Origin of the sequence: uncultured Chitinophaga sp. (assembly GCF_902168175.1) — a bacterium.
Lineage (GTDB): Bacteria > Bacteroidota > Bacteroidia > Chitinophagales > Chitinophagaceae > Chitinophaga.
The window spans coordinates 1-45858 of the sequence record NZ_CABHOU010000034.1 but is presented as its reverse complement, the minus strand read 5'-3'; the positions used below and the strand labels follow the sequence as shown (position 1 = coordinate 45858).

Below are 45858 nucleotides of genomic sequence, written 5' to 3'. Positions count from 1 at the left end.
TATTCCTTACTGCTGCCTCCCGTAGGAGTCGGGCCCGTGTCTCAGTGCCCGTGTGACTGGTCGCGCTCTCACGCCAGTTACTGATCGTTGGCTTGGTGAGCCGTTACCTCACCAACTACCTAATCAGGCGCACGCCCATCTTCAAGCGAAATTCTATAATCATAAACCGATGCCGACTCATGATATTACGAGGTATTAATCCACATTTCTATGGGCTATCCCCCACTTGAAGGAAGGTTGCGTACGTGTTCCGCACCCGTTTGCCGGTCGCCACCAGTATTGCTACCGTGCTGCCCCTCGACTTGCATGTATTAGGCCTGCCGCTAGCGTTCATCCTGAGCCAGGATCAAACTCTCCATTGTAAAGAAGTTGTTTGAACTGACTAATTTTCTCTCAGAAAATCAGACGAGATTTCAATTTAATGTTGTCGCTAACATTACCTGTGTTTGTGACAGACTCTTTAGAAAGATCTGTCGTGCTGTTGTTTCCAATATTTCAAAGATCATTTTCTCCCACCGTACCACCTTCAACGCTGATTGGCATCAGTATTAAAGACTACTTACCGGTAGAAAAATCGTGCAGATGATAAGGTTGCGAACCTTCAGGCCAGATGCCACATCTTTAATTAAAGTGAAGAGCTTTTTTTCTTTCTGTACTTCCTTTTCGTCGTACACCCTGTTTCGATGGGAGTGCAAAGGTAGTAAACTTTTTATTACTTCCAACTTTTATTTTCAGAATTTTTATTTTTTGTTTTTTCGCTGAAACGCTTTACCAGAAAGAGTTCTAACGCGTAAAAACTAAGATAAAAAAAGAAGGAAATTCGTCGTGTAAAGAGCTTTTATTTGTGTGCTTTCTATCAAAGCGGGATGCAAAGGTATAGAGTTTTTTCTTTCCACCAAATTCTTTCTTAATTTTCTTAATCAGAGCTTTGTAGTGATCTGATAGAATCCAATGTAGTAAAGGGTTTCGCTGGTATAAAATTCTTTGAACTTTCTTTAGATGGGTTGTAATATACCATCAGGATAAGCTACTTTAATCAAACTTAAACCCTGGGGAGGCACGGCAAAGTCTACACGTGTACAATCCTTTGCCTGTATGGCTGCATGAAAATCGCTGACAGACAGCTTACCACGGCCTACTCTCAGCATCGTTCCCACCAAACCACGCACCATACCACGCAGAAAGCGATTGGCACTTACATGGTACATCAAGCCTGTTTCATCTAACGTCCAGTAAGAATAGTTGATAGCGCAGTTAAATGAATGCACCTGCGTGTTACGCTTGGAGAAGCTGGTAAAGTCCGTGTATTCTTTCACGATAGTGGCTGCCTGCTGCAGCAAATCGAAATCGAGCTTATAAGGGAAGTAATAACCGCGGTCGCGGAGGAAAGGATCTTTAAGAGAATATAACCGGTATTCGTACGAACGGCCCAATGCGGCAAAACGACTGTGATAGTCGTCGGGCACACTATATATACCATTTACAGCGATATCGCCGGGCAATACGGCATTCATCTTATACTGCAACTGCGGGTTTAAAGTACCTTCGAAATCGAAGTGCAGAAAGTTCTGGCGGGCATGTACACCTGCATCGGTACGGCTGGAGCCTGTGGTAGCTATCTGTGTACGAAGTATCATGCTCAACCCCTTATCCAGTTCGGATTGTACGGTTGCCGCGTTTTCCTGTACCTGGAAACCCGCATAAGCAGCACCTAAATAAGCAACTTCTATGAAATACCTCGCCATATGGTGCGAAAGTAAAGAAAGGAATTATTTCTTCCGCAACATTGCTTTAAAGCGTTCTACATAATAGTCCTGCTTCAACACACTGGAGAGGGAGCTAAAATTCTCGGCATCAACTGTTTTGGGATAGGCAATGTCCAGTAACTGGTAGCGGTAAGACTCCTGGTCCAGCAGCTGCACGAGCGACCTTACCTGATCTGTGCTTACACACACGCCTTTAATGCCTTTGCGGAACACATCGATCATATTGTCTTCGTTCTTCTGACCCGACATTTTACGCATCAGCTTCCTGAACTCATCTACTTCCAGGGATTTAGCGCAGTCGGAATTCGCCATTTTGGCGGTTTCGCCGGTAGCGGGGGTTTCTTCTTCTACCTTTTGTTTCTTCCTCGGCTTCTCTTTTATTTCTTCAACGGGCGTTTCTGTTTGTTGTACGGCCGAGTCGATTGCCTCTGACTCACTGGCTTCACGCGCCTCTTTACGTTTCTGGCGTTTCAGGTCGCGGGCAGATGGCTTTTTTTCAACAGCGGCTTCTGTTGCTACTGCAGCTCCAGTAGTAACAGCGGCAGCGCTTTCTTCTCCAAACTCTATAAACTCAGGATCTTTCGTACTTGTTTTCTTCTTCGACTTCTTCTCTTTCTTCGCTACCGGCACTTCTTCTGCCGGTAACACCAACTCAGGCTTCTCCTCTTTCACAACGGCTTCTTCTTCAGCCCCCTTCTCTTCCTTCACCTTTTCCTGTGCAGCTGTTTCGTCGGAAGCTTCCTGCTCAGCAGCTTTACGCTCATCGTCCAGCACACTGGCTAATATGGCCTGTTCTTCTTCTGACAACGATGTGGCCTTTTTCCTGTTTTTACGTTGTTGTTTCTTCGATAGCTTTTCGGTGGGGGCGGCAGGCTCTATCACTTCTTCCTTCACTGGCGCGGCCACCATTTCGGGTTTCTCCTCTGGTATCACCTCATCTCTCCCATCTACCACTACCCTGTCCAGCGCAGAGGCAAAATTGCCTTTGGCTTTCGGTGGGGCAGCATCTGCTTTCTTAGGCGTTTCTGGCTGATTGGTGGCTACATCACCCACCTTAGTTACGTCGGTACCAACTTCTTTAAAAGCCTCTGTATTGGCAGCGGCTACTTCCGCAGCCACCGGATCGTCCGTTTTCTTTTGTTTGGCCACCAGACCTTCGCCGGCACGGGTAACTGCAAAACTTTGCAGATCGTACAGCGCAAAACCTTCCTCGCCGTTCTTTAGCAGCAGGCCCTGGTCGCGGCGGTTTACTTTTAACAGGAAACTTTGTTCGGGATGCTCGTTTTTAGGGAAACCTACGGTCACAGGCACCGATTCGCCCTGCTCCATCTTTGAAAGGATAATATACCCTTTAGGAGAAGAACTGATCACCTGGCCTTTGTATTTAAGGTAAAAAGGCTGGCTTTTTTCGTTTTGTATATAAACGAAATAGTCGGTTTTCTCCTGCGCAAACGCGCTACTGCCCATAAAAAGACAACAGGCTATATATATAATTCCTTTTTTAATCTGATGCATAGACTTAGACGTAAAACCTTAATAGAACAAATATTATTCCAGTACCACCAAAACTTCCCCTTTTTCAACAGCCGTGCGCTCTTTCACCTTTATTTCTTTTACAACGGCATCGGTAGCAGACTTAAACACGTTCTCCATTTTCATGGCCTCCAGTATTAGCACAGGATCGCCCTTGGCGATGTGCTGGCCGGGCGTTACCAGTATTTTCAGCACCATGCCGGGCATGGGCGCCTTAATATCATTGATCTTCTTTTTGCCGGAATCCTTGATCCCCATGGCTGCCAGTAACCTGTCCATCGGCTCTTCCAGGGCTACTTCGTACTCCTGGTGATCGATCTCGATGGTTACCGTTTTGGCTTCCCGGTCTATTTTTAACACCTGGGCCATAAAGCTTTTACCGTCTATGAGCAGGTGGTAATCGCCGGTGGGCAATTGTACGGCGCTCCAGTTTACGGCCTGGCCGTTGCTGCTTATTTCGGCGCCTTTGGCCGTTATTTCGAAGTTCGCTTTGGCGTTTACGCTTGTTTTAATCATATTTAGCAGGTGCTGTGCTTACAAAAGTAACAATTTTAACCGCTTGCGTTGTATTTGGCCCATTTGTTTAAATTTGAGGTTTCCCTCCAGCCGGAGGGTTTATTTTTGTTTAAAACGCTTTACATGCATCGTAAGAGTAAACTGCTTTGCCTGCTGCTGGCCGGGGTAACTGCCACTGGAATCTTCCAGAGCGCCCATGCACAGTCTGCAGACACTAATGAGAATGACCCGATATTGAAGATCTACCGGGCCTCCCCTACCAAAACCAACGACCTCGTGCACACTAAGCTTGATGTGCGCTTCGACTATGCCAAACGTTACCTCTACGGCAAAGCCTGGATCACCCTCCGCCCTCACTTCTATGCTACCGACAGCCTGCTGCTGGACGCTAAAGGCATGGAGATTAAAGGAGTAGCGATCGTTAAAGCGGGTAAAAACACGCCGCTTAAATATGATTACAATGGCTGGGAACTGAATATTCACCTGGACAGGTCATACAAAGCCAGCGAGTCGTATGTGATTTACATCGACTACACTGCCAAACCAGATGAACTCACCGTAAAAGGCAGCAGCGCGATTACTGATGCAAAAGGTCTTTACTTCATCAACCCTGATGGTAAAGATCCTAACAAACCAATCCAGATATGGACGCAGGGCGAAACGGAAGCATCTTCTGTATGGTTCCCTACCATCGACAAAAACAACCAGAAAACGACTTCCGAAATATCTATGACGGTACAAAAGAAGTATGTGACCCTTTCCAACGGTAAACTGGTAAGCCAGAAGCCTAATGCCGATGGTACCCGTACCGATACCTGGAAAATGGACCTGCCACATGCTCCGTACCTGTTTATGATGGCTGTTGGCGAATTTGTGATCACGAAAGATACCTGGAAGGGTAAAGAAGTAAGCTACTACCAGGAAAAAGCATATGCGCCTTACGCGAAGGCTATTTTCGGCAACACGCCTGAAATGCTCACCTTCTACTCTAAAATCCTGGGTGTTGATTACCCTTGGGTGAAATACTCACAGATCGTTGTACGCGACTACGTATCGGGCGCTATGGAAAATACCACGGCTACCCTGCACGGCGAAATGGTACAAAAAACAGATCGTGAGTTACTGGACGATGACCACCAGGCGGAATCTGTAATTGCCCACGAACTGTTTCACCAGTGGTTTGGCGATTACGCTACCTGCGAATCGTGGAGCAACCTTACCCTGAACGAGTCGTTCGCAGATTACAGCGAATACCTGTGGTTTGAATATAAGTACGGTAAAGACGCCGCTGACGCACACAGCTATACTTCCCTCAACAACTACATCAACTTTATTGGTTATGCCGGCGACCGTGACCTGGTACGTTTCCACTACCGTGATAAAGAAGATATGTTTGATGCGGTTAGCTACCAGAAAGGCGGCCGTATCCTGAACATGCTGCGTAATTATGTAGGGGATGACGCGTTCTTCAAATCGCTGAACCTTTACCTGAAAAGCAACGCTTTCAAAGCCACAGAATCGCACCATCTGCGCCTGGCTTTTGAAGAAGTAACCGGTAAAGACCTGAACTGGTTCTGGAACCAGTGGTACTTTGGCCAGGGTTATCCTACACTGGACCTCAGCTACGAGTTCAACGATGCAGCAAAAACCGTAAAGGTAATTATACAGCAACAGCAGAAAGGCGATAAGATCTTTACACTACCCTTCGCGATCGATATTTACGAAGGCGGTAAAAAGATCCGTCACAACGTTACGCTCACAGAAAAAACCGACACTTTCACCTACGCTTACACCACCAAACCTGATTTCGTGAATGTAGACGGCGACAAGATACTGTTGGCTAAAAAATCCGATCACCGCGACATTAACACTTATATCTTCCAGTTTAAGAATGCCACTAACTACCTCGACCGCCGCGAAGCGATTGAGGCTACGCTGAAACAGCAAACCAGCAATGCTGCTGCCCGCGCTGTTGTAGTGGCTGCACTGAAAGATAAATATGAAGGTTTGCGTGCTATGGCGGTTTCCGGCCTCCGTTTGGAAAATGCAGACGTAAAAGCGGCTGCCCTGGAAACGGTTGTTGCCCTGGCTAAAAACGATCCGGCCTCTGTAGTAAGAAGTGCGGCCATTGCTACCCTTGCTAAACTGAAGGACCAGCAATACGCATCACTCTTCGAGACTGCGTTGAAAGACAAGTCTTATTCAGTAGCCGCATCTGCCCTGGCAGCGTTTAATGCGCTGAATCCTGAAAGTGCTTACACTACCGCCAAAAAGCTGGAAGCAGATGCTAAAGGCGCCCTTACCAGCAGCATTGCCGCTGTGTACACGAAAAAAGGAGATCCTGCCGACATAGGGTTCTTCGCTAAACAATTCGAAGAAGCTGCCGGACAGAATGCCAAATTTAACGCAGCCCTGCAATACCTGGCTATGTTGTCGAAAGTGGACGATAACGCCGCTTTCATTAAAGGCATTGACCAGGTGAAAGGTTTCGCTGACCAAATGCATAACGGTATGGTGAACAGCTATTTCATTAACCTGTTGCAGCCAATCGTGAAAAAGAAACAGGAGAAAGCAGCATCAGCCACCGGCGCACAAGCGGAGGAGCTGAAGAAACAGGGTGAATACGTGCAGAAAGTAATTGCCGAGATACAGGCAAGTAAAGCAGAAGAATAGTTTCCCTTTTCGATATCACTTAAAAAGAGCCCGCAGGTGTAATACCCGCGGGCTCTTTTCTTTTTTATTTTATCTTTATAAGATATCGACACGTTATGCCATTACTACTTTCCTTAGCTGCTATCCTTCTGCTCATAGCCCTCATCGTAGGACTAAAGCTCGACACGTTCATTTCCTTTATCATTGTGAGTATTTGTTTGGGCCTGGCCTGCAATATGAACATGGTGGGTATTAGTGCGTCCATTAAAGCCGGGATTGGCGGTACGCTGGGTTCCTTATTGATGATTCTTGTATTTGGCGCCATGCTGGGAAAAATAGTGGCCGATAGTGGGGCTGCGCAACAGATTACGACCTCGCTGGTACGACTATGTGGTATCAAAAATATTCAATGGGCCATGGCCCTGGGCGGTTTGCTGATCGGGTTCCCGATGTTTTACACGGCAGCCTTCGTTATTGTGGTGCCACTGATATTTGCCACGGGCATGACTACGCGGCTGCCACTGATGTACATTGGCATTCCCATGATCGCGGCACTGTCGGTATCGCATGGCTTTTTGCCACCACATCCTTCACCTACTGCTATTTCGGCACAACTAGGGGCCGATTTGGGTAAAACACTTTTATATGGGCTGATAGTGGGCATACCGATTATTGCCATCGCCGGGCCCCTGTTCGCCCGTACACTTAAAAAGTACCAGGTAACGCCTAACCCGGAACTGGTGCATGTGCAACACCTGCCCGACAACCAGCTGCCCGGCCTCGGCATCAGCCTGTTCTGCGCATTATTACCCCTGTTCCTCCTTACCATCACCACGATCAGCAGCTCTTTCGGGCCGGCTATCGATCGGGTATTTGGTCATCCGCAAACACTGATCGCCCAAACTTTATTCAGTATTGGCGGCAAAGTGATCGCCTTTGTGGGCGATGCTAATATGGCCATGATGATATCGGTATTGGTAGCGGTGTACCTGCTGGGTATTAAACGCGGCGTGAAAATGAAGCAACTCATGAAACAGCTGGAAGAAGCGGTAAAAGGCCTGGCGCCCATGCTGCTGATCATTGCCGGCTCGGGTATTTTTATGCAGGTAATGAAAGACGGAGGTATGAATACCTATATCGGCAACTCGCTGAAAGACCTGCCGCTGTCGCCGCTGGTATTGGGCTGGACAATAGCCGCCATTATTCGCGTATGTGTTGGATCGGCCACGGTGGCGGGCCTTACGGCAGGATCTATCTTATTACCCTTACTGCACGCCCCTCATACACAACCCGAACTGATGGTATTATCTATCGGTGCGGGCAGCCTTATGTTCTCACACGTAAACGACAGTGGCTTCTGGCTCTTCAAGGAATATTTCAATCTTAACCTGAAACAAACGTTCGCCACCTGGTCGCTGATGGAAACCATTGTGAGCGTTGCGGGACTTGCAGGCGTTTTACTGCTGCAGTTGTTCGTGTAAGACTAAAAGTGATAGGAAAGACCGACGCCTGTGATAGAGTATTCGCCGTTAAACGACAGTTTATCGAACATATACTGTCCTCTTAACTCAAAAGAGGCTTCGCCCATGCCGGCAGAGAAACGAAGACCAGCGCTAACTACGGGACCATTGGTATGCAGATCGCGGCCGTTTTTGCTGCCACTGTTATGGAAACCGTAGCCTGCCCCCATGAAAAAGCCCATTTTATGCGTATTGCCGCCGGCAATAGCACTTGCGCCGAAGTTGTATTCAATTACCACGGGTATATCCACACAATAAGAGGAAAAGTCTTCGCTGCTGGTGGCATCATTTAAATCGTCGCTGCTGCTGTTGATTGTGCCGCCGAGGAAAGTAGCGTGCGTACCTGCAGAAAATGAGCTTTCGTTTGTGAATACCAGGAAGTTAAGCCGGGGCGAATAGGTGAAACCCAATGCGGTGGTAGAGCGGCCAAAAAATGCAGAGACCCCAAGTGCATGGGCAAAACGCCTTACATCATCCTGGGCAAATGCTTTAACAGAGAACACGCACAGAAAGAGAACAGGCAACAAATATTTTCGCATAGAGAGTTTTTCTTACCTGTGAAAATTAGCAGTTTCGGTGCATATTCCAAAACAGCTTTACACAGGCGGCGCAACGGCCAGGCATAAACGTTACTTCTCCAGCTTTACCGGCTTATCCTGTGCCGGGTCCCAACGCCAGGGAGTATTGTGCAGAGGGCAGCCGCCAACCCAGTGATTAGTTCGGGGGGCGTAGTCCATATAATTTTCCTCGTTATTCAGTATTTCCTTTCCAAGTGCAGTAATACAAAACTGCTCCGAACCTTCCATTACCCCGGCGTCGCGCATACGCTGTGTAATCATATCGAGCTGGAAGTCGCCGAAGCCGTATATTTTTAATTCGTTCCAGAAGCGGTTGTATAAATTATACCAGGGCGCACAGCCCAATTGAAGGTGTTGGAGGAAAAAGCGTTGGATGGCATTTAACCCATCGCCCGTAAAAGGCAGCCGTTGCAACTGGGCCTGTAAAGCCTCGGCCAGGTAGGGCAGGTTACCGGCAGGGCGATAACGGATGTTGTTCATCTTTTCCGGGTCGCCGCCTGTATATACATCCCAGGCATCGAGTGCCAGTTGCCAGTCTTCCTCCTTCAGCACTACCCTTTGTTCAAAAAGCGGGGGATAGTGATGGGGAAGTAATACGCCGAAACCTTTGAAGTTGGGTACTTCGGGATGGTGATTGATAGATACCAGGCTTACAACAGGTAGTTTGACCTCCAACTGGCGTAATAACCAGAGGATAAATAATAAGTTGATCTGGCAAAAAACATCGAACTCGAACCACAGTACCACTTCGTCGTATTCCCCTGCCTGCTGTAGTTTCAGTAGTTCCTGTTTAATGCTTTCTTCGTAATTGCGGGGGTCGATGCCGTATTGTTCGTGCAGATGTGCCGAGCGTTCGGCAAAAAAGGCACTGATGTTTGCCGCTACCGGGGCCTTTCCTTCGCACATCATTTCCCTGCAAACCAATATATCGCCTGGTATCCCGCTTTTGCGGAATACTTCTAATGTTGCGTCTCCGTTTAACACATGCAGATACTTCATACCCTGGGGCATTTCATATTTTACCTGGTAAAAGGGGATAATAAAGGGCTTTCGTAGTTTTATTTGTTACCAGTTGCCGCTGGCGCCGCCGCCTATACCGGAACCGCCGCCGAAGCCACCAAAGCCTCCACCGCTGCTTCCGCCACCAAAGCCACCACCGCCGCCGCCACCGAAGCCGCCGCCTAAGAAACCGCCGCCAACACCGCCCCAGCCATTGAACCCTCTCCTGCTAAACGTGCCGCCGCCGCCTCTGCCGCCGCTGCGACTAATAATAATCAGTATGATAATAATGAAAAGGATCAGCGCGCCGCCTCCTACTCCTACATCTTTTTTCTTTTTAGGTACTGCATGGTACTCGCCCGCCGCGGCTTTCATGATGCTGTTCACAGCATCGTCCAGCCCCTGGTAATAATGTCCTTCGCGGAAGGCGGGTTTTATTTGCTGGTCTATTATACGGTAAGCTATAGCGTCCGGTACAACGTTTTCCATTCCGTACCCCGTTTCAATCCTCACCTTCCTGTCGTCGACCGCTACCAGTATAACCAGGCCGTTATTTTTATCTTTTTTACCTACACCCCATTCGCGGAGTATTTTAAAAGCTACTTCGCTGGCTTCGTAATCGCCGATGGTACGCATGGTAACGATCACGATTTCCGAAGAGGTACTATCTTCATAACGTTCCAACTTTTGTTCCAGTTTTGCCGCGTCTTCACGCAGCAGCACACCTGCAAAATCGTTTACAAGCTGCGGAGGGTTCTTAGGTTTGGGAATATCCTGCGCATTGGCAGCAACACCTGTAATTAATACCGTCCATAATAGTAACCAGCGAAATATCTTCATTGCAATAGCTATAATTTATCTACCAAACACAATATCGTCGGGTAATTCGTTTTTATCGTCTGCCGCATAGGGAAAGTGGAATTGCAGCGACTCGCCGATTTCCTTTACACACAGTTCAATGCCTTCGATAATGAGATTGCGGGAAAAATAATCACGCAGTAACATGGCTTCTTTTTGCCAGAAATCATTACCCACTTTTTCGTGAATGCCCTGATCGCCTATTATGGCAAACTGGTGGTCCAGCAGGGCAAGGTATAACAATACCCCGTTACGATGTTTGGTTTTATCCATTCCAAGTGAGGCAAATATTTCCCGTGCGCGGTCTTTTGCGTCTACAAAAGAGCAGCGGCTTTCCACAAAAACCCTTACCTCACCACTTGTGAGGCGCTCGGCATGGCGTACGGCCGTTACCACTTTGGCTTTTTCGTCTTCTGTAAAAAGTTCTTTTTTTGGGAATAAGCGCATGGCTGCGGTTTTGGAAGAAAAAAGGAAGCAGCGCATCAAGGCGCTGCATCCCCTTTTCCGGTAATGTTATCTAAAAACTAGAATTCAACTTTAGGAGCTTTGTTTGCGCCCGCGTCGGATTTAAAGTAACCGCGCTGTTGCAGGCCGCTGAAGCCAGCTACGATGTTGCTGGGGAAAGTACGGATAACGCTGTTGAAATTGCGCACAGTAGTGTTGAAATCGTTACGTGCGTTCGCGATCCTGTTTTCTGTCCCTTCTATCTGGGCACGCAGTTCGCCGAACTGGGCAGTAGCTTTCAGTTCAGGATAACGCTCTACCGATACCAGTAAGCGGCTGAGTGAACCATTCAACTCGCCCTGCGCTGCCTGGAACTGGTCAATTTTCTCCTGGCTCAGGTCGCCGGTATTATTAATAGTTACCGCAGTAGCTTTTGCACGGGCATTGATTACTTCGGTAAGTGTGCTTTTTTCGAAGTTAGCGGCACCTTTAACAGTGGCTACCAGGTTGTCGATAAGGTCGGCACGACGCTGATACTGAGTTTCCACTGCGCCCCATGCCCCATTCACGTTTTCGTCCAGTTTCTGCAGGCTGTTGTATTTACCGCAGCCGGCGAAGCCAATAATAACAACCAAAACAAGGATACCAATTAAAACGATCGAGGATTTTTTCATAATATACACTGATTTATTTTTGTTCGTCCCCCTAAGGAGTTTATCAAACCTACACGAATTTCGGCAAAACGCAAAACAACAGCGCCATATCCCTTGCGTAAGTGCCTGGTTACATGATATTTCATTATACTTTTTAAAAAAAACTTATACTTATTAATTAAAATCCACAACAAAACATCTATGTTTACAGCACGATATTTCGGATACAGGTTGTGGTTAATAACAGTTTTTACCGGCAATACGGAACTTATGAATGTGCCAGGACAGGCCAAAGCGATCATGTGAGCGTAAAAAACAGGTACCCTATCTGTTCACAACCCGCTTATTTTTATTAACTTAGATTAAGTTTACAGCGTTAGATGAGTCAGCAACAAATACGCATCCTCTATATAGATGATGAAGTACATAACCTGAATGCCTTTAAGGCCAGCTTCAGGAGATTATACGCCATTCACACTGCAGAATCGGCCGAAGAAGCTTATAAGTTACTGGACGAGAATGATTTCCACATTATCATTTCCGATCAGCGTATGCCGAAAATGACCGGTATCGAATTCTTTGAGTCTATCCTCGAAAAGCACTCCGAACCGATCCGCATCCTGCTTACCGGTTACGCCGACATCAATGCGGTAATCGACGCCATCAATAAAGGCCAGGTTTATAAATACTTCTCAAAACCCTGGAACGAAGACGAACTTAAGCATAACATCGATAAGGCTTACGAAGTTTACGCACTCCGAAAAGAAAACCGCGAACTTACCGAGAAGCTGCTCGACGTTAACGAAAAACTCGAATTCCTCCTTCGCCAGAAACTGATTTCCTAAGTAACTTTTTGGGACCAGCTTTAGACAAATCATCAGCCGCCGTTGTGTCACTCCCTTCAGCGGAGGGATCGCTATTGGGCATTCTATACCGACCCTTTATCGATCCTATATCCATTTTCGCTGAAACCCGCTGGGGCGGTGAAGGTGATTATATGATATACTTACCTTTTCTTAAAAACGAACACGCGGAAACAACAGTGGGAATAGGGATCTTGCTATTTTAGGGCTACTCAAAGGCTTGCTGCTGGCCACCCAGGCCCTATCGTTGCCCTTAAACTGCCCTTTCGCTGCCCTTTCATTGCTATTGAAAACCTAATGACAGCAGCCCCGGACCGGCGAACATACACGGTGTAAAGCCGGAGGAAAGCCTGTGTTGCCGGTTCGCAGACGGTTTGGCAGGCACGGAAATAAATAAAAATGTTGATAGAATTGTTACAGATGAAGAGTGCGACGCAACGGCGGCCCTATAGTACTCCACTGCTGGGTCCATAATTTTTTTACAAGCCCTTTGCTTTCTGCAAATTCCTTTAAATTGCAGCCATTGTAAACGTTTATAATCACCATACATCATGCAAGTTTGGAAAGATTACCAGGCTGAGAATAAAGACAGGTTCCTGGAAGAGTTGTTATCGCTGCTGCGCATACCCTCTGTGAGCGCGGACTCCAGGCACAACGAAGACACGAAACGCTGCGCAGAAGCAGTGAAGGAGAGATTAATCGAAGCAGGCGCCAATAACGTGGAGGTTTGTCCTACAGCAGGCCACCCTATCGTTTACGGTGAAAAAATAATCGACCCCGCCCTGCCTACTGTACTGGTTTATGGCCACTACGACGTACAGCCGGCCGACCCGCTGGAACTGTGGCATAGCGGCCCTTTTGAACCCGTTATTAAAGACGGGAAAATCTACGCCCGTGGCTCGGCCGATGATAAAGGCCAGTTTTACATGCACGTAAAAGCTTTCGAAACCATGGTGTCGACCAATACCATGGCCTGCAACGTGAAGTTTATGATCGAAGGTGAAGAAGAAGTGGGCAGCGCAAACCTGGGCCTCTTCATTAAAGAGAACAAAGAACGCCTGAAAGCCGATGTGGTATTGATTTCCGACACTGCCATGATCAGCCTCGAAACCCCTTCAATCGATACCGGCCTTCGTGGCCTGTCGTACATGGAAGTGGAAGTTACCGGCCCTAACCGCGACCTGCACAGCGGCGTATATGGCGGAGCGGTAGCCAACCCGGCTACGATCCTTTGCCAGATGATCGCCAGCCTGCACGATAAAGACAATCATATTACCATCCCAGGTTTCTACGACGACGTAGCCGACCTGAGCGATGCAGAACGTAAAGCACTTAATTCGGCTCCGTTCGATCTGAAAGAATATATCACCGACCTGGAGATTGCCGATGTTTGGGGTGAAAAAGGTTACAGCGTGTTTGAACGCACCGGTACCCGTCCAACCCTCGAGGTAAACGGCATTTGGGGTGGTTACACCGGCGAAGGCGCCAAGACGGTATTGCCTTCTAAGGCATTTGCCAAGATCTCTATGCGCCTGGTGCCTAACCAGGATTCTCATAAAATATCCGACCTGTTCAAAGCGCATTTCGAGAAGATAGCGCCGAACACCGTAAAAGTGAAGGTTACGCCTCACCATGGTGGTAACCCTTACGTTACACCAACAGATCATATCGCTTTTAAAGCCGCTAACAAGGCTTATGCGGCAACTTTCGGCAAAGAGCCTATTCCTGTAAGGGGCGGCGGCAGCATTCCCATTGTGGCGCTGTTCGAGAAAGAACTGGGTCTTAAAACGGTGTTGATGGGCTTTGGTTTGGATAGCGACAACCTGCACTCTCCGAATGAGAAGTTCAACCTCGCTAACTTCTACAAAGGCATCGAAACGATCCCTTACTTCCACCAGTACTTCGCGGAAATGAGCAAATAAGCTCGTTCCTTTAAAATAAAAAACGCTGTGCCCTTTACGGACACAGCGTTTTTTTTATCGTATTGTACGAATTACTTTATTGCAGCAATACCGGGCAGGCTTTTGCCCTCGAAGTACTCGAGCATGGCGCCGCCGCCTGTAGATACATAGCTAACTTTGTCGGCCAGGCCAAACTGGTTAACCGCCGCCACAGAGTCGCCACCACCCACGAGGGAGAAAGCGCCTGCAGCAGTAGCTTCCACGATGGCATCGGCTACAGCTTTAGTACCCGCCTGGAACTTCTCCATTTCGAACACGCCCATAGGACCGTTCCAGAGGATGGTTTTAGACTTGGCGATGGTTTCAGAAAACAGTTTTACAGACTCAGGACCAACGTCCAGGCCCATCCAGCCGGCAGGAATGCTGTCGTTGGAAACGGTTTGGGTGTTAGCATCGGCTGCAAATTTATCAGCTGCTACCGAATCGGTAGGCAGGATCAACTGTACGCCCTTGGCTTTAGCTTTAGCCAGCAGGTCCAGTGCGAGTTCCAGTTTCTCGTTTTCTACTAGCGAGTTACCGATCTCTTTACCCTGTGCTTTCAGGAAGGTATATGCCATACCGCCGCCAATGATGATGTTATTGGCTTTTTCCATCAGGTTTTCGATGATCAGGATTTTGTCGCTCACCTTAGCGCCGCCGAGGATGGCGGTGAAAGGAGCTTCTGCGCCGTGCAGTACTTTTTCGGCGTTATTTACTTCCGCTTCCATCAGCAGGCCAAACAGGCGCTGACCGGCAGGGAAGAATTCAGCGATAACCGCTGTAGAGGCGTGGGCGCGGTGAGCGGTACCGAAGGCATCGTTCACATATACATCACCCAGTTTAGCCAGTTGCTGTGCAAAGTCGCGGTCACCTTTCTCTTCCTGTTTGTGGAAGCGGAGGTTTTCGAGCAGCAGCACTTCGCCTGGTTGCAGGTTAGCGGCTGCTTTTTCAGCAACTTCGCCTACACAGTCTTCAGCAAACTTAACGGTAACGCCATCCAGCAATTTTATGAGGTGGTTAACCAGGTGTTTGAGAGAATATTTATCGGTAGGACCGTCTTTTGGTCTGCCGAGGTGCGACATGAGGATAACGGCACCACCGTCGGCCAGTATTTTTTTGATCGTGGAAACCGCTGCTGTCATGCGGTTATCGTCGGTAATCTCGAATTTATCGTTGAGGGGAACGTTGAAATCTACGCGTACCAGGGCTTTTTTGCCGCTGAAGTTATAGTCGGAAAACTTGCTCATAATCCCGGGTTTTAAGAAAGGTTAGTAAAAAAAGAGAAGGGAGAAAAAGATAAAGGCACTACGCACCTTTATCCCTTCTCCCCCAGCTTTTAGTCAATATTATTTGCTGATCAGGCCTGCGAAGTGTTTCACAGTGCGAACCAGTTGAGATACGTAGCTCATTTCGTTATCGTACCAGGAAACGGTTTTCACCATTTGTACATCGCCCTGGGTGATTACTTTAGTTTGGGTAGCATCGAACAGCGAACCGAAGCGGGTACCGATAATGTCGGTGCTTACGATTTCGTCTGTAGTGTAACCGAAAGACTCGTTAGAAGCAGCTTTCATGGCTTCGTTGATTTCTTCAGCTGTTACTTTTTTACCGAGGATGGTAGTCAGTTCAGTGAGTGAACCAGTGATGGTTGGTACACGCTGAGCGTTACCGTCCAGTTTACCTTTCAGGCTAGGCAGTACCAGGCCGATCGCTTTAGCAGCACCAGTGCTGTTAGGCACGATGTTGGCGGCAGCAGCGCGGGCGCGACGGAGGTCACCTTTAGGGTGCGGAGCATCCAGGGTGTTCTGGTCGTTGGTGTAAGCGTGGATAGTGGTCATTAAACCGGTAACGATACCGTATTTATCTTCCAGTACCTTAGCCATAGGCGCCAGGCAGTTAGTTGTGCAGGAAGCGCAGGAGATAACAGTTTCGCTACCGTCAAGGATGTCGTGGTTCACATTGAACACAACAGTTTTCAGGTCGCCAGTAGCTGGAGCAGAGATAACTACACGTTTAGCGCCGGCAGTAATGTGTGCTTCCGCTTTCTCTTTATCAGTAAAGAAGCCGGTACACTCGATTACTACGTCGATTTCATGGTTTTTCCAGGGAATCTGTGCAGGATCTTTCTGTGCGTATATTTTAACTTCCTCACCGTTAACAGTGATGGAATTGTCGGTGCTAGTTACTTCTGTTTCAAATCTACCTTGCGCCGAGTCGTATTTTAACAGGTGCGCCAATACCTTAGGGCTGGTAAGATCGTTGATAGCCACCACGTCGATACCAGGCATGTTGTAAATCTGACGGTATACAAGGCGACCAATACGACCGAAACCATTAATACCGATTTTGAGAGTAGTTCCCATTTTACACTAAAGATTTGAAGATGAAAAAAATTGAAATGCAAATTTACGCGGTGGACAGCTATAAATCAATATAAATTTGGGTTAAGAAAGTTTTTTTTGAAAATATCAAAACAGGGATTACCTTTGCGTTCCCAATTACAAAACATGCCGCGTTGGTCAAGGGGTTAAGACGCCTCCCTTTCACGGAGGAATCACGGGTTCGAATCCCGTACGCGGTACGAAAACGCTACAAAAAGGATACTTCCAACTTGTAGCGTTTTTTTTATATCCTCCCTTTCCATTACACAGATCACAATTGCGATATCTCCGTTATCTACCTACATGTTGAAAATGTTAAAGTTGATACTTACCTGATGAAAATGCCAGTTTGTAATGGAAATAAGTAAATTGCCGGATCGCAGAAAGCGCTGAACCAGTGAGGTTTTATAACGGACGATCTGCCTTACTTCGGTTTATATACAGCGCACTGCCGGCACAGCCTACACTAACTATCGATCAACCGGGAACACACATGCTAAAACAATTTTCATATAAACAGTTCGGGAATTTAGAATTCAGCCTGCCAGCAACGGAAGAAAACACGCTCACGTCAATAGATGACCATATCAAAATACTGTTCGTACCGAAGAACGCTACTATCCAGGTCGATTTCCAGAAATTCCGGATGGAAACGGATGCGCTGCTGTTTATAAATCCAAAGGTTGTATTAAAGCCCTGTAAAACAATCAGCGGTCAACTAATACATTTCAACAGAGATTTCTACTGTGTTGAAATTCATGACCAGGAGGTGGCCTGTGACGGTATTTTGTACAACAATGTATTTGAAGTTCCCTTTATTGCGCTTAATGAAAATCAATCCACAGAAATTCAGGCGATACTCAGAGAAGTTCGGTCTGAAATGGAAAACGAGGACCCCAACACAGAGGAAATGCTTCGGATACTGTTAAAATTCATCATTCTGAAGTCATTGCGAATTTGGAAACAGCAGCACCAGTTAGCCGAAACCTGCCAGCACGCCGATGTACAATTTTTAAGAAGATTCAGCAAACTGGTAGAACAGCATTATAGAACACACCATACCGTTGCCGATTACGCCGAACTTCTGTTTATAACGCCCAAAAACTTAAGCAAGAAAATTGGACTAATCAGTAAAAACACCCCGAATGACATTATCAAGGACAGGATTATCCTTGAAAGCAAACGCCTGCTGGCACATACTAAAATGACTGTAAAGGAAATAGCCTATAGCCTGAATTACGAAGACGACGCCTATTTTGTTCGCTTTTTCACTAAAAACACAGGCATCTCCCCTCTCTCATTTCGCAAACAATTCTAAAAGCTGACAAACATACACGCTGAGCATGGCTAATGGCCATGCTTTTTTGCGCTTTCTCCTGCTGAAGGCGCTGGCACCTCATTTTTCAGGATGCCATTTATCGGCTTTTACAATCCGGGGAAAAAGTGCAATGCAAGGCGAAGACCGTCCATTGCCAGGCGCTTAGAAAAGCACCAACTTTGTAGCATCAAATCAATAAAAACATTTAAACCTACAAATCATGAATAAGTTCACAGTTAAAGACGGTACAGAAATATACTTCAAAGATCTGGGAGAAGGACAACCTATCTTCTTTCATCACGGATGGCCATTATCATCAGACGATTGGGATGCGCAGATGATGTTTTTCCTCGAAAAAGGATTTAGGGTGATTGCTCACGACAGAAGGGGCCACGGACGATCCACTCAAACTTACAAAGGCAATGATATGGATACTTACGCCGCCGATGTAGCCGAACTGGTTGAGTTCCTGAATCTTAAAAATGCTATCCATATAGGGCATTCAACCGGTGGCGGCGAAGCCATAAGATATGCCGCTCAATATGGCAAAAACCGGGTTTCCAAAGTAGTGCTGATAAGTGCCATTACACCTTATATGATTCAGGACGACAACAATCCCGAGGGAGTTCCACTGGCTGTTTTCGACGACATTCGCCACAATACAAAACATAACAGGCAGCAATTTTATCATGACCTTACCATTCCATTTTATGGTTATAACCGGGAAGGTGCAGACATTAAAAAAGGTATCCAGGACAATTGGTGGAGACAGGGCATGATGGGCGGCATAAAGGCGCATTACGATTGCATCAGGGTGTTTTCGGAAACTGATTTCACTGAAGACCTGAAAAGTGTGGATTTCCCAGTACTTGTGTTGCATGGCGACGACGACCAGATAGTACCTTATGCAACTACAGCGGTTAAAGCAGCTGAGCTTTTGAAAAACGGTAAACTGATTATCTATCCCGGCTTTTCACATGGCATGCCTACAACCGAGGCCGATACGATTAACCGCGATATCCTCGAATTCATCAATGCTTAATATAATATCTCCCCTAAAATACCTCTATCAACAACATTTAAACTTGTAAAATGAAACATATAATCCTGGCCTTCGGACTCATTGCTGCATTATTAACCAATAACGAACTGTTTTCTCAAACAAAAAGAACTGGTGCATCACTGGGCAGGGAAGAATATATAGCCGTAGAAGAAAATGTACGCCTTCATGTAACTGATCTTGGCGAAGGGCAACCTGTTGTGCTAATCCATGGATGGCCATTGAGTGACGCTATGTATGAATACCAATACGCAGATTTAGTTCAAAAAGGATACCGTGTAATTGGGATCACCTTAAGAGGTTTTGGCCTGTCAGATAAACCCGGGGGGAAATATAACTACGATGTATTTGCTGATGACATTAAAGTGGTGCTGGATAAATTAAAAATTGAAAATGCGACTATAGGCGGTTTCTCCATGGGCGGAGCAACAGTCATCCATTACGTAGCCAAATATAATGCTGCTCACGTTTCCAAAATGGCGTTGTTTGGCGCAGCGGCACCAATCTGGACCAAAAGGGCCGACTTTAATTATGGAGCGTGGACTAAGGACGATGTTACGGCGTTAATTGATCTTAATAATACCAACAGGCCGCAACTGTTTGCAAACTTCGGACAAATATTTCCGGCAAACGAAACGAGTGTTTCGGCAGGTCATGCGGCCTGGTTAGGCACCATTCAGGCACAAGCGTCACCTTATGCAATGGGGGAAGCTTTAAAAACACTAAGAGATTCAGACTTAAGAGCCGACTTAAAGAAGATAAAAATCCCGGCTCTTATCCTTCATGGTAAATTAGATAAAATCTGCACTTTCGATTTAGCTGAACAAATGCATAAACTGCTTACCAACTCCAAATTAGTTGCACTCGATAAAAGCGGCCATGCTTTATTTATCGAAGAGCTTCCAAAATTCAACGCCGAATTGACAACCTTCATTCAGCAATAATCTGGTAGCCAACGACCTTTCCCCATGCTAATCATGGTTAATCAAATACACTTCATAAACATAAAAAAACAAAAATGAAAACATATCAAAAAGTCTTGCTGATCGTAGTTACGTTCTTTAGCCTATCCGCCCTTTTTACACCCGAAGCTGCTTTTGCACAAATACCAGGGGTAAAGCGAACAGACCTGCAGAGACACAACATTGAGGCTGCGGGATACGAAACCATCCAGGCACGTATAGATTTAGAGCCAGGTTCGGCGGTAGGCATGCACTCACATCCAGGAGAAGAGGTGATTTATGTGCTGGAGGGTATATTTGAATACCAGATAGAAGGCGAGAAGCCTGTTATACTTAAAACTGGTGACGTACTTTTTGTTCCCGCCGGCAAGAATCATTCTGCAAAAAACATTGGTAAAGTAAAAGCATCTGAGCTCGCCACTTATATCGTTAAGAAGGACAAGCCACTTCTTTTATTTAAAAAGTAAATGGTAGCTGGCAGGACGCCTGGTTTAGTAGCAACCCTGGCTCCCTTAGCACAAGTTGCTCAAAAATACATAAGCAGCAAAAGAGGTTAATTTCAACAGGAATTAACCTCTTTTGTTAAAGAACAAATTGAAAACTCACCTGACATGAAACAAATGGCCTCCCTGTTACTGTTGATACTTTTAACATCCTGCGCCCATACCCAAAAGATAAAAATGAAAAAACATGCAAATTTGCCTACGCCCATCGGGCCATATAGTCATTCAACAAGCTTCGGTAATTTGATTTTTATATCAGGGCAAATTGGTATTGATCCAAGGTCTAATGTACTGAAGGAAGGAATCCGGGAACAACTGAAGCAAATATTTGATAACCTGGAAGTCATTCTTAAAGACAATCATTCCGATTTTGAACATATTGCTAAGACGACCATCTTTCTTACTGATTTGAAAGCGTTTGGAACAGTCAATGAAATATATAGCCGTTACTTTCACCAACACTATCCGGCCCGAAGCACCATTGAAGTTGCCTTATTGCCGCGAAATGCAAGCATCGAAATAGAATGTATTGCTGTTCGAAAAGCAAATTAGCCGTGAACCGTTTTATACTGTATACAGCAGAGCGACGATTTGGCTAAATATCAGGCTCCGGCGTTTGTTGGCCAGCAGTAGCTGCCGGCCCACAACTGCCACTTCATCTATCTGTAATTTAAGGTATAATTTTCCCCGCCCTCCATTCATCAAACAAGCGATAAAACATTTGTTCGGTATCTACATAAGTATGAAACCCCATACGCCTGGCCTTACTACTGTCGCTAAAAAAGTCATAGTCCCAGGAGAAAACAAAATCGGCAAACCGCCAATGCGAAAGTGGTCCGTAGCCTTGTTGTGTTAAACCATACTTTTCCTGCATGTTCGTCCACACCTCCCCTTTATCTGCCATGATGGTATCCAGTTGCATAGGCAACTGATGCGCCACGCGCAGGTCAAAATATGCCGCTATTTTGGGCCAGAGGTCATTCCACCGGAACAGATCCCCGTTAGTAATGTTGAAGGCCTGGTTAGCTGCTGCCGGTGTTGTAGCGGCCCATACGGTAGCCTCGGCAAGTAAGCTCGCATCTGTCATTTCCATCAGTTTGTCATAGGCACCCGGCTTGCCGGGAAAACGCAATGGCAGTCGGAGTTCCTTTGAAATGGAGGCATACACCGCGATATTCAATGCCAGGTTCATTGGGTTACCGAGTGCAAGACCTCCTACCACCGAAGGGCGAATGGCCGACCAGCTCCAGGATTTCCCCAATTGCTGTCGCTCAAGATATTGTTGCTGATCCATATTGAACTCCGGCGGCATATGATCCGTTTCATTTTCTTTCGCGGGCGTTTTGAATGGGCCCAGGTGCGCGCCATAAACTTTATATCCCTGCATAAGGCTAACATGCTGCAGCCCCCTGGCAACCGGTTCAACGGCCTCCACCACATTTATCAGCATGGCGAGGTTTGGGGCTACCAGTTCGGCCCAGCCTGGACGATCCTGATAAGCTGAGTAAAATATATGCGTAACATCGGTGAGAGACGAGAGCTGTTCGCGGCTGCCCGTTGCATCCAGCAGGTCGACGGCAATGTGCCGCAAACTGTACCCGTCCGCACCTCCTTTGCGCGACAGACCGATCACTTTCCAATTACCCAGCGATAAAAGATGCTCAATGAGGTTGGTACCGATCACACCATTGGCGCCTACCACCAGCGCCGTGTTTGTAATTGCTTGCATAAGAATTATGTTTTCATTCGTTGCCGCCTGCAGGCTACACAACTTTCCGTACCACAAACATCGTCCAAAGCTGCATCAAAAGGGAGTATAATTCCGCGAACATTTTGTAACTTTCCGACATGAATCGCTATAGGCAATATGAACCTCTGCTAATATCCGACTTTGAGGCAACCGTGTGGCAGCATCCGGAACACAACCACAATCACTACGAATTAATCTACATAAAAAAGGGACGGGGTCATCACGTAATCAACCTCGCGCCGCAACCCTATCAGGCAGGCAGCATTTTCCTGCTGGGACCAGAAGACCGGCATTACTTTGACATCACTTCGCCCACCCATTTTATCTATTTAAAATTTACTGATCCCTATCGCTATAAGGATATGAGTGGAACAGCGCGTAGCTGGCAGCACCTGGAGTACCTGATCAAAAGCAGGGAAACGCACCGTGCCGGATTCCGGCTGACTACCGCTGATAAAAAGATTGTGGCGCAATTATTCGAGGTAGTGAGGACTTTAAGAGAAGCGGTAAATGACAACGAACAACTTATCTGGTGGCAATTGTTATCAATCGTTGAACTACTTCAGCGCAATATGCCGGAACTCATATCGGCACCCGGGAGGAGTAAAGACATGCAGGCTTTGTTCTGTTATGTACACAAGCATATTTATGATCCCGAAAAGTTAAAAGCACCGGTGATAGCCGGGGCGTTCAACAAGGGAGCAGACTACATCGGCCCTTACTTCAAGCGCAATGCCGGTATTACCTTACGCGATTATATACAGGACTACCGCAAGACGCTTATCCGGCAGCGGATAGAGAGCAGGCAATACAGCCTCAAAGAGATTGCCGCGGAATTTGGACTGACAGATGAAAGCCATGTAAAGAAAATCGTTTCGTGAAGATGGAAACACGATGGAAAAGCAATCGGATGCATAGCGTGCAGGCGTATGTGCCCGAGGTCGCAAAGTGATACGGAGATAGAGAATAACAGCCATCAGCCTTTTATCCGTAAATGGCAACACCGTCTAACCACCACTCAACCATGCGCGGCAATCAAAACAAGAAAAAATTCTATGATCAGCTTTTATACCGCAGGATGCTCCGCGCTTGTTTTAAGGATACAATTTTTGAACAAGCGCACCGACATCACGAAATTAAGCAGCACAAACAGGGCACCACCGGTGATAAAGCTGATCGCTCTTGGCGTCATGACCGTGATTTTGACCAAGTCGGAAATATAGGCCAGCGTTAAATAAACAGCAATAACGAAGGTAATAATGCCGAGTATCAGGTCGAGGTGTTTAAATGAAAACACAAGCTGCACAACAAAGGGAATAGCGGGAACTAACAGAAGCAGCGTACTGAGCGTAATGCCACCATTGAGGGCCGCGAGAAAAGAAGATACCGGTATCAGTGCAAAATACAGGTACGGAAGAAAAGGCACGAGGTTAGAAACGTGCAAGGGATGTTTGTTCATGGGGGTGTGTTTGATATTAAGGTACGCAATATTCAGCGTTTTTCAAACGACATCAGCAAACCTCCAGGATCACCGTTTCTATCTTATTAAAGAGAAAACTATCCCCCGCCTTCTTATGCAGCAATAACTTTGCGAGCGGAGCATGGGGCGAAAGAAAAAATACGGTTTGCCCGCCTATCAACTGTTTCCCCAGCCCGGCGGCGATGAAAAAAGAATGATCTGCACATTTTACGAAGGCGCCTGTACGGGCCGTTTCATAAATGGTATCTGTATTCACTTTCTGCAATTGGTCCAGCTCCTTCATATGTTCTGCCTGTTGCCTGGCAAACATATCTTTTTGCAGATGCCCCATCGCCCTGCCGGTTTCGTATTTATCTCCTGCCGAACTTTTGTCTTCGCTATTGGCTGATTCCTGCGCATTGTCAATAGCCCGTTTGGCTATCGCTATCCGTTCTTTAATAAGAGACTCCCCGAACGCTTTGAGGCCTGTTTTAAAGTCGATCGTTTCCTGGCGTTTCATGATATATATGATTTGAGCCTTGGGCGGAAGAACAAAAAGTTATATAAGTATCCGGGAGAAAAAAGCCAGCAGCGTTCACGCTACTGGCTTCGAAAATTGTTTATGTTATGCTTTCATTTTATTTGCCCTTAGCCGCTATACGGATCAGTTTACCGTTATCGGTTACTGTATACAACGCGCCGTCTTTACCTTCTGTAATATCGCGGAAACGTTGTTTCTGATCAACCAGCAAACGTTCTTCGCCCACCACTTTATTATTCTCTATCACGAGCCTGGCGATATGCGTACTGCTAAGTCCGGAGATGAACAGGTTATTTTTCCACTCTCCGATGCCTGCACCACTGTAAAAGGTAATACCGCTGGGCGAAAGCACAGGGTCCCAATAGTAAACGGGTTGTTCAAGTCCTTCTTTTTGCTGGATACTGTCGCCCACTTTTTTACCGCTATACTCAAGTCCGTAAGTGATGGTTGGCCAGCCGTAGTTTTTACCTGCTTCAACACGGTTCAGTTCATCGCCTCCCCTTGGACCAAATTCAGTTTCCCACAAATCGCCTGTAGCCGGGTGAAAAGCGAGGCCCTGCACGTTACGGTGACCATAAGAGAACAACTCGGGCCTTGCGTCTTTATTACCTTCAAAAGGATTGCCTGCTGCAGGTTTACCTTCTTTGGTGATGCATACTATTTTTCCCAGGCCGGATTTGAGGTCCTGTGCCTGTGGCCTTGTTTCCAAATCGGAGCGTTCGCCAGTGCTTACCAGCAGGTTGCCGGACTTATCCATCAGGATGCGGCCTCCGTAGTGTAAGGTCCCTTTATAAGCAGGTGTGGCCTGGTATATAACAGAAGCACCTTCTATCTTCGTTTCATCAGCCGAAAGCTTGCCTGTAGCTACTGCAGTCAGATTGCCTTCTGGTAACTTTTGTGAAAACACCCAATACAAAGTTCTGTTGCTGGCAAATTCAGGATCTACTAATATACCCAGCAGGCCACCTTGTCCGTCAGGATTTACGGCTGGCAGGCCGGTAATCGCTGCACTCACCTTTCCTTCGGCAGTAGCGATTTTCAGCGTACCTTCTTTTTCGGTAATGATCAGTCGTCCGTCTGGCAAACTGGCTATACCCCAGGGCCTTTGCAGGCTGCTATCGAGTACCTTCACATCATAAGCCGCGCTGGTTTTAACACCGGCTACACGGGTTTGTCCTTCGAAGGCAGGTTTGTAAGTGGTATTTGCCTCGGCAGTTTCCACCGGCGGCAGTGTATCAGTAGAGGCAACGCCTACCTGCTTTGGGGCAGAATTGCAGGCGAACAGTGCCGGGATGATTCCCATCAGAAAAAGAGGAGCCAATTTTTTCATATCAGTAACAGATTATCTGCGAATATAAAATTTATAAGGCGTACCTACAACCTCCGGTAAAGGCTTAATGATGGACGGTGCCCTTTATAGTAAAAAAGATGCCGCATTACGCGGCATCCGATTCTATCTTAGTTTAGCAATAACGAAGCTGGCCCAAATTCCTCGAAGTGAATATCTGCACGATCGATACCCCGGCCGGTCAGGTAGTCGAAGTGTTTCCTGATAAATGCAGCCGGGCCGCAGATGTAGTATTTGGCATTCTCTGCCAGCACTTCATCTCCCAACCTATTCAGCTCCACCATACCTGTATAAACCGCGTCCTGCAAAGGATGTTGATCATAGAAAAAGTGTTCGCGTATATTTTCATATTGGCCCGACCACTTGGCTACCTGGCTATGAAACGCATGCACATCTTTACTACGACAGCCATGAATCCAGGTTACAGGCTGTTGGTGGCCTTTCTGCACAAGGCTTTCCAGCATACTGATCAGCGGTGTTTGGCCTACGCCACCACTGATAAATACCACAGGCTGATCGTCGCCGGCGTTGAATACGAAGCTGCCTGCCGGTGCAGACGCCTCTATTACATCTCCCACTTTCACAAAATCATGTAGCCTGTTACTGATCATACCATCCGGGTGTTTACTGCCTTTTTCTTTTTTAACAGAGATACGATAGTACTCGCCGTTGGGTGCCGCTGAAAGACTGTACTGCCTTGGTTGCAGCAAATTAATTTCAGGAAGGAACAAACGTACGCTCAGGTATTGTCCGGGTGTAAAGTCGGCAATAGGGCCATTGTCAGATGGGCTTAGGTAAAAGGAAGTGATCTCATCCGACTCCCGCACTTTCCTCTTCACCACGAAAGGCCTCCAGCCCGTCCAACCGCCACTTTTGGCCGTTTGTGCGCTATACAGCGTTTGCTCGTGCCCCGACATGATACCCGCCAGTTGCAGGTAAGCTACCTTCCAGGCATCCAGCAGTTCCGGTGTAGCGGCTTCGCCCAGCACTTCACCAATAGAGGCCAGCAGGTGTTTACCAACAATCGCATAATGTTCAGGACGAATATCCAGGCTGGTATGCTTTTGCCCGATGCTGTCGATTACAGGCATCAGTACACCCGGATTGTCGATATGTTCGGCGTACGCGAGTACCGCCATGGCCAGTGCCGTTTGTTGCTTGCTGTTCTGCTGGTTGCCCATATTGAACATATGCTTCACTTCAGGATTATGCGTAAACATTCGCTTATAAAAATGGCTTGTCAATAACACGCCATGTTCCCTGAGGACAGGTACTGTAGCTTTCACCAACTCTTTCTGTGCTGTAGTCATGATCTTTTACTTTTACATAGATTAATATAATAAGACCTTTTTATCCTTTATTAAGATAAAAAAATGGAAATCACTTTTTAAGGGTAAGATGCCCGAGTAGCAAATCCTTATTGAATTGTCCGATGGTAGTTGTGTGCAGCATCTGTGTAATCTGGTTCCTGATTTTCTTAAACTCCTTGTGCAGCGGACAAGGATTCGTTTCCGAACAATGAGCAAGCCCCATCCCGCATCCGCTAAAGATCTCCTCTCCGTCGAGAGCCGTAACAATATCGGCAAGTGGGCGCTTCAGGCATATCTCATCGATGTAAAAGCCGCCATTCGGCCCCTTTACAGATTGTATAAGACCTTTACGGCTTAACTCCTGCAGTATCTTCGCCAGAAAAGGTTCCGGCGAATCAATTTGTTCTGCGATCTCTTTAATCCCCACCCTTGAGCCGTCGATAGTACGGTGAGCGATATAAAATACCGCACGCATCGCATATTCGCATGTCTTAGAAAAAACGCCCATTGAGTGGTGATTGTTTGTGAAACAAAGATAAGGGGGAATAATTAAATAAAAGAGTTTTTTATCTTTTTATATGGATTGAAAGCTATGAACAAGGGGGGCACTTTCTTTAAATAAACTCATCCGATTTTTCAATCTAAAAATGTGCTGAGCGGCCACATACTAACGTTTTGCCGCCATAAACGCATTAACCCTTATTGCTACATTTTCGCGCACATTCAGGTAAAAAAGGTTTAGATCAAACAGATGCAAATTGCCCAGTGCCATGGCTAACCTGGCAATGCCGGGCATCCCAAGGTTCAGTTCATTATAACCCTTTACCCATACTACATGATATTTTTCATGCACCCTTACCCTTATATCGCTGTTCACCTTTTTCTGCAAGTTTTTGTCCGGAGCGCCTTTGTAAGCGGCCTTTTCCGACCACTCATTTCCGGGAGTCCAGGTAATAGGGTTTACACATAACGCACCTTCTGCCGTTTCCTTATCGCCCTTACCTATTCTATCCTTTTCATAAGTACGCCAGGTAAGCACACAACCTGTTTGCGCAGGAGCAGTACCTGGTGGAATGTGTTTAAAATCATCCTGCCCGATGCGCCAGCCCACAAGGTAGGCACATACCAATTGCTTTTGCAGGGGTTTACCGTCTAAAAAGTCCTGTAACAGCCTGATACCGTGCATGGCACCCTGGCTGTGGGCGGCTATAATGATCGGGCGGCCGTGGTTATAGTGATCGAGGTAATACCTGAAAGCCATTTTCAGATCGCTGTAAGCTGTATCGAACGCAGCGGATCCCGCCTCGCCCTGTTGGAAATAAGCTTTCAGGTGCGCCTGCCGGTAAAAAGGTGCGAACACCCGCGCATGTTGGTTAAAGATGCTGGCCTGTAGTTTTATGATTTGTCTTTCGGTGAGCTGATTCAGTTCCTCATCATCCACATCTGCATTGAGTGGCGACTTCCTGAAGTTTTGGACGAAACTGGTGGGATGCAGGAAAAATACATCTACAGCGGTATCGCGTAATTCATTTTTCAGGAAAACAAGTACGCTGTCCGAGGCATCCAGCTTCCGGGGGTGAGCGGCCCAGTATTTAAGGTTTCTGTAATCGGGAGCGTGCTGCGCATATGTTGGTTGCCAGAGCGAAAGGAACAGGATGATAATAAGCCAGTACTTCATGAACACTGATGTTTTCCTTATGTACGTGGCAATTATCGTGCAGGGATTAGGGGAAGATAAAATCGCCTTACCCGTATTATTATAGTCCGTTAAAAATACCTTCAGTGTGGGAAACCAGAAAAATATCCTTCTCTTAATTTAGCTTAGTTATAATGAGCAGAAAATATTTTCTATCTTAAACATCTAATTATTAAACCGTTAATCATATTCCATGTTAGCTAGGATACTACCTTTTGTTGCTTTATGCCTGATCACTATTTCCGCATCGGCCCAAAAACCGGCCATACTGATAAAGGCCGGACGCCTGTACGATGCTGAAAAGAACGTTTTTACCAATAACCAACAAGTGCTGATAGAAGGCAGTAAGATAAAAGCCGTTGGCCCCGACCTGCAGGTGCCTGCCGGCACAACGGTTCTGGATATGCCCGGGGCAACCCTTACTCCCGGCCTTATAGACGCTCATACGCACCTGTTATTGATGCAACGTGCGTCTGAAAACCTGGCGGTAGACGCGTTCCTTAATTCGCCGGAACGCAGGGTGTTACGTGCGGCAAGCTTCGCCCGGTCTTACCTCGAATCTGGCTTTACTGCCATCCGTGACCTGGGCAACTCTGGCTACTACCTCGATCTCGAAGTGGCCAGTGCTATTAACCGTGGTTACATACCAGGGCCAAAAATGTGGTGTTCCGGCCCTATACTAAGTGCTATCGACGGCCAGTTTTACCAGTTGCCTTATGCGGACAGGGTACGTGTCGCAGAAAAAGAATACCGGCTGATAAGAGGGGAAGAAGATGCGGTACAGGCAGTGAAAGAACATGTAAACAACTCCGTGAACGTAATAAAAGTAGTGGCTTTCGGTGAACGCATGGGCGTTACGCTGGCCGAACTAAAAGCGATCGTTAAAACTGCGCATGAGCAACATCTGCCGGTAACGGCGCACAGCACTGGCGGCGAAAGTCTTAATATGGCGATAGAAGCCGGGGTAGATGGAATTGAACATGCCTATTACATTGCTGATTCGCTCTTAGCCAAAATGAAGCGTAAAGGTATTTACATGGTGCCCACCGATCCTTCATTCCAAAGCGTGATAGAAGCACAGAAAAGCCAGAATATAACCATTTTCGATACTGCGGGAATCCGCAAAGAATTATCACCGCTTTCCGAAAGGCTGCTTCGTGCCCATAAGGCCGGCGTTAAGATAGTAGCAGGCTCCGACGCTTATACAGAACTGCAAATTTCCCGTGGCGACGCGGCTAAACAAACCATACAGGCGTATGTAGAAGAAGGCCTCTCCGCAGCCGATGCTTTAAAAGCAGCTACCATTAACGCCGCGGAAGCGCTGGGACAAAAAGGAAATATGGGCGTTATTAAACCCGGCGCCACCGCAGACATAGCCATTTTCGGAGGCGACCTGGAAAAAAACTTCTCCAAGACCCTGTTTAATGTAAGCATGGTGATCAAAGACGGGAAAATCGTGTATACAAAGGAGAAGTAATACTGTTCGTATATTCGCCTTACAAAATAATTGATCGTGCCCGTTAAACTTAGCAAAGCCGAACAGGAAGAATACTTTCAATACGCCCATCAGCTGGCGTTTGCAAAGAAATCCAAAGAAAAAGACTGGCCACTGATCTTTAGCAGCTGGATGGAAGCAGCCAGCGCAGGGCACATACGGGCGCAGTTTTATACAGGCGTGTGTTACGATGGTGGTCTTGGAGTAGAACAAGACCCCGAACAGGCATTCGCCTGGTTTATGAAAGCAGCCAAACAAGGGCACATGCAGGCGCAGGGCAATGTGGCAGTATTTTACCGCAACGGAGAAGTGGTGGAGCAAGATCATAAAAAATCGGTACACTGGCTGAAGCTGGCTGCAGCCCAGGGTGAGCTGGAAGCACAGGCCGATTTAGGCTTTGCATATTTTTATGGGCGGGGAATTAAGCAGGATAGCGAAAAGGCTGCATACTGGTATAAAAAGGCCGCCAAAAAAGACCATGTCATGGCTCAATACAACCTGGCACTATGTTACGAATACGGACATGGCGTAGCACAATCCGACCGCTGGGCAAAGCATTACTATCAATTATCGGCAAAAGGCGGTCATGAAAGCGCCAAAGTAAAAATGAAGCAGAAGCGCTGGAAGGGCAAATGATCTGATTCGACATAAAAAAAGGGCGGTTCTCATCGAACCGCCCTTTTTTTATGTCGGCTTATTACTTATTTTTTTGTAGGCCCCCAAAAGCAAAGCCCGTCAGCAAATGCTAACGGGCTTTGAATTACCAGACGTGGATGTCAGGTTATATTACCATTCAGGGTTTTGTTTCAGATTTGGATTACGGAGGGTTTCATCCTGCGTGATCGGGATCATGTACATACGTGGAGCAAAAGGCCGGTCTTCTACTTTCACTATTTCGTAAGTGAAAGTACCGTCTCCGTTTTTAGTAGATTTCATACCCCAGAGTATTGGTTCTGTTTCAGCGGCAATTTTCCAGCGGCGAACGTCCCAGAAGCGATGCCCCTCGAAGGCCAACTCTATTCTTCTTTCATGACGTACAGCATCACGCATTTGTTCTTTCGTCATAGAGCCTGCCAGGAAAGGTTTTACGCCTGCGCGTACACGTACTGCATTAATGGCATCGTATACACTGGCATCGGGCGTAGCTAATACTTCATTTTGCGCTTCGGCGTAGTTAAGATAAAACTCTGCAAGACGGTAGATGATGCTGTGAATTTGCCTGGAGGTTTGACCGATGGTCGCGCTTTCATTATTGAGTTTACGCATGGCATAACCGGTACGGCTATGGTCAGTATTGTTACTCATTTCATCTTTACCGCCTAACCAGAATTCCATTTTACGGCCTTTGAACGTAGCGTCGTTATACAGGATATCTGTATAGAAACGAGGATCGCGGCCCACGAAAGGTTGTGCAGGATTATATCCGGAGCCGGTAGCCGAAGGTATAAGGCTGGTCGCCTGCATTTCGTAATCACCCGCAAGGTTCTGCGAAGGCGATACGCCCGACCATCCACCGCTGCCAAACGGGAAGGTGTACTGATCAAATCCCTGGTCGTCATCGCGCATACGCATCCAGATTACTTCTCTCGATTGAAGCGCTCTGGTCCTGTAAATATCCTGGCGGGCAGGGAGTGTTGGTTCCAAGATGTAAACCGGGGCACCACCTTCATCTTTAAAATCAAGCAGCGCTTTGGCAGCCGCAGCGGCCGCTTCCCATTTCGCAGGATCACTGGCGGTTTTATCGATAGTGATATCTCCTTTATAATCGGTTTTGCCGGCTATAGCCCACAGCGGACTCGCAGCATATAACGTCATCCTGGATTTAAGCGCCAGTGTCACGCCTTTCGTCACCCTTCCCACATCAATATCTTTGTTGACAGATGGTAACAGGCGGTAGGCCGAATCACAATCCTTTATCACCTGCGCCAGGCAGCTGTCGTAGGTTGTGCGGGCACCGTTGAGCGTTACTACATCGTCGATAGCAATGGTTTTGGTAATGATAAGCACACCGCCAAACTGTTTCATCAGTTCCGACAGGAAGAAAGCGCGGAGGAAAAACACTTCGCCCCTTCTCCTTGACAAAGCGCCAATGTTGTTAGGATCATCCGGCGTACCATATTTCTCTATCCCTTCCAGGATGGAATTTGCCTGGCGGATGGCCACATAACAATCCCTCCAGGAGTTACCGATCGGGTTATCGTTACCGGACCAGGAACCAGCATTAAAACGGAAACTATTCATCCAGGTAGATGCATCTTTACCTTCATCGGCGGCAGAAGCCAGCATGGAGTTGCCACCTACATAACGGAGTACGCGGGGGGTACGGGAATAAAGGTTACTTATTACCTGGTCTGTAACTGCGAAGTTGGAGAAGATATCCTTATCCTGTTGTTGAGTAGTAGCTGCTCGGTCGAGAAAGCCTTTATCACAGGCCGTTCCCAACGTCATTACTGCCACCCCTATCATTATATTATTGAAAATATGTCGTTTCATCTTTGGTCTGTTTTAAGGTTTAGAAGGTCACGTTAACGCCCGCGTTATAAATACGCTGAAGTGGGTACATGGCACCGTTGCCATCACCAATTTCAGGGTCTACGTCGAAGTCGGACAGTTTATCCCAGGTAATGAGGTTCATACCATTTACATATATGCGTGCTCCTTTCATTCTTGCTTTTCTTACCAGCGCTTTGGGGAAGGTATAACCGAGTTCCATGTTTTTCAACCTGGTATAAGCAGCACTTCTTATCCAGAAGTCAGATGCACGGTGGTTATTTTCGTTCTTGCCGAGATGCAGACGAGGGTAAGTAGCCGTAGAAGCAGTTGCCGGTGTCCAGCGGTTGAGGTGCAAAGCTTTCACCTTTCCTTCCTGGAAGAATTCATACGCCGCTTCGTTATCAAGACGTACATCCGCACGGGCAGCACCCTGCATGAGAACGGAAAGATCGATACCGTTCCAACCCACCTGTATAGTTGCACCATACATCAGTTCAGGCGTCCTGTTAAAGCCAATCGCCGTTTCATCAAATGCGTCTACAACATTATCGCCATTCAGGTCTTTGTACTTGATATCGCCAGGCAATACGGTGCCCGAAAACCTTTGCTGCGGACTTTTGGTAACATCAGCCGGATCTACAAAGAAACCATCGTACAACAGGCCGAACTTGGTACCCACCGGGTGGCCTGTCCTCCGCATCCATGAATAGGCACGCGGTTGTTCGTCGTACTCAAGAATTTTGTTTCTGGCAAAAACCATATTAGGCTTGATGGCATAAGAAAATTTGCCGAACGTCATCTGATGAACGACTTCCAGATCGATGCCTCTGTTTACAACAACACCCAGGTTTTGCGGTTTTACGCTCTGCCCGAATACATCTGTAAGGGTGTTACGTGTAGCCAGGATATCATTCCTCTTTTCGTGGAACACATCTACAGTAATGCCTAATGCATCTTTAAAGAATTTAGTTTCGAGACCGATGTTCGCTTTTCGACCGCGTTCCCACGTAACATCAGGGTTACCAATGGCGCCCTGTGCCCAACCATTAGCCTGGGTTACGCTGGTACCGAAATAATACTGAGTGGCACCCGCCCAGCTGGTGAACCAGAGGAAACGCTCCGATCCGATGTTATCATTACCTACTTCTCCGTATGAACCACGCACTTTAAGATATCCAATCTTGTCATTTCCTTTCAGGAAAGGCTCTTCAGACAATACCCAACCGGCAGATACTGCCGGGAACAGGCCATAACGGCGTCCCTTCGGGAAGTTCTCAGAACCATTGTAAGCGGCGCTCACTTCGAAGAGATAACGCAGATCATAGTTGTATGTCATCCTGGCCATCATGGATTGTTTTGCGTACGGGATGCGCGAGTTGATCACATCTTTCTGACGATTGGCCATGATCATACCTGTAACTGAATGTTTACCGAACTGACGGTCATAGTTGACAGATACCTCACCATAAATACGCCTGCTATGGTCCTGGTAACCCAATGATCCATTAGGGTCGATCTTCGTATCGGCTCCATAAGTTTGGTACCCGGTGATTTGTCCGTTGGTATACAATGGCATATACACGGCATAGTTACGGCCGTAAGTCGTTACCGGACGGAAAGTATTGTCAAACGACATTGCTCCGCGTACCGATAATCCCTTCACCCAAAAATCTAGTTTCTGTTTTACCGAGAATGTTCCCTGTATGGTACTGTTATAGTAAACCTGGTAGCCTTTGCTGGTTACCTCTCCGTAAATATTTTGCGTGTAGGTACCGTTTCCAAACAGCGAACCGTTGGGATTGAATATCGGATATACAGGCGGCATACGGTTAGCGAGGTTCATAATAGTTCCTGCAGATGTATTAGGCGCATTTCTGGTTGCCAGCAATCCGGCGATATCAAGCCCTACGGTCGTAGATTTAGTGATATCCACATCTACGTTAGCGCGGAGATTGTAACGGCTTTGCACAGAGTTGGTGTTGTTACCCTCCGGGTTATCTTTCACGAATTTATAGTTGCCTGCAGCCCTGCCGTAGCCGGCTGAAATATAGTAACGCACACCAGGCTGGCCGCCTGTGATGTTAACGTTAGCCGCGCTCTGAGGCGAGCCTTGCATGATGAAATCGTAGAAATTAGTATTGGGCAAAGTCCCGTTTTTAAACCCTTCCAGTTGTGCCTCACTATAAGGGGCCGTAGCGCCGGGATTGTCGTTCAGCGTAGCCTCGTTACGTAACCTGGCATAATCGTAGGAACCTAAATAGTTAGGAAGAATGGTAGGTTCCTGGTAGCCACCCTGCATCGTAGCACTTACCGATGGTGCGCCAACGGCACCACGTTTAGTGGTAACCAACACCACGCCATTGGCGCCTCTCATACCGAAAACCGCTGTGGACGCTGCATCCTTCAAAATGCTGAAAGTGGCCACGTCATTAGGATCTACATAATCGATGGGGCGCTCCACACCATCTACAATGATGATGGGGCTTGCGTTACCATTGGTGGCTATACCGCGGATTAACAGCGCCGAGCCATCCACACCAGGCTCACCACTACGCTGCGTGGTAATCAAACCAGGAAGGCGGCCTGCGAGTGCATTCGTTAAGTTTGATACAGGGCTCTGCAAAAGCTCCTTTGTAGCTACAGAAGAGATCGCACCCGTTACGGTTACTTTTTTCTGTTGACCGTAACCTACGATCACCACGTCCTGTAAAGAGTTGGAAGACGCATCCAGTCTTACCGTGAGGTTATCGCCGGTAATAGCAACTTCCCTTTTTGAAAAACCCAGGTAGGTGAATACCAGTGTTGTGCTGGCTACTGGCGCGCTAAGTATATACACACCTTCGGCATTTGTTTGAGTACCAATTTTGGTGCCCTGTACCTGCACCGTTACTCCGGGCAACGCCTGCCCGGTGCTATCTATTACCTTACCAGTAACAGTTTTTGTTTGAGAGAAAACGGGAATGGCGCTTAAGTGCACAACGAGGCACATCACCACCACCCGTAGAATGAGTGTAATTGTTCTACTCATGACATTGTTTTTTGGTTATAAATAGGAAAAGCGATTTGTCTTAATAAAGTGGCGCAGTAAATATTTCGGAAAGGAAATGTGCCGTTTCATACGCTGGAACCTTTGTCACACAATCCTTTCCCAAAGCTCAGTACATAGCTCCGCCACAACGATTACTTCATCGTCTTTTTTAATTCCATTAAATTCTGCAGATCAGGCAATACAAATCTACCTCTCCTTCCGGAGCAGCATCAATAACGCGTTTTCGCCTGTTTGCGTAAGATAAATGGGCGCAAAAAGCCCATGGGGCATATCAACTTCCTTTCTTGAAGTCATATTACCCTAGCAATACGTCACTTTTTTGATTTGGTTACAAAAACGATTTAGCAAATGCGATATACGATGTCTTAATTGGTTAAGATTTGGTTAAAAAACCGATTTAGCTAAATCATTGAACGTTTAGATTAATTTCCCATAAATAATACCAGTCTGTTAGTTTGATTTTTTGTTTTGAGGATCTGTGGAATTAAACAATCTTACTACGCAATTATAATCTTCGCCTATAAAATTAGAATATATTTTAAGGAAACAAAAGAGTTTGTTAAATTTTCTTGTTATCGCTGTTATTCTCACTGCAGTGGACCTCCGCTGGATAAGTTTAATACCGTATTAACTCAACGACTGCCGAAAGGCCCCGGGAGAGGTGTTCGTTTTACGTCTGAATATCTTACTAAACGATTGCGGGTGTTCGAAGCCAAGGAGATAGGCTATTTCGGATACGGATAACCTGGTGGCACCAAGTATTTCTTTGGCCTTATCAATGAGTTTATTGTGAATGTGTTGTTGGGCGTTTTGTCCAGTTAACGACCGCAGCATATCACTGAGGTAACGGGGCGATACGTTTAAGCGATCGGACAGGTATTGAACGGTGGGCAGGCCGTGCGTAAGGCCCTTCTCCTGGTTGAAGTAGTCGGATAAGATAGTTTCGAGCTGTATGAGTAAGTCGTGGTTAGCGGATTTACGTGTGATAAACTGGCGGTTATAAAAGCGATTGCTGTAATTAAGTAACAGTTCAATATATGATACGATTACATCCTGGCTGTAGTGGTCAATCGGATGATGTAGCTCTTCTTCTATGCTCTCCATTACATTTATTATGGTTTTGCGCTCTTGAGCGGATAAGTGCAGGGCTTCATTGGCAGCGTAAGAAAAGAAGCCATAATTTTTAATGGTTTTGCCCAATGGATAAGTTCGCAGGAAATCGGGATGTATAAGCAGTGTAAGTCCTTCGTAATTCCCACCAGCACCATCTTCAGCAATTACCTGGTTGGGCGCGATGAACGAAAGTCCACCTTCATCGAAGTCGTAATGCTGCTGCCCATACTTCACTTTACCGGTAAAATATTTTTTATAGGATACTTTATACAGATTCAACACCATCGACTGCGATATCTCACTCGTATCGGCAGTTATATCTTTATAATTGGTGATACTCACTAACGGGTGCATCGGCTTGGGCAAACCCAACACCTTATACAATGCAGCGATGGAATCGAATACGTAAGGCGGCTTCATCCATAATTATTTTAAGCATGAAAATCCCTTTTGGCGGGACTTTCATGCGAATTTACCAAATTAAAGTTCAATGCTTAGGGCCTTAGGCGCTCAGCCATTTCTATCCTGTATGCCTCTGTTCCTATCTCCAACCTGTGTTTAACATTGCGTACAGCGTCTTCACCGGCTATATAACACAGCTGGTCTTTACCGTCCGTAGCGGCTTCCCAAACCGATAAGGCTATTATTTCCGGATCGGTAAATGTGATCAGCCCTTCCGCAAACACTTCTCCCATTTTTTTCATTAATTGATCGTAATCAGGATGAGGGGCCACTTCCATCACGTTCATGTAATTACTTTTAATACCGCCAGGGGCTACTGTTTTGATTCCGATATTAAATTGAGCCAATTCGTAGTGCATGCACTCGCTCCAGCCCTCCAGCGCAAACTTGGTAGCATTATAAACAGTGGAAAGCGGGTTGGATGTAAGGCCACAAACGGATGTGGTGGTAATGAATAAGCCACTCCCCTTCTGCCGGAAATAAGGGATAAAGGCTTTCGTTACACGTATCACGCCTGTGAAATTCGTGTTGATCTGCGCGGTGATCTGCTCGTCCGTACAAGCCTCCAGCGCCCCCACAAGGCCATACCCTGCATTATTAAACACTACATCTACGCCTATCTTCATTGCTTCCACTGCCGTTTCCGCGATCTGCGTTGGGTTTGTTACATCCAGCGGTAGCAGGATCACATTCGGCAGCAGTTGCAACTCCTTTTCTTTCGATGGATCACGCATGGTAGCGATTACACGCCAGCCTTTTTGCTGGAACAACAGAGCGGTTGCTTTGCCGAGGCCGGCAGATGCGCCGGTAATAAGGATCGTTTTCATAACTCAAAGATCGGACGGGCGACAGTGGCGGACGGCGCCAAATGGGTGTTTGTTGTAGCCAAACTGACGAAAAGCGCGAGTACGAACTGAAGCTGCCGGTACGGAAGAGGTAACCTCTTTCTAAAGTAGTGAATTATTAGGAGGGATACTGCTCACCAATTTACTTGACTATTCCCGCAACGCTACTTTACAAACAATTTCGCCAGAAATCCTATCTTCAGCCTAACAAAACCGCAGCACCATGCCTACCACCGGCAGCAAATCCGCCTTCATTCGCCTGTTACTTAAAATGTCGCCTGCGCACCGCGTACTCGCAAGTATTGTACCTGTGATCATTGCATTCCTGGCGCTCGCGCAACTGGACTTGAAACCGCTGGTGTTTGCGATCATACTTTGGGATACATTTGCGGTGTTTTATCTCGTGATCAGCTGGCTCATTTTCTTTCACCGCGATACGGACGAAATCAGAAAGCTCGCCAGGATAGACGATGGCAGCAGGGTGTTCATTTCTTTTATATTGATACTGGCCTCTCTGGCCAGCATGTTCACCGTTACCTTGCTTATACTCTCAGGCAATGCGGGGGAAGCATGGGTATATGTACCGGCAGCGATCTGCGGCATCCTGGCTTCGTGGGCCATGGTGCATTCTACCTACACAACGCACTATGCCCATCTTTTTTATGACGATGACGAGGAAGACAGTACACATCATGCTGCGGGCCTTGATTTCCCAAAGGAGAAAAAACCGGACTATCTTGATTTTGCTTACTTCGCCTTCGTAATAGGCATGACCTTCCAGGTGTCGGACGTTGCCATTGAGTCGAGGCATATACGAAGAGTGGCACTGGCACATGGATTACTTTCATTCGCCCTCAATACTTTTATAGTGGCCCTTACCATTAACCTGATTGCCGGGCTAAAAAATTGACCGTCCCTTATGTAAATTCTGCCGACAGGCATCTTATAGCTCAAGCAACACTCATCCCTCATGCAAACTTTATTCAAAACCCGTTTCCGGCGGCTAGCTCTATGGGCGGCTGCCGCGTTTATTATCATGTTTTTGTTCCGGCTGTTATATGGTTATGCTTACCAGGGCGTGGGCGGTAGCGACTTAAACCTTACCTCCGACTATTTTGATGGCCTCAGTAATCTGCGGAGGAACTATGCTTCGGAGAAATTATCGCTGAAAGAAAGCGGGGCGGTACGCCTCGAGGGCAGTCCTAACCCGCCATCCAACCAGAAATATGAAAAAACGGCGTCGCTTCGTTCTCAGTCTGCTGATTTTGAGAACGACGCCCGTAAAATCAGGCAGGCTACGGAATCGTTTAGAGCCATCGTGCAATATGAACAGGCGATGGGCTTAAAAGGTAAAAGAGAATTACACCTGATGATAGGCGTAAATCCTGCGGCCTTCGATTCCTTTTACATGGCCATGCAAAAGATAGGCGATATTAAAGCCAATGAAATTACGAAGGTGGACAAAACGAATGAGTACCGCCAACTGAACGCCAAAAAGGCATCGCTGGAAAAAACGCTCGCTTCTTTGATGGAATTGAAATCACGGGGTGGCGGCGCCATTTCTGACCTAGTAGGACTGCATGATAAAATCATGGAGATAGAGAGCCTGATGCAGGAGTTGGGGGTTGAATTGGGCAACTTCAATACGGAGAACGAGTTTTGTACCGTGAAACTCTCCATTTATGAGGGCAAACCTGCTGCAACAAAAGATGTAAGCTTTATGCAACGTGCCAAAGTAGCGCTGGAATGGACACTTAAATGGTACCTGGTGCTGATGGCGGCAATCGCGTTCGCGTCGCTCAGCATTCTTTTTATCATCTACATAGCAGATAAACTAAAAATTATCTCCCTGAAAAAAGATTAACCTGCCTACCGGGCCGCCTCAAAAAGGCGGCCCTTTTTCCTCTTAACCCAACCTTTTACCCCACTTTAGAGTATATATACAACAAAAACCGTTTTTAAATCATTGTTAATCGCCGTACATGCTCCCAACTTAGGGGCTGATTTTCATTTAACGGCATAAAGTATGTGGGTATCAGGCATATGAAAAAATACGACGTCATCATTATAGGAAGCGGACAGGCGGGTGTGCCGCTGGCCAAAAAGCTGGCAAAGATGGGTAAACAAACAGCCATCATCGAAAAACGCTGGCCGGGCGGCACCTGTGTAAACGATGGTTGCACACCAAGTAAAGCGCTTATCGGTGATGCCAGGCTGGCCTACATGGCCCGGCAGGCGGAACGCATCGGCTTGAAGAGTGAGGGAGAAGTAGATATCAATATATTGATCGACCGAAAAACTAAAATTGTGGAGAATGCCCGTAACGGCATTTACAAATCGCTGCGCGAAATTCCCAACCTCAACCTGATGATGGGCACGGCGACCTTTACCGGTGAAAAGGAATTGCGCGTCGATTATGTGAGCGGCAATATGGAATTTATTACCGCCGATCTCATTTTTATCAATACAGGCGCACACGCGCAAATACCCGACATTCCCGGCATCAAAGAAGCAGGATATCTTACGGCTACGTCTATCATGGAGCTGCGCAGCATTCCGGAACATTTGGTTATATTAGGAGCAGGATACATTGCGCTGGAGTTTGGCCAACTGTTTCGCAGGCTGGGTAGTAAAGTGACCATCCTGGAAAAAAGGGAAAGAATTTTAATTAAAGAAGATGAAGATGTGGCAAATGAACTAGGCACGATATTGGAAGAAGACGGCGCCGGGGTCATTACAAATGTGCAGGTAGAAAAAGTGGCGCGAACACCGGGCGGGCAGACTGTTATCACCATCAGTAATCAAGAAGGTGAACAGCAAATCTCTTGTTCACATTGGCTCATTGCCGCCGGACGCGTCCCCAATACGGCAGAATTAAATCTTGCCAAAGCCGGTATAGAAACCGACGACAAAGGTTATATTAAAACCGACGACAAACTCCAGACAACAGCCCCGGGCATTTACGCCCTGGGCGATGTGAAAGGCGGTGCAGCCTTTACGCATGTAGCCTACAACGATCATCTTTTAGTACTTAAAAATTTATTCGAAGAAGGGAACCTCAGCGCGCATAACCGCCTTATCCCCTACTGCATGTTTACTGATCCGGAACTGGGCCGTGTGGGCATGACGGAACAGGAAGCGCGGGAAAAGGGGTTCCGGGTAAAGGTGGCTAAACTGCAAATGGACCAATCGGCCCGCGGTGTAGAAAGTGGTGAAACCAGGGGCTTTATGAAAGCGGTGGTAGACGAATACTCAGGACAGATACTGGGTGCCGCCATTATCGCCCACAACGGGGGCGAAATTGTGTCGGTATTACAAATGGCCATGTTGGGCGGTATTACGTACGAAACCATCCGCAATATGATGTTCGCTCACCCCACCTTCTCCGAATCGCTGAATAACTTATTTATGACGCTCGATAAAAAATCCTGATAACACACATGATCAACGCATCGCATCTTATTAAAAAGTTTGGGAATACTATTGCGGTGCAGGATGTGTCGTTTCATGTAGCCGAAGGTGAGAACCTGGTGTTGCTCGGCACCAGCGGTTGTGGAAAAACTACTACACTCCGTATGATCAACCGGCTAACCGAACCTACTTCGGGTAAAATAATGGTAAATGGGGCAGATGTGGAAACCATGCAACCGGAAACACTCCGGCGCGGCATCGGCTACGTGATGCAGCAAAACGGCCTTTTCCCCCATTATACGGTAGAGGAGAACATCGCCATCGTTCCCTCGCTGCTGAAATGGGACAAGGAAAAGATAAAAGAGCGGGTGAAAAGCCTGCTGGCTAAACTGAATCTTTCGTACGTGGAACATGCACACATGTTTCCGCACGAGCTCAGCGGCGGCCAGCAGCAACGTGTAGGCCTGGCAAGGGCGCTGGCTGCCGATCCACCGGTGCTATTGATGGACGAACCCTTTGGTGCGCTGGACCCGATTAACCGGCAGAAAATACGAAAGGACTTCAGCGAGCTGGACGAATTTAAACGCAAAACTATCGTTATGGTTACGCACGATATACAGGAGGCTTTTGAACTGGCCGACCGTATTTGCCTGATGGACAAAGGGAAGATCGTACAACTGGGAACGCCACGCGAGCTGCGCGACAACCCGGCCAATGAATTTGTAAGCGCTTTTGTAAAGGGGCAGTACCTGCAACCCGACTTAAAATAATTTCGCCTATGCAAGGCTTTTTAGACTTCCTGCTGTCGCAACGGGATAAACTATTCCAACAGACGATATCTCATATCAACCTCACAATTATATCTGTGCTGGTGGCTATTATTGTGGGCGTACCGCTGGGTATACTCATTGCCCGCAGGAAGCGGCTGGCCGGTGCCATACTGGGGGTGGCCGGCGTATTGCAAACCATCCCGAGCATTGCACTGCTGGGTTTCATGATACCTTTACTGGGCATTGGGCCCAAACCTGCGATTACCGCACTTTTCCTTTACGCATTGTTGCCCATCATCCGGAACACTTATACTGGTATTACCGGGGTAGATGCTACTGTTAAGGAAGCAGCACGCGCCATGGGCATGAGTAAAAACCAGGTATTATTTAAGGTGGAGTTGCCGCTTTCTATGCCCGTGCTTATTGCGGGCATACGTACCGCCACCGTCATCAATGTAGGCGTAGCCACGCTGGCAGCTTATATTGCCGCGGGCGGACTGGGAGAATTCATTTTCGGCGGTATTGCCCTTAACAATACCAATATGATACTGGCAGGTGCCATACCGGCCGCCCTGCTGGCCCTGCTGTTCGATTTCATACTCTCTCGGGTACAAAAGGCCAACTGGCGGAAATACAAATTAAAACTGGGACTGGCGGGTTTATTGCTATGCTCTGTTGCAGGTTATTCCATGTTGCCATCGGCAGGCAGCAGCAAACTACTCGCAGGCTTTACGCCAGAGTTTATGGGCAGGATGGATGGAGACCTGGGATTGAAAAAGTATTACGGACTTAAAATTCCCACGGTAGTGATAAGCGATGCAGTGATGTACCAGGCCATGTACGAAGGCAAACTGGATGTGGTGAGCGGCTACAGCACCGATGGCCGTATACGCGCCTATGATCTTAGCATCCTGGAAGACGATAAACACATCTTCCCCCCTTATTATTGTGCCCCGCTTGTACGCAACAATACGTTACAAACCTACCCCGAACTGGCGGGCGCACTGCAACTGCTCAACGGCCGCATCAACGATTCGGTCATGACTTTTCTCAACTACAAAGCCGATTATCTTCACCAAACACCGGAACAGGTTGCGAAAGATTTTTTGCAGGAGCAGGGTTTATTAAAACCTTCGCGTCATGGAAAAAAGGGGGTGATAAGAATTGGATCAAAAATATTTACCGAGCAGTATATTCTTTGCGAAATGTACAAACTGCTGATAGAAGGTAATACCGACCTCGCTGTATCGTCCAAAACAGGAATGGGCGGTACTAAAATTTGCTTCGACGCTTTACGCAACGACCAGATAGATTTTTATCCCGAGTACACCGGTACAGGTTTACTCGTAATTTTACAACCTGCTGAGCATGTAACAGCGGGACTAATGAAGGACAAAGACCGTACTTACGAGTATGTAAAACAACAGTTCGATACTCAGTACCAGCTGCAATGGCTGCCTCCCATCGGTTTCAATAATGCTTATGCGTTAATGATGCGAAAAGGAACGGCCACACAGCTGCAAATCAACAGCATATCGGACCTTACCAGTTACCTGACACAAAAACGGAAGCCATGAGCCTTACCGCAAAATATTTAAAGACGAGAAAACATACAGAAAACATTTGCAGTCCGCTGCATACGGAGGATTACGTGGTACAACCAATAGCAGATGTGAGTCCGCCCAAATGGCACCTTGGCCACACCACCTGGTTTTTTGAAACGCTGATACTGAAGCCAAACTTAAAAGGCTACCAGGAATTTAATCCAGACTTCGCCTTTGTATTTAACAGTTACTACGAAAGTTTAGGCGCCCGTGTAATACGCACGCAACGCGGTAACCTGAGTCGCCCCACCGTAAACGAAGTATACCAGTACCGAGTGTATGTAGATGAAGCGATGCAGCAATTACTGTCCACCCCCATCAGCTCCGAACTGGAAACACTGATCGTACTGGGTTGCAACCACGAAGAACAACACCAGGAGTTATTGTGGACAGATATAAAATACATACTTGGCAATAATCCTTTGTTACCAGCGTATGAAGAGGCGCACCCCAGCGCTTACGCAGCACCGCAGCCGGCATCGTACACCCACATCAAAGCAGGGGTGTACCAGATAGGTTATACGGGCAGCGACTTTTGTTATGATAATGAGCTGGGCGTACACCAGGTATATTTACAGGAAGCCGAAATTTCGAATCAGCTGGTAACAAACGGTGAGTACCTCGAGTTTTTAAACATCGGCGGTTACAAACAGTTTGAGCACTGGCATGCAGAAGCATGGGACTGGGTGAAAAATAACGCGGTTACCTCGCCTATGTACTGGTACCAGATAGACGGGCAGTGGCAGTCGTATACGATGCACGGGCTTAAAAGACTTGATCTCAACGAACCCGTGAGTCACATCAGCTACTACGAAGCCGCCGCCTATGCCGCCTGGAAAGGTATGCGCCTGCCCACAGAGTTCGAATGGGAAGTCGCTTCGGGTAGCTTCGACTGGGGACTGCGCTGGGAATGGACGGAGAGCGCTTACCTGCCCTACCCCGGTTTTGCCCGTGTGCCCGGCCCTGTAGGCGAGTACAATGGTAAATTCATGGTGAACCAGAAAGTGCTTCGCGGCGCATCTGCCTTTACACCACCCAACCATAGCCGAAACACTTACCGTAACTTTTTTCATCCGCACCTGCGCTGGCAATTGACCGGCATCAGGCTTGCGCGGTAATAAAACTATTCTTATGAGAACACTTACCTTAGTGCAGCAACCACCCGTAGTAAAAAAGCCAGAGGATAGCTTTTACAACGATGTGGTGCGCGGCCTTACCGCCGAACATAAACACCTCGACTCCAAATACTTTTACGATGCAGCGGGCGACGCGCTGTTCCAGCAGATCATGCAGTGCCCTGAGTATTACCTCACCGGGTGTGAGCAGGAGATCCTTGCCAGGCAGAGCCGCGACATGGCACGTACGCTCTGCGCGCTTTGTTCCACCTTTGATGTAGTAGAACTGGGTGCCGGAGACGCTTCTAAAACCACACTGCTGCTGCGCGAAATACTGGATATGGGACTGGATTATACCTACTTCCCCATCGACATTTCAGGCAGTATGATCAGCTACCTGGAGAAAACGCTGCCCCGGCAGTTGCCGGGTCTGCGTGTACAGGGGCTTAACGGCGAGTACATCGACATGCTGAAACAATCTAAACAACTTACGCCTAAAAAGAGGGTGGTGTTGTTTATGGGCGCCAGCATTGGCAATGTGCCTCCTGCCGAAGCTGCCATCTTCCTTAAAAAGATAAGAGAGCAACTGCTACCAGGCGATATACTGATTACCGGGTTCGACTTAAAGAAACACCCGCCCACTGTACTGGCAGCCTATAACGACGCAGCCGGCATTACAAAGGAGTTTAACCTGAACCTGCTACGCCGCGCCAATCGGGAACTTGGCGCCGATTTCGACACCCATAAATTCGAACACTACCCTACTTACGATCCAGGTACCGGTAGTTGTAAAAGTTACCTGGTAAGCAGCGAGGAGCAGGAAGTGCATATTGGCGACACCTGCATTCACT

Annotated in this window: 40 protein-coding genes, 1 tRNA gene and 1 rRNA gene; 20 read left to right on the top strand and 22 right to left on the bottom strand. The window is 47.2% G+C overall.

Going from position 1 to position 45858, the window contains the following annotated elements; genetic code table 11:
- From QZT80_RS07475 to QZT80_RS07460, 4 genes are all read right to left on the bottom strand, one after another.
- Positions 1-362: ribosomal RNA gene (locus tag QZT80_RS07475) — 16S ribosomal RNA — on the bottom strand; the annotation flags it as partial.
- Between the two features lie 633 nt (positions 363-995).
- Positions 996-1745, bottom strand: a complete 750-nt coding sequence (gene truA, locus QZT80_RS07470) for a tRNA pseudouridine(38-40) synthase TruA (protein WP_295119949.1) — start codon at positions 1743-1745, stop codon at positions 996-998.
- A 24-nt stretch (positions 1746-1769) separates the two neighbouring features.
- Complete coding sequence (locus QZT80_RS07465) at positions 1770-3281, bottom strand: DUF4476 domain-containing protein (protein WP_295119946.1); 1512 nt, start codon at positions 3279-3281, stop codon at positions 1770-1772.
- A gap of 33 nt (positions 3282-3314) precedes the next feature.
- On the bottom strand, positions 3315-3815 hold the full coding sequence (locus tag QZT80_RS07460) for an acetyl-CoA carboxylase biotin carboxyl carrier protein subunit (RefSeq protein WP_295119944.1): 501 nt from the start codon (positions 3813-3815) through the stop codon (positions 3315-3317).
- A 123-nt stretch (positions 3816-3938) separates the two neighbouring features.
- Here QZT80_RS07460 and QZT80_RS07455 point away from each other — a divergent pair, with 123 nt between their 5' ends.
- Both QZT80_RS07455 and QZT80_RS07450 read left to right on the top strand, forming a co-directional pair.
- Positions 3939-6488, top strand: a complete 2550-nt coding sequence (locus tag QZT80_RS07455) for a M1 family metallopeptidase (protein WP_295119941.1) — start codon at positions 3939-3941, stop codon at positions 6486-6488.
- A 95-nt stretch (positions 6489-6583) separates the two neighbouring features.
- Positions 6584-7948: a gluconate:H+ symporter gene (locus QZT80_RS07450; protein ID WP_295119939.1), complete on the top strand. Its 1365-nt coding sequence runs from the start codon at positions 6584-6586 to the stop codon at positions 7946-7948.
- Between the two features lie 2 nt (positions 7949-7950).
- On the opposite strand, the gene QZT80_RS07445 is transcribed toward QZT80_RS07450, so the two are convergent.
- From QZT80_RS07445 to QZT80_RS07425, 5 genes are all read right to left on the bottom strand, one after another.
- The gene (locus QZT80_RS07445; protein WP_295119936.1) at positions 7951-8526 is read right to left on the bottom strand and encodes a hypothetical protein; all 576 of its coding nucleotides are present in this window, start codon (positions 8524-8526) and stop codon (positions 7951-7953) included.
- Positions 8527-8616: 90 nt separating this feature from the next.
- Entirely contained in the window at positions 8617-9564 is a 948-nt protein-coding gene (locus QZT80_RS07440) for a DUF1835 domain-containing protein (RefSeq protein ID WP_295119933.1), read from the bottom strand.
- A gap of 66 nt (positions 9565-9630) precedes the next feature.
- Positions 9631-10404: a YgcG family protein gene (locus QZT80_RS07435; protein WP_295119930.1), complete on the bottom strand. Its 774-nt coding sequence runs from the start codon at positions 10402-10404 to the stop codon at positions 9631-9633.
- A 15-nt stretch (positions 10405-10419) separates the two neighbouring features.
- Entirely contained in the window at positions 10420-10869 is a 450-nt protein-coding gene (locus QZT80_RS07430) for a TPM domain-containing protein (protein ID WP_295119927.1), read from the bottom strand.
- 77 nt (positions 10870-10946) lie between these two features.
- Complete coding sequence (locus QZT80_RS07425; RefSeq protein ID WP_295119924.1) at positions 10947-11540, bottom strand: LemA family protein; 594 nt, start codon at positions 11538-11540, stop codon at positions 10947-10949.
- Between the two features lie 359 nt (positions 11541-11899).
- Here QZT80_RS07425 and QZT80_RS07420 point away from each other — a divergent pair, with 359 nt between their 5' ends.
- A complete protein-coding gene (locus tag QZT80_RS07420; protein WP_295119921.1) occupies positions 11900-12364 on the top strand; it encodes a response regulator in 465 nt (154 codons plus the stop codon).
- 569 nt (positions 12365-12933) lie between these two features.
- Positions 12934-14304 carry a dipeptidase gene (locus tag QZT80_RS07415; protein WP_295119918.1) on the top strand — a complete coding sequence of 457 codons (1371 nt, stop codon included), beginning with the start codon at positions 12934-12936 and terminating at the stop codon, positions 14302-14304.
- Between the two features lie 71 nt (positions 14305-14375).
- Here QZT80_RS07415 and pgk read toward each other — a convergent pair whose 3' ends face one another.
- Together pgk and gap are read right to left on the bottom strand one after the other, a co-directional pair.
- Positions 14376-15569 carry a phosphoglycerate kinase gene (gene pgk, locus QZT80_RS07410; RefSeq protein WP_295119915.1) on the bottom strand — a complete coding sequence of 398 codons (1194 nt, stop codon included), beginning with the start codon at positions 15567-15569 and terminating at the stop codon, positions 14376-14378.
- A gap of 99 nt (positions 15570-15668) precedes the next feature.
- Entirely contained in the window at positions 15669-16685 is a 1017-nt protein-coding gene (gap, locus tag QZT80_RS07405) for a type I glyceraldehyde-3-phosphate dehydrogenase (RefSeq protein ID WP_295119912.1), read from the bottom strand.
- 146 nt (positions 16686-16831) lie between these two features.
- Here gap and QZT80_RS07400 point away from each other — a divergent pair.
- From QZT80_RS07400 to QZT80_RS07375, 6 genes are all read left to right on the top strand, one after another.
- Positions 16832-16903 (top strand) — tRNA-Glu (locus tag QZT80_RS07400).
- Between the two features lie 293 nt (positions 16904-17196).
- The gene (locus tag QZT80_RS07395) at positions 17197-18021 is read left to right on the top strand and encodes a helix-turn-helix domain-containing protein (protein WP_295119910.1); all 825 of its coding nucleotides are present in this window, start codon (positions 17197-17199) and stop codon (positions 18019-18021) included.
- A gap of 220 nt (positions 18022-18241) precedes the next feature.
- Positions 18242-19063: an alpha/beta hydrolase gene (locus QZT80_RS07390; protein ID WP_295119907.1), complete on the top strand. Its 822-nt coding sequence runs from the start codon at positions 18242-18244 to the stop codon at positions 19061-19063.
- Between the two features lie 50 nt (positions 19064-19113).
- Positions 19114-20025 (top strand): alpha/beta hydrolase, encoded by a 912-nt coding sequence (locus QZT80_RS07385; protein ID WP_295119904.1) that lies wholly within the window; start codon positions 19114-19116, stop codon positions 20023-20025.
- A gap of 74 nt (positions 20026-20099) precedes the next feature.
- Positions 20100-20510: a cupin domain-containing protein gene (locus tag QZT80_RS07380; RefSeq protein WP_295119901.1), complete on the top strand. Its 411-nt coding sequence runs from the start codon at positions 20100-20102 to the stop codon at positions 20508-20510.
- A gap of 144 nt (positions 20511-20654) precedes the next feature.
- A complete protein-coding gene (locus QZT80_RS07375; protein ID WP_295119898.1) occupies positions 20655-21098 on the top strand; it encodes a Rid family detoxifying hydrolase in 444 nt (147 codons plus the stop codon).
- Between the two features lie 118 nt (positions 21099-21216).
- Here QZT80_RS07375 and QZT80_RS07370 read toward each other — a convergent pair whose 3' ends face one another.
- Positions 21217-22275: an SDR family oxidoreductase gene (locus QZT80_RS07370; protein ID WP_295119895.1), complete on the bottom strand. Its 1059-nt coding sequence runs from the start codon at positions 22273-22275 to the stop codon at positions 21217-21219.
- Between the two features lie 119 nt (positions 22276-22394).
- Between QZT80_RS07370 and QZT80_RS07365 the strand changes: the two genes are divergently transcribed.
- Positions 22395-23177 (top strand): AraC family transcriptional regulator, encoded by a 783-nt coding sequence (locus tag QZT80_RS07365; protein WP_295119892.1) that lies wholly within the window; start codon positions 22395-22397, stop codon positions 23175-23177.
- A gap of 185 nt (positions 23178-23362) precedes the next feature.
- Here the strand turns inward: QZT80_RS07365 and QZT80_RS07360 are convergent, their stop codons facing one another.
- From QZT80_RS07360 to QZT80_RS07335, 6 genes are all read right to left on the bottom strand, one after another.
- Positions 23363-23755 (bottom strand): hypothetical protein, encoded by a 393-nt coding sequence (locus tag QZT80_RS07360; RefSeq protein WP_295119889.1) that lies wholly within the window; start codon positions 23753-23755, stop codon positions 23363-23365.
- Positions 23756-23807: 52 nt separating this feature from the next.
- Positions 23808-24275, bottom strand: coding sequence for a hypothetical protein (locus QZT80_RS07355; protein ID WP_295119886.1), 468 nt, complete (start codon positions 24273-24275; stop codon positions 23808-23810).
- A gap of 118 nt (positions 24276-24393) precedes the next feature.
- A complete protein-coding gene (locus tag QZT80_RS07350) occupies positions 24394-25626 on the bottom strand; it encodes a PQQ-dependent sugar dehydrogenase (protein WP_295119883.1) in 1233 nt (410 codons plus the stop codon).
- A gap of 128 nt (positions 25627-25754) precedes the next feature.
- A complete protein-coding gene (gene hmpA / locus QZT80_RS07345; protein ID WP_295119881.1) occupies positions 25755-26954 on the bottom strand; it encodes an NO-inducible flavohemoprotein in 1200 nt (399 codons plus the stop codon).
- Positions 26955-27024: 70 nt separating this feature from the next.
- The gene (locus QZT80_RS07340) at positions 27025-27462 is read right to left on the bottom strand and encodes an Rrf2 family transcriptional regulator (protein ID WP_295119878.1); all 438 of its coding nucleotides are present in this window, start codon (positions 27460-27462) and stop codon (positions 27025-27027) included.
- Positions 27463-27621: 159 nt separating this feature from the next.
- Positions 27622-28632 carry a DUF3089 domain-containing protein gene (locus QZT80_RS07335; RefSeq protein WP_295119876.1) on the bottom strand — a complete coding sequence of 337 codons (1011 nt, stop codon included), beginning with the start codon at positions 28630-28632 and terminating at the stop codon, positions 27622-27624.
- Between the two features lie 211 nt (positions 28633-28843).
- Between QZT80_RS07335 and QZT80_RS07330 the strand changes: the two genes are divergently transcribed.
- Both QZT80_RS07330 and QZT80_RS07325 read left to right on the top strand, forming a co-directional pair.
- A complete protein-coding gene (locus QZT80_RS07330) occupies positions 28844-30127 on the top strand; it encodes an amidohydrolase family protein (RefSeq protein WP_295119874.1) in 1284 nt (427 codons plus the stop codon).
- A gap of 36 nt (positions 30128-30163) precedes the next feature.
- Entirely contained in the window at positions 30164-30781 is a 618-nt protein-coding gene (locus QZT80_RS07325) for a tetratricopeptide repeat protein (RefSeq protein WP_295119871.1), read from the top strand.
- A gap of 150 nt (positions 30782-30931) precedes the next feature.
- On the opposite strand, the gene QZT80_RS07320 is transcribed toward QZT80_RS07325, so the two are convergent.
- The 4 genes from QZT80_RS07320 to QZT80_RS07305 all read right to left on the bottom strand — a co-directional run bounded on the left by QZT80_RS07320 (position 30932) and on the right by QZT80_RS07305 (position 38089).
- On the bottom strand, positions 30932-32638 hold the full coding sequence (locus QZT80_RS07320; protein ID WP_295119868.1) for a RagB/SusD family nutrient uptake outer membrane protein: 1707 nt from the start codon (positions 32636-32638) through the stop codon (positions 30932-30934).
- 19 nt (positions 32639-32657) lie between these two features.
- The gene (locus QZT80_RS07315; RefSeq protein WP_295119865.1) at positions 32658-35666 is read right to left on the bottom strand and encodes a TonB-dependent receptor; all 3009 of its coding nucleotides are present in this window, start codon (positions 35664-35666) and stop codon (positions 32658-32660) included.
- A gap of 648 nt (positions 35667-36314) precedes the next feature.
- Positions 36315-37220, bottom strand: coding sequence for an AraC family transcriptional regulator (locus tag QZT80_RS07310; RefSeq protein ID WP_295119862.1), 906 nt, complete (start codon positions 37218-37220; stop codon positions 36315-36317).
- Between the two features lie 74 nt (positions 37221-37294).
- Positions 37295-38089: an SDR family oxidoreductase gene (locus QZT80_RS07305; protein ID WP_295119859.1), complete on the bottom strand. Its 795-nt coding sequence runs from the start codon at positions 38087-38089 to the stop codon at positions 37295-37297.
- A 241-nt stretch (positions 38090-38330) separates the two neighbouring features.
- Here QZT80_RS07305 and QZT80_RS07300 point away from each other — a divergent pair, with 241 nt between their 5' ends.
- The 7 genes from QZT80_RS07300 to QZT80_RS07270 all read left to right on the top strand — a co-directional run.
- The gene (locus QZT80_RS07300) at positions 38331-39017 is read left to right on the top strand and encodes a DUF1345 domain-containing protein (RefSeq protein WP_295119856.1); all 687 of its coding nucleotides are present in this window, start codon (positions 38331-38333) and stop codon (positions 39015-39017) included.
- 60 nt (positions 39018-39077) lie between these two features.
- A complete protein-coding gene (locus tag QZT80_RS07295) occupies positions 39078-39971 on the top strand; it encodes a DUF4349 domain-containing protein (RefSeq protein WP_295119854.1) in 894 nt (297 codons plus the stop codon).
- Positions 39972-40150: 179 nt separating this feature from the next.
- Complete coding sequence (locus QZT80_RS07290; protein WP_295119851.1) at positions 40151-41539, top strand: mercuric reductase; 1389 nt, start codon at positions 40151-40153, stop codon at positions 41537-41539.
- Between the two features lie 8 nt (positions 41540-41547).
- Positions 41548-42288: an ABC transporter ATP-binding protein gene (locus QZT80_RS07285; protein WP_295119848.1), complete on the top strand. Its 741-nt coding sequence runs from the start codon at positions 41548-41550 to the stop codon at positions 42286-42288.
- 8 nt (positions 42289-42296) lie between these two features.
- Positions 42297-43865: an ABC transporter permease/substrate-binding protein gene (locus tag QZT80_RS07280; RefSeq protein WP_295119847.1), complete on the top strand. Its 1569-nt coding sequence runs from the start codon at positions 42297-42299 to the stop codon at positions 43863-43865.
- Positions 43862-45010 (top strand): ergothioneine biosynthesis protein EgtB, encoded by a 1149-nt coding sequence (egtB, locus tag QZT80_RS07275; RefSeq protein ID WP_295119843.1) that lies wholly within the window; start codon positions 43862-43864, stop codon positions 45008-45010. Before QZT80_RS07280 ends, egtB begins: the two co-directional genes overlap by 4 nt.
- A gap of 13 nt (positions 45011-45023) precedes the next feature.
- A partial coding sequence (locus QZT80_RS07270) for an L-histidine N(alpha)-methyltransferase (protein WP_295119841.1) occupies positions 45024-45858 on the top strand: 835 nt, incomplete at its 3' end.

What these genes read in the sequence shown, in the direction of transcription:
- truA (WP_295119949.1), bottom strand. Translation starts at nt 1,745, where the DNA reads ATGGCGAGGTATTTCATAGAAGTTGCTTATTTAGGTGCTGCTTATGCG.
- QZT80_RS07465 (WP_295119946.1), bottom strand. Translation starts at nt 3,281, where the DNA reads ATGCATCAGATTAAAAAAGGAATTATATATATAGCCTGTTGTCTTTTT.
- QZT80_RS07460 (WP_295119944.1), bottom strand. Translation starts at nt 3,815, where the DNA reads ATGATTAAAACAAGCGTAAACGCCAAAGCGAACTTCGAAATAACGGCC.
- QZT80_RS07455 (WP_295119941.1), top strand. Translation starts at nt 3,939, where the DNA reads ATGCATCGTAAGAGTAAACTGCTTTGCCTGCTGCTGGCCGGGGTAACT.
- QZT80_RS07450 (WP_295119939.1), top strand. Translation starts at nt 6,584, where the DNA reads ATGCCATTACTACTTTCCTTAGCTGCTATCCTTCTGCTCATAGCCCTC.
- QZT80_RS07445 (WP_295119936.1), bottom strand. Translation starts at nt 8,526, where the DNA reads ATGCGAAAATATTTGTTGCCTGTTCTCTTTCTGTGCGTGTTCTCTGTT.
- QZT80_RS07440 (WP_295119933.1), bottom strand. Translation starts at nt 9,564, where the DNA reads ATGAAGTATCTGCATGTGTTAAACGGAGACGCAACATTAGAAGTATTC.
- QZT80_RS07435 (WP_295119930.1), bottom strand. Translation starts at nt 10,404, where the DNA reads ATGAAGATATTTCGCTGGTTACTATTATGGACGGTATTAATTACAGGT.
- QZT80_RS07430 (WP_295119927.1), bottom strand. Translation starts at nt 10,869, where the DNA reads ATGCGCTTATTCCCAAAAAAAGAACTTTTTACAGAAGACGAAAAAGCC.
- QZT80_RS07425 (WP_295119924.1), bottom strand. Translation starts at nt 11,540, where the DNA reads ATGAAAAAATCCTCGATCGTTTTAATTGGTATCCTTGTTTTGGTTGTT.
- QZT80_RS07420 (WP_295119921.1), top strand. Translation starts at nt 11,900, where the DNA reads ATGAGTCAGCAACAAATACGCATCCTCTATATAGATGATGAAGTACAT.
- QZT80_RS07415 (WP_295119918.1), top strand. Translation starts at nt 12,934, where the DNA reads ATGCAAGTTTGGAAAGATTACCAGGCTGAGAATAAAGACAGGTTCCTG.
- pgk (WP_295119915.1), bottom strand. Translation starts at nt 15,569, where the DNA reads ATGAGCAAGTTTTCCGACTATAACTTCAGCGGCAAAAAAGCCCTGGTA.
- gap (WP_295119912.1), bottom strand. Translation starts at nt 16,685, where the DNA reads ATGGGAACTACTCTCAAAATCGGTATTAATGGTTTCGGTCGTATTGGT.
- QZT80_RS07395 (WP_295119910.1), top strand. Translation starts at nt 17,197, where the DNA reads ATGCTAAAACAATTTTCATATAAACAGTTCGGGAATTTAGAATTCAGC.
- QZT80_RS07390 (WP_295119907.1), top strand. Translation starts at nt 18,242, where the DNA reads ATGAATAAGTTCACAGTTAAAGACGGTACAGAAATATACTTCAAAGAT.
- QZT80_RS07385 (WP_295119904.1), top strand. Translation starts at nt 19,114, where the DNA reads ATGAAACATATAATCCTGGCCTTCGGACTCATTGCTGCATTATTAACC.
- QZT80_RS07380 (WP_295119901.1), top strand. Translation starts at nt 20,100, where the DNA reads ATGAAAACATATCAAAAAGTCTTGCTGATCGTAGTTACGTTCTTTAGC.
- QZT80_RS07375 (WP_295119898.1), top strand. Translation starts at nt 20,655, where the DNA reads ATGAAACAAATGGCCTCCCTGTTACTGTTGATACTTTTAACATCCTGC.
- QZT80_RS07370 (WP_295119895.1), bottom strand. Translation starts at nt 22,275, where the DNA reads ATGCAAGCAATTACAAACACGGCGCTGGTGGTAGGCGCCAATGGTGTG.
- QZT80_RS07365 (WP_295119892.1), top strand. Translation starts at nt 22,395, where the DNA reads ATGAATCGCTATAGGCAATATGAACCTCTGCTAATATCCGACTTTGAG.
- QZT80_RS07360 (WP_295119889.1), bottom strand. Translation starts at nt 23,755, where the DNA reads ATGAACAAACATCCCTTGCACGTTTCTAACCTCGTGCCTTTTCTTCCG.
- QZT80_RS07355 (WP_295119886.1), bottom strand. Translation starts at nt 24,275, where the DNA reads ATGAAACGCCAGGAAACGATCGACTTTAAAACAGGCCTCAAAGCGTTC.
- QZT80_RS07350 (WP_295119883.1), bottom strand. Translation starts at nt 25,626, where the DNA reads ATGAAAAAATTGGCTCCTCTTTTTCTGATGGGAATCATCCCGGCACTG.
- hmpA (WP_295119881.1), bottom strand. Translation starts at nt 26,954, where the DNA reads ATGACTACAGCACAGAAAGAGTTGGTGAAAGCTACAGTACCTGTCCTC.
- QZT80_RS07340 (WP_295119878.1), bottom strand. Translation starts at nt 27,462, where the DNA reads ATGGGCGTTTTTTCTAAGACATGCGAATATGCGATGCGTGCGGTATTT.
- QZT80_RS07335 (WP_295119876.1), bottom strand. Translation starts at nt 28,632, where the DNA reads ATGAAGTACTGGCTTATTATCATCCTGTTCCTTTCGCTCTGGCAACCA.
- QZT80_RS07330 (WP_295119874.1), top strand. Translation starts at nt 28,844, where the DNA reads ATGTTAGCTAGGATACTACCTTTTGTTGCTTTATGCCTGATCACTATT.
- QZT80_RS07320 (WP_295119868.1), bottom strand. Translation starts at nt 32,638, where the DNA reads ATGAAACGACATATTTTCAATAATATAATGATAGGGGTGGCAGTAATG.
- QZT80_RS07315 (WP_295119865.1), bottom strand. Translation starts at nt 35,666, where the DNA reads ATGAGTAGAACAATTACACTCATTCTACGGGTGGTGGTGATGTGCCTC.
- QZT80_RS07310 (WP_295119862.1), bottom strand. Translation starts at nt 37,220, where the DNA reads ATGAAGCCGCCTTACGTATTCGATTCCATCGCTGCATTGTATAAGGTG.
- QZT80_RS07305 (WP_295119859.1), bottom strand. Translation starts at nt 38,089, where the DNA reads ATGAAAACGATCCTTATTACCGGCGCATCTGCCGGCCTCGGCAAAGCA.
- QZT80_RS07300 (WP_295119856.1), top strand. Translation starts at nt 38,331, where the DNA reads ATGCCTACCACCGGCAGCAAATCCGCCTTCATTCGCCTGTTACTTAAA.
- QZT80_RS07295 (WP_295119854.1), top strand. Translation starts at nt 39,078, where the DNA reads ATGCAAACTTTATTCAAAACCCGTTTCCGGCGGCTAGCTCTATGGGCG.
- QZT80_RS07290 (WP_295119851.1), top strand. Translation starts at nt 40,151, where the DNA reads ATGAAAAAATACGACGTCATCATTATAGGAAGCGGACAGGCGGGTGTG.
- QZT80_RS07285 (WP_295119848.1), top strand. Translation starts at nt 41,548, where the DNA reads ATGATCAACGCATCGCATCTTATTAAAAAGTTTGGGAATACTATTGCG.
- QZT80_RS07280 (WP_295119847.1), top strand. Translation starts at nt 42,297, where the DNA reads ATGCAAGGCTTTTTAGACTTCCTGCTGTCGCAACGGGATAAACTATTC.
- egtB (WP_295119843.1), top strand. Translation starts at nt 43,862, where the DNA reads ATGAGCCTTACCGCAAAATATTTAAAGACGAGAAAACATACAGAAAAC.